This is a genomic window from Cryobacterium sp. MDB1-18-1 (assembly GCF_004402735.1).
In the GTDB taxonomy this organism is placed as follows: Bacteria; Actinomycetota; Actinomycetes; order Actinomycetales; family Microbacteriaceae; genus Cryobacterium; species Cryobacterium glucosi.
In genome coordinates this window covers 1-56,724 of record NZ_SOFR01000037.1, presented here as the reverse complement: position 1 = coordinate 56,724, position 56,724 = coordinate 1, and the positions used below count along the sequence as shown (strand labels likewise).

Sequence of the window (56,724 nt, the reverse complement as noted above, 5' to 3'; positions counted from 1 at the left end):
GGCCGCGGAGGCCGAGGGCTTCGCACAGGTCGCGCTGCCAGAGCCGTACGGCCTCGGGGTCGGCGAGCGGCGTGAAGACGTAGTAGAGCAGGATCTTCGGAATGGCCACCGCGCCATGTTACCCGCCCTGGTTCGGTGTAACTCCTGCAGATTCCCGCGGTTGACGGCGGGCGCCCCGGAATCACGCGGCAGGAATTCCACCGCCGGGGAATGTGCAGGAGTCATGCCCAGGGGTTGGAGGACAGCCGGGTTTCCTCGAGGTCGAGCATGCGCTGGGCCCTCTCGATGAGGTGCGAGCCGTATGCCCCGGTCTCACGGGCGTCGAGCAGGGCGGCGCGCTCACGTGCGAGCACGTGCAGCCGCAGCGCACGGTGCTGGTGGTGAGGGGCGCCGGTGGCCGGGGCCGCCGTCTCGTCGAGCGCCTGTGCGCGGCGGATGCTGTCCGCACGCACCCGGGACAGTGCCTCCGCGGTGAACGGTTCACCACCGTCCTGCGCGAGCGCAGGGTTGCCGAGGCTCTCGAGACCGGCCGCGCTGATCTGGCCGACGAGGGCTGCGAAGCCACGCTGGTCATCCGCCTCGGCGCTTCCGGTGAGCCCGAGCCTGCGGATCAGCAGCGGCAGGGTGCCGCCCTGCACGATCAGGGTCACGAGGGCAACGGTGAACGCGATGAAGATCAGCTGCGGCCGGTAGGGGATGCCGGTCGGCAGCGACTGCGCGGCGGCGAGTGCGACGACGCCTCGCATCCCCGACCAGCCGAGCACAGCGCCGTCCCGCCAGCCGAGGCTCTCGACCGTCTGGAAGTCGAGGTCCGCCCGCTTCCTGGTCAGCCTCCTGTGGGCCCTGGCCTGGGCGACGTCCTCGTGGCTGGCCGTGCGCAACCGCCGCAGTGCGGAGTCGACCTCCCGGCCGCCGGCGCGGGCCCTCCGCTCTTGTCGTTTGAGCTGGGCGATAAGGGGGACGACGAAGGCGCCCCGGACGACGACGAGGACGACGGTCGCGAGAAGCCCGATGCCGACGGCCTCGATGACGCTGACATGGTCCTCGTGCACCTCGCCGACCAGGTATTTCAGTTCGAAGCCCATCAGGAGGAAGACGCCGTTCTCGAGCACGAACTGGATCGTCCGCCAGTTCACCCGTTCGCTGATCCGCACCTCCGCCGTGAAGACCAGCGGCCCCCGATGCCCGGTCACGAGCCCGGCGACGACGACGGCGAGCACCCCGGACGCGTGGACGTGGTCGGTCGGGATGAACGCGAGGAACGGCACCGCGAATGAGATCGTCGTGTTGAGTACGACGTTCCCCAGGCGCGACCTCAGCCACACGGTCAGGTGCCCCACGACGAGACCGATCCCGATCGCGACTCCGACCGCGAACGCGAAGTCCCCGGCCACGCCGATCAGGGACACCCCGCCTGCCGTCGCCGCGATCGCACAGCGGAGCAGCACGAGGGCCGAGGCGTCGTTGAGCAGTCCCTCACCCTCCAGCAGGGTCACCACCCGGGGTGGCAGCCCCAGCCGGCGCCCCATCGAGGTCGCGGCGACCGCATCCGTCGGACTCACGACCGCACCGAGCGCGAGGGCGGCGGGAACGCTGAGTCCGGGCAGTAGCCAGTGGAACAGTGCTCCGCTCGCGACGGCGCTCACGATCACGAGCAGCACAGAGAGCCCGGTGATCGCCGTCGCGTTGCGGCGGAAGTCGTGCAGCGGCACGTTGACCGCCGCCGAATAGAGGAGTGGAGGGAGGACGACCGCGAGGATGAGCTCGGGCGGGAAATCGAAGGCCGGTACGCCGGGGACGAGGCTCGCCGCGATCCCGATGAGCACGAGGAGGAGCGGGGCGGCGACTCCGAGCCGCGGCGCGATGACGGCAACCGACACGATGGTCAGGATGCCGAAGACGCCGAGAAGGGGATAGTCCATTGCTGGACCGTAGCGAGCCGGGCTGGACCCGACCGCTGTGCGACCTTGGCGGCGCCTGAGGATCTTCGAAGCGAGGGCGCCTGGCGCCTAAACTGGGGGCAGCCCGCACAAGAACCCCCGCCGCCAGGAGGACCCATGACCACCGCCGATCCGCTCGCCGTCTACGGCGAGGTGCCGCTCTTCACGCTCTCGAGCACGGATGTGACCGACGGGGCACCGCTTTCGGCCGCGCAGTTCGGCGAGGAAGCCGGTGGCCTCGACCGGTCGCCGCAGCTGTCCTGGAGCGGGTTCCCCGCCGACACGAAGAGTTTTGCGGTCACTCTCTACGACCCGGATGCCCCGACCGGCTCTGGCTTCTGGCACTGGGCGGTCTTCAACCTCCCGGCCGCCGTCACGTCCCTTCCCGCCGGAGCCGGCGCCCCCGGCGGTGCCCAGTTGCCCGCCGGCGCGGTCACCCTGCCCAACGAGCTGCGGCTCACCTCCTTCATCGGTGCCGGCCCGCCGCCCGGAACCGGCACCCACCGCTATCAGTTCATCGTGCACGCAGTGGATGTCCCCACTCTCGACCTCGACCCCGGGTCGACTCCCGCCGTGCTCGGCTTCACCCTCCGGTTCCACACCCTCGGCCGCGCGGTCATCGAGGCGACCGGAGCATTCGGCGGGGCGGCGCTGCACCCCTAGAAGGCCTGTCCCCGACAGGAACATGAGGGCTTCTCAGGTCGCTCACACGCGCGGGACCTAGGTTCGTGCTGTGAACCAGATCCGCAGCACCCTCGCATGACCGCAGGAACCACCCTGAAACCCCGAGAAACCAGCCTCCGCCGTGTGCCCGTATGGGTCTGGCGGGCCTTGATGATCCGGCTCTCACCCGGCGAACTGCACAAGTTCAACCTCCAGCCGATCGATACTGTGGACTACCACATCGACGTCGACTACGTCGGGGATGAGAGCCGTGACCACCGGCTCGACGTGATGGTGCCGCACGACCCTGCCGGGCCGCTTCCGGTCTACGTGTACTTCCACGGGGGCGGCTGGACCTCCGGCGACAAGGCGCCGCTCACCAAGTACTGTGCGAGCCAGGCCGCAGACGGCATGGTCGTCGTCAACGCCAACTACCGGATGGCCACCCGGTTCCAGCTCAGGCACATGCTCGAGGACGGCAATGCGGTGCTCGACTGGGTGGCCCGCAACATTGCCGACTTCGGCGGGGACCCCACCCGGATCGTGCTCGGTGGGGATTCGGCCGGCGGTCACATCGCGGCGCTCCTGGCGGCATCCGCTTTCGAGCCGGAGCTCGCGGCCCACTACGGCATCGAACCCCACGTGGATCCGGGCAACCTCCGCGGCCTCGTGCAGCACTGCAGCATCGCCGACCTCTCGGTGATGTTCGAGCGCGGCTTCGTGCTGAGCCTCAACTTCCTGCGCATGCTGCTGCCCGAGCGGGGGCGCGGAGTCGTGCTGCGGGCCGCGGCGCGGTTCATGAACCCGATCGAGTGGCTCGACAGCGGGTTCCCTCCGGTCTTCGTCACGACGAGCGAACGGGACTACTTCTACCGGGCGAACCTGAACTTCATCGCGGCGCTCAAGCGCAGGTCGATCCAGGTGGACAGCCTGATCTACGACCGGCGACAGGCGAACACCCATCACACCTGGCAGCAGGACGCTCGGCATCCGGAATCGCAGGAGGTGTACCGCCGTCTCGGCGCGTTCGTCCGTCGCGTCGCGGCCCTGCCCGTCCCGGTCCCCGTCGCCGTCTAGGGACGGCGGGTCAGCTCTGGGCGCCGGTCGCGGCGAGGACGCCGCCGAGGCCGATCATCATGACCCCGCCGCCCGCTGAAAGCTTCTCCAGCCGTTTCGGCGACTTCGCGAACCAGTCCCGCGCCGAGCCGGCGGCGATGGCCCAGACGCTGTCTCCGGCGAGGGCGAGCACCACGAAGACCGTGCCGAGGGTGAGGAGTTGCAGCGGCACCGCGCCCGCACGGTAGTCGACGAACTGGGGAAGCACGGCGACGAAGAACACGATGGACTTGGGGTTTGTGGCGCCGACGACCGACCCTTCGGCGAGTAGCCGCCACCACGGCCGGGCGACGAGCGTGATGCCGCGGGTCCGGGTGACCGCGCCGCGGTACCGGATCGCGTGGATGCCGAGGTAGACGATGTATGCGGCCCCGACGACCTTGACGATCGTGAACACCACGATCGACTGGGTCACGATCGCGCCGAGGCCGAGCGCGACGGCCGCGATGAGGGGCAGCATCCCGAGGGCGTTCCCGAGCACGCTCAGGAATCCGCCGAGGCGCCCGAGCGCCAGGGAGCGTCCGATCACGAACAGCACGGTCGGCCCCGGAAGCGCGATGAGGGCGACGGAAGCGAGCGCGAAGGTGAGCAGGTGATCGATCGGGACCATACCGGAATGCTACCCAATCGCCCGAGGCGTTAACATCGCAGGATGCATATGCTGATCCGCACCCTCTTCCACGGCTGGCTGTCGAAGCGGGGCCCCCGCGTCGGGTCCTACGACGTCGTCAGAACCCGGTTCGTGACCCTCCCGACCGACCAGGACATCCTGCGGCACATGAACAACGGGGTGTACCTGTCGATCATGGACATCGCCAGGCTCGACCTGCTGCACCGTACCGGCATCTGGCCGATCTTCACCGCACGCGGCTGGTACCCCGTCGTCGTGAGCGAGACCATCAGCTTCCGTAAATCGCTCACCGTCGGCCAGCGGTTCACCGTCGAGTCGCGCATCCTCGGTTTCGACGAGAAGGCCGTCTACGTGGAGCAGCGCTTCGTGCGACCGGATGCCGACGGTAACCCCGAGATCCTCGCGCTCGGCTTCATCCGGGGCCGCTTCCTCAAGCGCGGCGGGGGCGTCGTCGGAATCGAGGAGCTGCTCGCCGCCGTCGGACCGGCGCCCGCCGGCCTCACCGTCCCGGCGTGGCTGCTCGAGTGGAGCGCCGACGTCGCCCTGCCCGCGACCCGCGCGGCCGCGCCGAGTCTCTGGGAGTAGCCGGCGGCAGCGGCCGTTTCGGCAGCGGGCACAGCCGCTTTGGCGCGCCGACGTCCGGGAGGGCTCGCACCCTCGGGGACGGTCGGCAGGACTATGCGCGCGGCGGTGCGGGGACGGGAACGACCGGGGGCTTGTCCGGGACGATGAGCTCGGAGTAGTAGAGCTCGTGCGCGCCCGCGTAGTGCTCGTGGCCGGGCACGGGGTGACCCGTGCGCATCGCGACGAGGCGATCCAGGTAGTAGTCCCAGAACGGCCCGACGCGTGCCGCATCCGCAGCGGAGTGCAGGCGCTGCCCGAGGGTGAGCGTGGTCATGCCCGCGCCTTCGACGAGGTGCAGGATCAGGTGCCTCGCCGCGTCCCCTTCGCCGAGGTTGACGGTGAACCGCTTCGGCGGGATGCACTTGAGGATCGTCACGTACGTCCACTCGGCATCCGTTTCGGAGAGCTTGAAGCGCACGGCGCCTGTCTCCGGCGCGCCGGTGTATGTGCCGATCCACCCGGCGAGGCCGCCTGGCCGGCTGACGCTCGCCCAGACGTCGTCGATGGGGGCGGTGAAGAGCCGATCGAGCATGAGGTACAGCCCGTCCTCGCGATGGGCAAGGCGACCGGTGGGTTTGGCTGACATGGGGACCTCCGCGATGAGTGAAACACGAGCCGTGCCTTCAGGCTAAACCCGTTGGGCGTCCCCGTGCCACAGCATCGCCCGACGGCTCCGTCAGCGGGCCCCCGGCCGCGGGTTCGGCCGTCGTTTCAGTCGTCGAGCTCTGCCTCGAGGACCGCCATTGCGGCGTTGTGCCCGCCGATGCCGCTGACCCCGCCGCCGCGCCGGGCGCCCGCGCCGCAGACCAGGATGCGCGGGTGCCGGGTCGCGACGCCCCAGCGCTCCGCCGCGGTGTCCCTCGGGGCGTCGTCGTCGAGGAACGGCCACTCGAGGGGACCGTGGAAGATGTTCCCGCCCGGCATTGCGAGGGCGTGTTCGAGGTCGAGGGTCGTCTTCGTCTCGATGCAGGGCCTGCCGGCGGCATCGGTCAGCAGCAGGTCCTCGATCGGCTCGGCGAGCACCGAGTTGAGCGAGGCGAGCACAGCCTCTTGCAGCCTCGCCCGGGTGGCGTCGTTGTTCTCGTCGCTCAGCCAGCGGTTCGGCGCGTGCAGGCCGAAGACGGTGAGGGTGTGTGCGCCGGATGCCGCGAGTTCCGGCGAGAGGATGCTCGGGTCGCTCAGGGAGTGGCAGTAGATCTCGCAGGGCAGCCGGTCCGGGATGATCCCGCGGACGGCCTCGTCGTACGCGCCTTCGAGCTGGGTGTACGTCTCGTTGATGTGGAAGGTTCCGCCGAACGCAGCCTCGGGGGAGACCGTCGTGTCGCGGAGCCGCGGCAGCCGGCGCAGCAGCAGGTTGACCTTGACCTGGGCGCCCTCCGGCTTCGGCCCGGCCCCTGGCGCGTCCGCACGCGCGGCCCCTGTCGTGCCCCGGCCGCCGGCATCCGCTTCGAGGAGCTGCTCGAGTACCCAGGGGGCGACCCCCGAGAGCACGACCGTCCCGGCGACCTCGCGGATGCTGCCTCCGCGCCGGTAGCGCACGGTTCCGTCCGGGCTGACGCTCGTCACCTCGGCGTCGGTCACGATCCGGGCGCCCGCCTGCCGCGCCGCCTTCTCGAGTTCGCCCGTCACGGCGCCCATCCCGCCGATCGGAACGTCCCAGTCCCCGGTCCCGTTGCCGATCACGTGGTAGAGGAAGCAGCGATTCGCGGCAAGGTCGCCCGCCTCCGCCGACGTGAAGGTGCCGATCAGGCCGTCGGTCGCGACGACGCCGCGCACGAGGTCATTCGTGAATGCCTCGGTGATGGTCCGGCCGAGCGGATGTTCGACGAAGCGCTCCCACAGGGAGTCGTCGCCGAGCAGGAGCCTGGCCTCTGAGCGGGTCGGCAGGGGTTCGCAGACCGTGGGGAAGAGCGCCAGGGCGAGCCGCCCGGTGTCGGCGTAGAAGGCGGCCCAGGCATCGGAATCGGCTCCGGCGCCGATCCGGTCGAAGCTCGCCCTGGTGGCTTCGGCGTCGCCGTTGTCGACGAGGAGGCCGCCGGCCGGGTCGGCCGGGTTCGGCGTGTATGAGGAGAAACGCCTGCGGGCGAGGCCGATCTCGAGGCCGAGTTCCTCGATGATCCGTTGCGGCAGCAGGCTGACGAGGTAGGAATAGCGCGAGAGGCGGGCGTCGACGCCCGCGAACGCCTCGGCGGAGACCGCGGCACCGCCGACGTGTTCCGCGCGCTCGAGCACGATCACGCTGCGGCCGGCGAGGGCGAGGTACGCGGCGGCGGTCAATCCGTTGTGGCCGCCGCCGACGATGACAACGTCATGAGTGGGTTCCGTCACGCCTCGAGACTAGCAACGGGTGCCGCCGCGTGCGGGCCGGCGCGGGACATCCGGCCCGGACGGCGATCAGGGAACGATGTGCCCGGCAGCGCGGAACAGCTCGTACCACTCGGCCCTGGTGAGGGTCACGTCGGACCCCTGGGCCGCCCCGGTGACGCGTCCGGGGGTGGTGGTGCCGAGAACGACCTGCATCCTGGCGGGGTGCCGGAGGATCCAGGCGGTCGCGATAGCGAGCGGCGGGACGCCGTAGTGGGCGGAGAGCCTGTCGATGACGGCGTTGAGTTCGGGGTACTCGGGAGAGCCGAGGAACACCCCCGAGAAGAAGCCGGCCTGGAACGGCGACCATGTCTGGATGGTGATGTCGTTCAGGCGGCAGTAATCGACGATTCCGCCCCCGTCGCGGGTCACGGCTTGCTCCTGCCCGCTCATGTTCGCGGCGACCCCCTGCGCGATGATCGGCGCATGCGTGAGCGAGAGCTGCAGCTGGTTGACGACGATCGGCTGGCGCACGTGCTTCCGGAGCAGGTCGATCTGGCGCGGTGTGTGGTTCGAGACGCCGAATGCCCGGACCTTGCCCGTGGATTCGAGTTCGTCGAACGCGCGGGCGACCTCCTCGGGTTCGACGAGGGCGTCGGGGCGGTGCAGCAGCAGGATGTCGATGTGGTCGGTCCGCAGGGCTGCGAGGGACCCCTCGACGGATTCGATGATGTGCTCGTAGGAGAAATCGAAGTACGGCCCGTCCCCGACGATTCCCGTCTTGGTCTGGATCGTGATCTCGTCACGCTGGGAGGGGTTGAGCTGCAGCGCCTCCCCGAAGCGGCGTTCGCAGCCGTGCAGTTCGGAGCCGTAGATGTCGGCGTGGTCGAGGAAGTCGATCCCGGCGTCGCGGGCGGTGCGCACGAGTTCGCGGACCTCGTCGTCGCTCTTCTCCTGGATGCGCATCAGGCCGAGGATGACGTTCGGAGCGACGATATCGGTGCCGGGCAGGGTGAAAGTCTTCATGTGGATTCACGCTAGGCGAGGCGGGTACAGAAGTAAAACAACTGACGGTGATGCGATTGAGAAGGGCGAACGATCAATGTGTCGGCCGGGGCGGCGCGGTCGCCAGCGCCGCTCACCGCGGTCGCTGCTCCCCGCTGGCGTTGCCGATCAGGTCGGGTTGCTCGTCGGCTGGCGTTCGAGGGTGCCGATCTCTTTCCCGCCCTGGTCCGTGAGGGTCATCGTGGAGCCGTCGATGGTCGCGGACGTCGCGGATCCCAGCCAGGTGATCACGGATGCTCCCATTCCGCACGCTGTCGCGGGCGTGCTCACCCCATTGAAGGCCCGCCCGTGACCATCGTCAAGGCGTGAGCATCGTCGCGGCGCGACCGTCGTCACGGCGTGACCGCGCGGGCGAGCGCGTCGCGCACGGCGACGACGCCCGGCCGCTTCGTGCTCGAGCGGCGTGCCGCCGAGAAGAGGGTGCGGCGCGGGTGGCCGGGCAGGTCGACGAGGCGCACCGTGGGTTCGGCGCCGGCCCAGACCAGGTCGGGCAGGATGCCGACGGCGTTCCCCGATTCGATCAGGCGGATGTGCGCGATCAGGTCCGCGGTCTCGAACCGGACATCGGGTTCGAACCCGGCTTCGCGGCAGAGCTGGCTCGCCCACGACCGGGAGACGGTTCCTTCCGGTTCCATGACCCACGGCATCCGCGCCAGGCCTGCGAGATCAGCGCTCGCGCTCGCGGACGGCAGCGCGAGTCGCAGCGCATCCGTCGCCAGGTTGACCCTGTCGAGGTCCGCCCTGTGGGCACGCCCGTGCCCCGGGTACTGCTCGGCGAGGACGAGGTCGAAGTCCCTGGCACTCACTTCGAACAGGCCGCGCTCCGGCTCGCGCTCGGTCACCTCGACACGCAGCTGGGGGAATTCGGCGGCCAGGAGGGTCAACGCCCGGGGGATCACGGCGTGGGACGCGGACTGGAAGACCGCCACCCGCACGGTGCCCGAGACGGTCGTGAGCGAAGCCATCATCTCGGCCTCGGCGATCTCGAGCCGTTCGAGCAGGTGGGTGGTGTGGTCGACGAGGATCTCGGCCTGCGCCGTGAGCTGCACGCGGCGACCCACCTTGTGCAGGAGCTCGACGCCCGCCTCCTTCTCGAGCAGGGCGAGTTGCTGGGAGACCGCGGACGGGCTGTACGAGAGCGCCTCGGCGACCCCGGCGAGGGTCCCGCGGATCTTCAGTTCACGCAGCAGGCGCAACCTCCGGACGTCCAGCATCCCGTGCACCTTCCGCTCGGCTCCATTGCACACAAATCCTAACCACTACTCTGCACAAACGGTCGCTTTTACTTATCGGAAGTTCCCGCGACACTGGACTCAGATTCCGTCCCCCCGGAACGGCTCCCGGCCGTTGCGCGAGCGAAAGACTACCCTCGTGACCATGAGCAACTCACCGTCCGTCGTGCACCAGGCCCAGAGCGCGGAGGTTGTCACGCTCGTCAGGAAGTGGCTCGCGGAGAGCACCGCCATTCCGGCGGACGTCTCCGCGGAACGCCTCGCCGGCGTGCTCAAGGACCCGAACGGCCTCGACTTCACGGTCGGCTTCGTCGACGGCGTCATGCGCCCCCAGGACCTCATGGTCGCCGGCTACAACCTGCAGGCCGTCGCGAAGAAGGCCCCCGGCTTCCTGCCAGGGTACCTGCGCGGCGCCATCGGCCTCGGCGGCGTGCTCGGCCCCGTGCTGCCGTGGGTCGTCATCCCGGCCGCCCGCAAGGTGCTGCGACAGATGGTCGGCCACCTCGTCGTCGACGCGACGCCGGACAAGCTCGGTCCCGCGATCGCGAGCCTGCGCGAATCCGGCAACCGGCTCAACATCAACCTGCTCGGCGAGGCCGTGCTCGGAGAGAAGGAAGCCCTCCGCAGGCTCGAGGGCACGAGGGAACTGCTCGCCCGCCCCGACGTCGACTACGTCTCGATCAAGGTGTCTTCGATCGCGAGCCAGCTCTCGATGTGGTCGTTCGACGAGGCCGTGACCCGGGTCGTCGAGAGGCTGACCCCGCTCTACGAGCTCGCCGCGGCATCCGCTGTGCCGAAGTTCATCAACCTCGACATGGAGGAGTACCGCGACCTCGACCTCACGATCGCGGTCTTCGAACGCATCCTGGACCAGCCCCGCCTGCTCGGCCTCGAGGCCGGCATCGTGCTGCAGGCGTACCTGCCCGACGCGCTCGGCGCCCTCCAGGGCCTGACCCACTGGGCGCAGAACCGGCGCGCGGCCGGGGGAGCCCCGATCAAGGTGCGCGTCGTCAAGGGCGCCAACCTCGCCATGGAACACGTCGACGCGATCGTGCACGACTGGCCGCTCGCGACCTACGGCACCAAGCAGGACGCGGACACGAACTACAAGCGGGTGCTCAACTGGGCGCTGACCCCGCAGAACACGGATGCCGTCCGCATCGGCGTCGCCGGGCACAACCTCTTCGACGTGGCGTGGGCCCACCTCCTCGCCAAGCGGCGCGGCGTCGACGACCGGGTCGAGTTCGAGATGCTGCTGGGCATGGCGACGAGCCAGGCCGAGGCCGTGAGCCGGGACGTCGGCAGGCTGCTGCTCTACACGCCCGTCGTCAACCCGGCCGAGTTCGACGTGGCGATCAGCTACCTGATCCGCCGCCTCGAGGAGAACGCGAGCCAGGACAACTTCATGTCCGCCGTGTTCGAACTCACGACCTCGCCCCCGCTCTTCGAACGCGAGAAGGAGCGCTTCCTCGCCTCACTCCGGGCACTCGAATCATCGGTCGGCCCCGAGGCCTTCGTGCCAGCGCCGAACCGAAGCCAGGACCGTTCTGCGGTCACCCAGCTCGAGGCGACAGAGTCTGCGGCCGAAGCGGCGCAGCACACCGACGATGACCTCGGCCTCACCAATGCCGTGCTCGGCTTCACCCGCGGCTCGCTCAGCGACACGGCCGCGGTCCTGACCCACGCGGGCGCGGGCGACGTGGCCGCCGGCATCCGCCGTTTCCACAACGAGCCGGACACCGACCCCTCGCTTCCGGCGAACCGCGCGTGGGGGCGCCGGATCCTCGCCCAGGTCGAGGGGTCACGCCTCGGCATCGACACGATCCTCGCCGCCCGCGTCGATACAGAGGAACAGCTCGACGCCATCATCGACACCGTCGCCGCGAGCGGCAACGAATGGGGCCAGCGCCCCGGCGGGGAGCGGGCCGCGATCCTGCACCGCGCCGGCCTCGCGCTCGCCGCGAACCGCGACCGCCTGATCGAGGTGATGGCCGCAGAGACCGGCAAGACCATCGCAGAGGGCGACCCCGAGGTGAGCGAGGCCATCGACTTCGCGCACTACTACGCCGAGAGCGCCCGGGCGCTCGACGCCGTGCAGGGCGCCATCTTCGTGCCCCCACGCCTCACCGTCGTGACCCCGCCGTGGAACTTCCCCGTCGCGATCTCCGCCGGCGGGGTGCTCGCCGCACTCGCGGCAGGCTCCGGCGTCATCGTGAAGCCCGCGAAGCTCGCCCAGCGCTCCGGAGCGGTCATGGTCGAGGCGCTCTGGGAGGCCGGAGTGCCCCGCGACCTCCTCGCGCTCGTCGACCTCGCCGACCGGGAGCTCGGCACCCGGCTGATCGGGCACCCCGCGGTCGACCGGGTCATCCTCACCGGAGCATACGAAACCGCGCAGCTGTTCCGGAGCTTCCGCGAGGACCTGCCGCTGCTCGCAGAGACGAGCGGCAAGAACGCGATCATTGTGACCCCGTCCGCCGACCTCAACCTCGCCGCCGCCGACGTCGTCAAGAGCGCGTTCGGGCACGCCGGACAGAAGTGTTCCGCAGCGAGCCTCGTCATCCTCGTCGGTTCCGTCGCCAGGTCCGAGCGTTTCCTCGGCCAGCTCGTCGATGCCGCGACGAGCCTGCGGGTCGGACGACCCTCCGACCCGGTCACCCAGATGGGCCCGCTCATCGAACCTGCCAACGGCAAGCTCCTGCACGCCCTCACCGAACTCGGCGTCGGCGAGAGCTGGCTCGTCGAACCGAAACAGCAGGGCGAGGACGGCGCGCTGTGGTCGCCGGGCATCCGCACGGGAGTCGCTCCCGGTTCCTACTTCCACCTCACCGAGTTCTTCGGGCCCGTGCTGGGAGTGATGCATGCGCGCACACTCGAGGAAGCCATCCGCTTTCAGAACGCGGTCGACTACGGGCTCACCTCCGGACTGCACTCGCTCGATCCCGAGGAACTCGCGACCTGGCTCGAGACGATCGAGGCGGGCAACCTGTACGTCAACCGGGGGATCACGGGCGCGATCGTGCAGCGCCAGCCGTTCGGCGGCTGGAAGCGCTCGTCGGTGGGAGCAGGCACGAAGGCCGGCGGCCCGAACTATCTCTACGGCCTCGGCAGCTGGGTGACCAACCCGGGCAGGAACAGTTCGACCCTGCACCTGCGCGGCCTCGAACCGAGCGTCACGCAGCTCATCGAGGGGTCGCAGCCCGTGCTCGACTATGCCGACTTCGACGTACTGCGCCGCTCGGCCCTCAGCGACGCGCTCGCCTGGCGCGAGGAGTTCGCGGCGGTCAGGGACGTCTCCGCGCTCGGCGTCGAACGCAACCTGTTCCGCTACCGGACGTTGCCCGTCACGGTGCGCCTCGCCGAGGACGGCACCCTGTCGAACCTGCTACGGGTGCTCATCGCCGCGACCCTCTCGAAGTCGCGTTTCACGGTGTCGAGCGCGCTGCCCATGCCTCCGATCGTGCGGGGCGCCCTCGCCGAGCGTGAGATCCCGGTCACGGTCGAGAGCGACGCCGAATGGCTCGCCCGCGCCGCAGCCGGCGGCATCACGACGAGCCGGGTTCGGCTGATCGGCGGCGACCCGCTGACCGGGGCGACGGATGCGGCGGCCCAGCTCGCGCACGCCCTCCGCGGCAGCCCCGACGTGGCCGTCTACGCCCACCCGGTCACCCAGGCAGGCAGGGTCGAGTTGTTGCCGTTCCTCCGTGAGCAGGCGATCTCGATCACGGCGCACCGCTTCGGCAACCCGAGCACCCTCTCCGCCGGCATCATCTGACCGCCCCGCCCCGCCCCGCCCCGCGCGCTCACCCGAACCGCGAGAGCGGAGATTTGGCCCTTAAACCACGATGTTAAGGGCCAAAACTCCGCTCTCGCGGACGGGGTGGGCGGTCAGGGGGGAGCGGCACACAGCCTGCATACGAGGAACGATCAGTTGAGTGGGGGATAATACCGGGGACCGTGGCGTGCCAGCGGCGCCACAATTCGACAGGGGAACAGCACTTGGACGGAAACGCAACGACGTCGCACACAAACGTCGCGCTCTTGGCGGTCGCGAGCACCCTCGCACCGATCGTCACTACCTCGATCGAGATCGACCGTCGACTGCAGCCGGCCCTGAAACGCCTGCGTCTCCCGAGCGGCCTGCTCCAGCGCGTCGCCGGCGTCTACGAACGCCGCAACTGGGGCAGCGACCTCGCCTTCGACGACGCGGCCGTGTCAGCGGGCAAGCGTGCCCTGCGCGACGCGGGCGTCGAGCCGGGCCAGGTCGGTCTCCTGATCAACACCTCGGTCACCCGCAAGCACCTCGAGCCCTCCGTCGCCGTGCGCATCCACCACGGCCTCGGCCTGCCGTCGTCCGCCACCAACTTCGACATCGCGAACGCGTGCCTCGGGTTCGTGAACGGGATGACCCTCGCCGCGCAGCTGATCGACTCCGGCCAGGTCGACTACGCCGTGGTGATCGACGGCGAAGACGCCGACGAAATCCAGTCCAACACGATCGACCGGCTCGGGCGGCCCGACATCGGCCGCAAGGACTTCATGAGCGAATTCGCGAGCCTGACCCTCGGGTCAGGGGCGGCCGCGGCCGTCCTCGGACGTGCAGACCGGCATCCGGAAGGCCATCGCATGCTCGGCGGCGTCACCCGCGCCGCTACCCAGTTCAACGGGCTCTGCGTCGGCAGCGTCGACGGCATGTTCACCGACGCCAAGGCGTTGCTCAAGGGCGGCATGGAACTGGTCGTGTCGGCCTGGACGGAGGCGAAGCGCGACTGGAACTGGTCGAGCATGGACCGCTACATCCTGCACCAGGTCTCTGACGTGCACACCAACGCGATCGTGAAGGCCACCGGGCTCGACCGGGCGAGGGTGCCCCTCACCTACCCGCTGTTCGGCAACGTCGGGCCGGCGTCGATCCCGATCACCCTGGCCGAAGAGGCCAAGACCCTGCGTCGCGGCGACCGGGTGCTGCTCATGGGGGTCGGCTCCGGCCTCAACACCGCCATGATGGAACTGGCCTGGTGACCGGCCGCACCATGACCCACCCCCGGCAACAGCACCAGTACCGCCTGCCGCGCGCCGCTGCGACGCCCGCGCCGGCGTCCCTGCCGCCCGAGGGGCTGCCGGGACTCGACCCCGCGTTCTCGAGGCTGGTCGAGGCAGGGGAGCCGGGCGCCGGCATCCGCACCTGGCACCTGCTCGACAACGGGCCCGTGCTCGCGTCCCGCGGCATCACCCCGGTCGGCACGGTGCTGTGCGTGCACGGGAACCCGACCTGGTCGTACCTGTGGCGGTCGCTCGTGACGCAGGCGACGGATGCCGCCACGCGCGGCGAAGAGGCCTGGCGCGTGATCGCCGTCGACCAGCTCGAGATGGGCTTCTCCGAGCGCACCGGGACGGTGCGCCCGCTCGCCCGCCGGGTCGCAGACCTGGGCGACCTCACGGACGCGCTCGGCGCGGAACCGCTGGGACTCACCGGCCCGGTCGTCACCTTCGGCCACGACTGGGGCGGAGTCGTCTCGCTCGGCTGGGCGATCGACCACCCGGACCTGCTCGCGGGCGTGCTGCTGCTCAATACCGCCGTGCACCAGCCGGAGGACGCCGCGATCCCGGCGCCCCTGCGGCTGGCACTCCAGGGCGGCGTGCTCGGCACCGCGACCGTCACGACGCCCGCGTTCCTCGACACGACGCTCGCGCTCGCGCATCCGCCGCTGTCCGCCGCCGTCAAACGCGCCTACCGGGCGCCGTACCGGGGAGCGGCCCGCCGGGGCGGGATCGGCGCGTTCGTCGCCGACATCCCGGTCGGTCCCGGATCCGTCAGCACGCCGGAACTCGACCGCATCGCCTCTGGCCTTCGCGGCCTCGAGGTGCCGGCCCTGCTGCTCTGGGGTCCCACCGATCCGATCTTCAGCGACCGGTATCTCGACGATCTCCTCGACCGACTGCCCGACGCCGACGTTCACCGCTTCGAGGGGGCCGGGCACCTGGTGGCCGAGGATGTCGACTACGCCGCGGCCGCACTGACCTGGCTCGCCGACCGCGCCCCGCTCGCCGCCGTGCCCGCCGCCCTCACCGCCGCCGGGCCCGTTCCGGTCGAGAGCGCCCGATCAGCCGGTCACTCTCGACCGGAACAGGACGTTTCGGACGGGGAACCCGCGCCCGAATCCGGCCGCGGCGACTACCGGCCGCTCTGGCACTACCTCGATGAATTCCGGGAGAGCGACGAGATCGCCCTCGTCGACATGGCGCCCGGTCACGGTGCCGCCCAGCTCAGCGTCAGCTGGCGCGAGCTGTCCGCGCGCGTGCGCCGGCTGGCCGCAGGGCTCTACCAGATCGGCGTCCGCAAGGGCGACCGGGTCTCGCTTCTCGTTCCTCCGGGCGCCGACCTCACGGCCGTGTTGTATGCCTGCGTGCGCATCGGCGCCGTCGTCGTGGTCGCGGATGCCGGTCTCGGCCTCCGCGGCCTGACCCGGGCCGTCCGGGGCGCGCGCCCAGACCACGTCATTGGAGCGACCCCCGGGTTGGTCGCCGCCCGGGCGCTCGGCTGGCCCGGCCAGAAGATCGCCGCGGTCACCCTCGCCAGGCCGCTTGCCAGGCTCCTCGACGTCTCCTTCACCGTCGCCGAGCTGGAGTCGCTCGGCGCGGATGAGGGCCTGCCACCAGAGCCCACCGCGGCAGACACGGCAGCCGTGCTCTTCACGTCCGGGTCGACAGGGCCGGCCAAGGGCGTCGTCTACACGAACGGCCAGCTCGCCGCGGTCAGCCGGGCGCTTCGCGAGCAGTACGGCGTGGGCCCAGGGACGGGCCTCGTCGCCGGCTTCGCGCCGTTCGCCCTCCTCGGCCCCGCCCTCGGCGCACGCTCGGTGACCCCCGACATGGACGTCACGTCGCCGAAGACGCTCACCGCGACCGCGGTGGCCGCCGCTGTCGCCGCGATCGACGCATCCGTCGTGTTCCTGTCTCCGGCAGCCCTCACGAACGTCGTCGCGACCGCGGCACGCCTCACCCCCGCCGACCGGGCGTCTCTCGCCGCGGTGCGCAGCTTCCTGTCCGCAGGCGCGCCGGTCGCAGAGCCGCTCCTCGCGGCCGCAGCGCGGTTGATGCCGGACGCGACAGCGCATACCCCGTACGGCATGACCGAGGGCCTCCTGATGACGGATATCACCCTCGAGGGCATCCGGGTCGCGACCGCGGCCTCCGCTGGCGGCGTCTGCGTGGGATGCCCGACCGGGACCACCCGGATCCGGATCAGCGCTCTCGACGACCGGGGCGCGGCCACAGGCGCACTGTCCGAGGAGACCGGTGTCACCGGTGAGATCGTCGTCTCCGCGCCCCACGTCGAAGACCACTACGACCGGCTCTGGCTCACCGACCGGGCCGCCAGGCGCGGAGCGATCGCGGGCGAACGCTGGCACCGCACCGGCGACGTCGGCCACCTCGACGCCGACGGCCGGCTCTGGGTCGAGGGCCGGCTGCCGCACGTCATCGTCACCGCGGAGGGCGTCGTCACGCCGGTCGGCCCCGAGCAGGCCATCGAACGCGTTCGTCTGACCCCGCGCGATGCGGTCACCGCGGGCATGTCCGGCAGGCCGAACCCCGGACACCCCGGTGTCGCCCGTGCGGCCCTCGTCGGGGTCGGACCGGTGGGCACCCAACAGCTGGTCGCCGTCGTCGAGACGAGCCCGCCCGCCCGGCGGGTCGGACTCGCGACGGAGGCACTCGCTGCCGCGATCCGAACGGCATCGCCGGCACCTCTCGCTGCGGTGCTCGTGGTTCCCCAGCTGCCGACGGACATCCGGCACAATTCCAAGATCGACCGCAGCCGGCTCGCCCGGTGGGCGGGCGGCATCCTCTCCGGCGGGCGGATGACGCGACCGTGACCCCGTTGCGGGTGCTCATCACCGGGGCGAGCGGTTTCCTCGGTCGCGCGGTCGCGGCAGAACTGGTCGCGGCCGGACACGAGGTGAGCTGCTTCCAGCGGCGGCCGTCCGGCGTCGCAGGGGCCAGGGACCTGCTCGGTTCCGTGACCTCGGCCCGGGACGTGGATCATGCCGTCATCGGCATGGACGCCGTCGTTCACCTCGCGGCCAAGGTCTCCCTCGCGGGCGACCCGCGCGATTTCGAGGCCGTCAACGTCGGGGGCACCCGCTCCCTGCTCGCCGCGGCCGCGGATGCCGGGGTCTCGCGCTTCGTCTTCGTGTCGTCTCCCTCTGTGGCCCACGCCGGGACATCCATCGTCGGCAGCGATGCCGGCCCGGCGGATCCCGGTCGTGCCCGCGGCGACTACGCCCGGACCAAGGCCCGCGCGGAATTGCTCGCGCTCGACGCCGACTCTCCACTCATGCGGGTCGTGGCCGTGCGGCCGCACCTGGTCTGGGGCCCCGGGGACACCCAGCTCGTCGCCCGGATCGTCGAGCGGGCCAGGGCGGGGCGCCTTCCCCTGCTCGGGCACGGCGCAGCTCTCATCGACACGACCTACGTGGACAATGCGGCCACGGCGATCAGTGCAGCCCTCGACCGGGCGCGCGAGGTGCACGGCAACGCCTACGTGATCACCAATGGCGAGCCCCGGCCCGTCGCCGAGCTGCTCGCCGGCATGTGCCGGGCGGCCGGGGTCCGCCCACCGGCCTGGTCGGTTCCCGCCGCGCTCGCACGCGGCGGCGGCTCCGTGATCGAGGCCGCCTGGCGAGTGCGCCCGGGAGCCGACGAGCCCCCGATGACCCGCTTCCTCGCCGAACAGCTCTCGACCGCGCACTGGTTCGACCAACGCCGCACGCGCGCCGACCTGCACTGGACCCCCCAGGTGACCCTCGACGAGGGCTTCCGCCGCCTCGCCGCCGCATACACCTAGCTCCCCGCTTTCGCGGCTGGGCTGGGCGGGGCGCGTGCGGAGTGATCAGGGGCGGATGCCGAGCGCGGCCGAGACGAGCGCGAGCGCGTCGTCCGCGCCGAGGCCGAGCACGCGCATCCGTTCGGCGAAGTCGGCAGCGGCGCGTTGCGCCTGGCGCAGGGTCGGGTCGCCCGTTGCGGCGATGAAGGAACCCTGGCGGCCGCGGGTCTCGATCACCTCGCCCCGCTCGAGCTCGCGGTAGGCCCTGGCCACCGTGTTCGGGGCGAGTCCGAGTTCGTCGGCGAGCCGGCGCACGGTCGGCAGCTTGTCTCCGGGCGCCACGGCACCGGTCCGAACGGCCTCGAGCACCTGAAGCCGCAGTTGCTCGAACGGCGGCGTGGGGGAATGCTCGTCGATGGTCAGCTTCATGGTGCCGCACCCGGTTTCCTTGTGTTGGTTATGTACCAAGCTAGCCCGCAGGGACCCGTGCGCGGAACCGCTCGCTGCGGCATACTCGGTTCCATGAGATTCACGACCGTCCTCGAGCTTTCCGGCAAATCGGCAACGGGCATCCGCGTTCCCGAGGAGGTCGTCGCGGGCCTCGGCCCCGGCAAGCGCCACGCCATCACGGTCACGATCGGCGGTCATACCTACCGCAGCTCCGTCGCCCCCTACCGCGGCGCATTCATGATCGCGCTCAGCGCCGAGAACCGTGAACAGGCAGGCGTCGCCGCAGGGGACGAGATCGAGGTCGACGTCGAGCTCGACACCGAACCCCGGGTGGTCGAGGTGCCCGCAGACTTCGCCGCAGCGCTCGACGAGCAACCGGATGCCCGGGCCGCCTTCACGGCGCTGTCGTACAGCAACCAGCGCGCCCACGTCCTCGCGATCGAGAGCGCGAAGACGCCGGAGACCCGCCTGCGCCGGATCGAGGCGGCCCGGTCCGCACTCACGCCGGCCGCACCGACTCCCTAGCCTCGGGCCCGCCGTCGATTCCCGGTTCGGGAAGTGCTTTCCACTCAGAGGGCATGACCGACCCCGTGTGGAGCGAGGTCGAACCGGATGGCTCGCTAGGCTCAGAAGGTGACCTGGCCCGCCGACCTCCCCGCCGAACTGGGCGGACTCCTGCCCAGCCTCATCGGGGTGCTGCTGCTGATCGCGGTCGTCACCGCCCTGCTTCGCGGCTTCCACGTGCCCCGCCCGTACGCACCCGCCCTCGCGATCCTCCGGGGCACCCTCCAGCTCGCGGCGATCAGCCTCATCCTGAGCGGCATCATCTCCGATCCGCTCTGGGTCGGAGTCGGGCTCAGCGTGATGCTCATCGCCGCCGTGAGCACGGTCAACCGGCGTCTCGGGGCGACCCGGCAGCACTTCGGCTGGATCGCCGCAGCGATGGGCCTCGGCATCCTTGCGACACTCATCGTGGTGTTCTCGGTCGGCGCCATCGAATTCTCGCCGCGGTATGTGCTCTCCTACGGCGGAATCATCATCGGCAACGCGATGTCGATTGCGACCCTGACCGGCCGGCGCTTCGGCGAGGCCGTCACCGAGCACTGGGACGAGGTCGAGGGCTGGATGGCGCTCGGGGCGACCCCGCGGCAGTCGACGCTCGACCTGGCGCGCCGCGCCGTCTATTTCGCGATCATCCCCACGACCGACCAGACCAAGACCACGGGCCTCGTCACCCTGCCCGGAGCGTTCGTCGGCGCGATCTTCGGCGGAGCCTCGCCCCTCGAGGCCGGGCGCTTCCAGATCGTCGTGCTCGCCGGCATCCTCTGCGCCGGTGCGATCACGGCCGTCACCCTGATCCAGTTCCTCGCGCCGATCCGCATGAAGCCCGCCACGATCCCCACCTAGTCACCACCGACGAAGACCGCTCTCGCGGGCAGCGGCGCGGCTACTCGGCGGCGCGGTGGATGAGCCGGGAGAGCACGATCGCGCTGCGGGTGTGGTCGACGTTGGGTGCGAGGCGCACCTTCTCGAGTGCGGCCTCGAGCCCGGGAATGTCCCGCGCCCTGATGTGCACGATCGCGTCGGCGCTTCCCGTGACGGTGCCTGCGTCGACGACCTCCGGTACGCCGGAGAGGATGCGCAGGAGTTCGTCGGGGGCGACGGTCCCTCGGCAGAAGAGCTCGACATATGCCTCGGTGCTCATGCCATCGATCGCGGGGTCGACCTGGATCGTGAACCCGCGGATGATCCCGTCGGCGACGAGCCGGTCGACCCGGCGCTTGACCGCGGAGGCGGACAGCCCGACGACCGAGCCGATGTCCCCGTAGCCCGCGCGCGCATTCTGTCTCAGAAGGTCGAGTATGCCGCGGTCGAGGTTGTCCATTCCGAGAGTCTAGGGGGAATTCCGCGCACTGGCGTGGAATTCCTGCGCATATGCCGACGATCACGCCGATTATGCGCGCATATTGGCGTGCAACGTTGATTCACGCTGTGTGAGAATGAGGACGGCGTCTTTGCGCGGTGCCGTTCACCCGTTCGTTGTTCACTGTTCGACGTTCACGTTCGACCGCGCGGAGCTCTCATGAGTGACCTGGTCCGCCATCCACCCCGCGTTCCGATTCCGTCAGTAGCAGACGGAGCGCAGCCGAAGGAGACCTCATGACCATCGATCTCGACCCCACAACGACGCCGGAGACCGCGGCCACGGCCCCGGTGCGCACGGCCGTCAAGCGCACGGTGCTGATGTGCAAGCCCGACTACTTCACCGTCGTCTACCGGATCAACCCGTGGATGGACCCGGCCATCCCGACCGACACGAGCCTCGCCGTCGCCCAGTGGCAGACCCTCTACGACACCTACATCGGCCTCGGCTTCGACGTGCACCTGGTCGACCCGATCGACGGCCTGCCCGACATGGTCTACGCCGCCAACGGCGGTTTCGTCATCGACAACATCGCCTACGGCGCCGCGTTCACCTACCCGGAGCGCCAGCCGGAGGGCCCCGCCTACATGGACTGGTTCCGCGACAACGGCTTCGACGTCCGCGTGCCCGTCGAGATCAACGAGGGCGAGGGCGACTTCCTGCTCGTCGGAGACGTCATCCTCGCCGGCACCGGCTTCCGCAGCGCCTCGAACAGCCACGAAGAGGTGTCGGCGATCTACGGCCGCCCGGTGATCACGCTCAACCTCGTCAACCCGAGCTTCTACCACCTCGACACCGCGGTCGCCGTGCTCGACGACACCAACATCGCCTACCTGCCGAGCGCCTTCGACGAGCAGAGCCTCGCCGTGCTGCGCGAACGCTACCCCGACGCCATCATCGTCACCGAGGAGGACGCGGCGATCCTCGGCCTCAACTCCTACTCCGACGGCTACAACGTCGTCATCGCCGCCCGCGCGAAGGACTTCGAGCGCCAGCTCCGCGAACGTGGCTACAACCCGATCGGCGTCGACCTCTCCGAGCTCCTGCTCGGCGGCGGCGGCGTCAAGTGCTGCACCCTGGAGCTGCGCCGATGAGCACCGACACGAACATCCGTCCGGACGCGAACCGGGCCGACCAGACGAAGGATGCCGCACTCGGCACGCCGGGACAGGCATCCGCAACGCCCGCCGCCTTCATCGCCCTCGAAGAGGAGCATGCGGCCCACAACTACCACCCGCTTCCCGTCGTCGTCGCGACCGGCGACGGCGCCTGGGTGACGGATGTCGACGGCAAGCGCTACCTGGACTGCCTCGCGGCGTACTCCGCGGTCAACTTCGGCCACTCGAACCCCATGCTTCTCGATGCCGCCAGAGCCCAGCTGGGCCGGATCACGCTCACGAGCCGCGCGTTCCACAACGACCAGCTCGGCCCGTTCGTCACGGCTCTCGCCGAGCTCGCCCACAAGGACATGGTGCTCCCGATGAACACGGGCGCCGAGGCCGTCGAGTCCGGGATCAAGGTCGCCCGCGCCTGGGGTTACCGCGTGAAGGGCGTCGCGCCGGACCAGGCGAACATCATCGTCGCCGGGGGCAACTTCCACGGCCGCACCACCACCATCATCAGCTTCTCCGACGACGAGTCGGCCCGCGCCGGCTTCGGCCCGTTCACGCCCGGGTTCCGCACCGTCCCGTTCGGCGACGCCGCGGCCCTCGAGGCCGCGATCGATGAGAACACTGTCGCCGTGCTGCTCGAACCCATCCAGGGCGAGGCCGGCATCGTCGTGCCGCCCGCCGGGTACCTTCCCTCTGTGCGCGAGATCACCACGCGCCGCAACGTGCTCTTCATCGCCGATGAGATCCAGTCCGGTCTCGGCCGCACCGGAGCGACCTTCGCGTGCGACCTCGTCGGCGTCGTGCCCGACCTGTACCTCCTGGGCAAGGCCCTCGGCGGCGGGATCGTGCCCGTCTCTGCGGTCGTCGGCAACCGGGACGTCCTCGGCGTCCTGCAGCCCGGCGAGCACGGCTCGACCTTCGGTGGCAACCCGCTCGCCGCGGCCGTCGGCCTCGCCGTCGTGCGGATGCTGGCCGAGGGCGAGTACCAGGAGCGCGCCCGCGTGCTCGGTGCGCACTTGCACGAAGCCCTCAATGGCCTCGTCGGGCGAGGAGTCGTCGCGGTCCGTGGCGCCGGGCTCTGGGCCGGAATCGACATCGACCCGTCGCTCGCGAGCGGCCGCGCCGTGTGCGAGGCACTCATGGTCCGCGGCGTCCTGGCCAAGGACACCCACGGCTCCACGATCCGGCTCGCCCCGCCGCTCTGCGTGTCCGAGGCCGACCTCGACTGGGCCGTCGCCCAGCTCGCGGCCGTCCTCGACGGGTTCGCCGTCGCCTAGCGTCCGCGTCAGGTCGGCGCGAACTTCAACGAGTCGGCTCGGCTGAAACGGGCAGTATCGGCCTCGCTAGCTTCGCGTCGCGGTCACGCCCTCCGGCCGGGCGATACGGCTCAGCCGGGCCAGCTGGGTGACGTGCCCGGGCTCGAGCTCCTCGAGGGACTTCACGCCGAGCAGTCGCATCGTGCGGGTGATCTGCTCCGACAGGATCGCGATCGCCCGGTCGACGCCGGCCTCGCCGCCGGCCATCAGCCCGTAGAGGTAGGCCCGGCCGACGAGGGTGAACCGTGCGCCGAGGGCCACGGCCGCGACGATGTCCGCGCCGCTCATGATGCCGGTGTCGAGGTGCACCTCGAGGTCGTTGCCCACCTCGCGGGCCACCTCGGGCAGCAAATGGAACGGGATCGGCGCGCGGTCGAGCTGGCGACCGCCGTGGTTGGAGAGGATGATCGCGTCGATGCCCATTTCGGCGAGCCTGGCGGCATCCGCCACGTTCTGAACGCCCTTGACGACGACCTTGCCCGGCCACCGCGCCTTGATCCAGGCGAGGTCTTCGAAGGTGACGGTCGGGTCGAACATGGTGTCGAGCAGTTCGCCGACGGTGCCGCTCCAGCGGTCGAGGGAGGCGAAGGCGAGCGGGTCGGTCGTGAGGAAGTTGATCCACCACTCCGGGCGCGGCAACGCGTTGACCACGGTGCCCACGGTGAGCTGCGGCGGGATGGAAAAGCCGTTGCGCTTGTCGCGGAGGCGCGCTCCGGCAACGGGCACGTCGACCGTCACGAGCAGCGTGTCGAAACCGGCCTTGGCGGCCCGGTCGACGAGCGCCATCGAACGGTCCCTGTCCTTCCACATGTAGAGCTGGAACCAGTTGCGTCCTGTGGGGTTGGCGGCCTTGACGTCCTCGATAGCGGTCGTGCCCATCGTGGAGAGCGAGAACGGGATGCCGGCCTTCGCTGCCGCGTGCGCGCCGGCGATCTCGCCCTCGGTCTGCATCATCCGGGTGAACCCGGTCGGTGCGATCCCGAACGGGAAAGCGACCGGAGCCCCGAGCACGTCCCAGCCCGTCGAGACCGTCGAGACGTCGCGGAGGATGGCGGGGTGGAACTCGATGTCCTCGAAGGCCTGGCGGGCGCGCGCGAGCGAGATCTCCGCCTCCGCTGCCCCCTCGGTGTAGTCGAAGGCAGCCTTGGGAGTGCGCCGCTTGGCGATCGCGCGCAGGTCATAGATGGTGAGGGCGCTCTCGAGGCGGCGCTTCTTCGCGTTGAGCTCCGGCACCTTGAACTGCATGAGTGGGGCGAGGTCTTTGATCTTGGGGATGCGTCGTTGGACCATGGTCAGGATTTCCGTTCTGGGGTTGGGCAGGGCGGGTCGGGGGCTGCGGCGGTCGGGAGATCGGGAGATCGGGTGCTCGGTGGGTCAGGTCAGGTCAGGTCGGCTCGGGAGGGGAGCGGCGCCCGGACGGGGTCGGGATCGCGCGGTCCCGCCGTGAGCCGGGTCTCGGCGTAGTACCCGGCGATGTGGGCCTGGACGGCCCGGCGGGCCGCGGCGGGGTCGGCCGCGCGAATGCACGCGACGATCTCGCGGTGTTCGAGCCTGAGGCGGGCGGATGTCTCCGCCCACGACCCGAGCGCGGCAACGCCCGCGCGTGCGTACGCTTCGATCGCACTGCGTAGTCCGGCCATGGTCGCGGTGATGACCTGGTTCCCGGTTGCCTCGGCGAGGGCGAGGTGGAACTGGGCGTCGAGCGCGAGGAACTCGGACTCGGTCCGACCCGGCGCATCCATGGCGTCGAGGAGCTGTTCAGCCGGTTCGAGCGACGCAGGGTCGTGCGCCTCGGCGAGTTCGGTGACGACGGCGGCCTCGAGCACGAGCCTGGTCTTCACGACGTCCTCGACCGGGAAGCCCTGGGCCGCGACCTGCAGCCGCATCAGCGCGGACATCCCGCCGCCGGGAAGCGCCACGATGATCGCCCCCGATGTCGGCCCGGAGCCCGTCGCGGTACGGATGAGTCCGAGCACCTCGAGCACCCGGATGGCCTCGCGCACGCTCGACCGGCCGACGCCGAGGGAGGCGGCGAGGGAGCGTTCGGGTGCGAGGCGATCCCCGGGTCGCAGCCGACCCGAGAGCAACTCGCCCTCGATCGATTCGAGCACGAGTTGCCAGGCCCTGCGCTCGTCGGGGAGTGCGCCCTGCGCGGGCACGGCGTCAACGGTCACGGGCTCCTCCTCGGCAATGGGGTGGTGTCGGTCGTTGCGGCGGCGGCCGTGAGACGAAGCCGCTGTGGTCTGACCACACACTACACGGCGACGCCTGCCCGGGTCCAGCCCTCTCCCCAACCCGCCCCTCCAACCGCGAGAGTACGAAAATGGCCCCTTCACGTCGTGCGGAGGGGCCATTTTCGTACTCTCGCGGAGTCGAAGGCGCGAACCATTGCGATAGGGTTCCTCCAACCCGAGCACGTCCAGGCCAGGAGGCCCCATGACCGCGAACCCAGCTCCCCAGCTGATCGACCTCGAACTTCCGGCCGCGAACGGCGGAAGCGCCGGACTCCGCGCGGTGCTCGGAGTGCCTGCCGGCTCCGGTCCCTGGCCCGGGGTTGTGCTCGTGCACGAGGCCTTCGGCATCAGTGACGTGATGCGCCGGCAGGTCGAACGACTGGCGGCGGCCGGCTACCTCGCACTGATGCCCGACCTCTTCACGGAGGGCGGCGCCCGGAAGTGCCTCGTCGCGACCTTCCGCGCCCTGACCGCGGGCGAGGGGCGCGCGTTCGTCGACATCGAGAACGCGCGGCACGCGCTCATCGCCCGGGCGGACTGCACGGGTGAGGTGGGTGTGCTCGGCTTCTGCATGGGCGGCGGCTTCGCGCTCGCGGCCGCCACGCGGGGGTTCGCCGCGGCATCCGTCAACTACGGCCGGCTGCCGAAAGACCTCGACGCAGCCCTGGCGGGTGCGTGCCCGATCGTCGGCAGCTATGGCGGCAGGGACCGCTCTCTCGTCGGCGCCGCTGCCCGGCTCGAGGGCGCGCTCGAGGATGCCGGCGTGCCGCACGACGTCAAGGAATACCCCACGGCCGGGCACTCCTTCCTCAACGATGCCGAAACAGGCCCGGCCGCGGTGCGCTTCCTCACGCAGCGTATCCTCGGCGCCGGCCCCGACCCGGAGGCCGCCGCTGACGCCTGGATCCGCATCGAGGCGTTCTTCGCCGAGCACCTCGCCTCGGCCGCGGACCCCGCGCCCGCCGACTGACCGGTCTCAGCGAGCCGATGCGAGGGCGGGTTCGGTGGGAGTGACACCGGATGCCGCGAGCAGCTTCATGAATTCGCGCATCCAGCTGGGGTGGTCCGGCCAGGCCCTGCCGGAGACGAGGTTGCCGTCGACGACGCCCGCGCCGTTCTCGAACACGCCCCCGCCGAGTTCGACGTCGATCTGCAGGGCCGGGTACGCAGAGCTCGTGCGGCCGTGGAGCACCCCGGCGGCGGCGAGCAGCATCGGGCCGTGGCACAGTGCGGCGACGGGAGCGTTCCGTTCGAAGAAGTGCCGGACGATCCGCTTCGCGTCCTCGTCGCTGCGGATGTACTCCGGTGCGCGGCCGCCGGGGACGACGATGGCCGCGTAGTCGGCCGGGTCGACGTCCTTGAACGCAACGTCGGCATCCCAGGTGTGGCCGAGCTTCTCGGTGTAGGTGTCGAAGCCGTCCACGAAGTCATGGACGACGAACTGGAGCTTCCTCTTCTCCGGGGCGCCGATATGCACCTCGAAGCCCTCCTCGAGCAGCCGCTGGTAAGGGTAGAACACCTCGAGGGTCTCGGCGGCGTCGCCGGTGAGAATGAGGATCTTGGTCATGACGTTCCTCTCTGAACGGTGTGAATCTGAAAGTTGCTGAACTCAGCGGACGGGTCGTCCGTTGACGCCTTCAGTGTTCCCCCGACCGGCGCGCCGGGCAAGTGCCACCGGCGCAGGCCGGTGCGGAACAGCTGGGAAAGGGTCCAGGCCGGCTCAGACGAACATCAGCACGACGCCGAGGACCGCCGATGCGAGCCCGGTGCCGAGCAGGATCAGCCCGGTCAGGCGCAGGGCCTTGCCCTCCGATTCCGGGGCATGCGTCACCCCGCGGGATGCGTCACGGGAGTGGTACCAGACCTGCACGTCGTCGCCCGGCGCGAGCCGGTGGCTCTCGTGCGTGTTCGCGGCCCGCTCGTGCACGTCCCCCGAGCGGTCGAACCAGCGGATGACCGTGTGCGATCCCGAGGACGCGATCACGCCATCCGTGGCGACCCAGCCGCCCTTGACACCGCGGATCGCAAGCCCGAGGACATAGAGGACGGCGCCTCCGACGAACCCGACGAGGGTCAGGACCTCGCTGATGAGCCCGATGAGGTCGTGCGCGTCCATTCGCCCCACTCTCGCCCGCACGTCTCGTGCTCGTTCGCCCTGTGACCACGATCGTATCGTGCCCCGGCGCGGCGCCGTGAGGGTCCCCGATACCCCTGATCCGGGGGCCAGCGGATACAGTCGAGAGATGACCACGGTCGAAAAACCCGTCCCCGCCCACAAAGACCGCAGCTTCTTCGGGCAGCCGCGAGCTCTCGCCAATATCTTCGGCGTGGAAATGTGGGAGCGGTTCTCCTTCTATGGGATGCAGGGCATCCTGCTCCTGTACCTGTACTACTCCGCCGCCGAGGGCGGCCTGGGGATCGAGCAGGCGACGGCCGCCGGCATCGTCGGCGCGTACGGCGGAGGGGTCTATCTCTCGACGATCCTGGGCGCCTGGATCGCCGACCGGGTGCTCGGCAGCGAGAGGGTGCTGTTCTACAGCGCCATCGTGATCATGCTCGGGCATCTCGCCCTCGCCCTCGTGCCCGGCGTCGCAGGCGTGACCGTCGGACTCTTGCTGATCGCGCTCGGCAGCGGTGGCCTGAAGGCCAATGCGACGAGCGTCGTCGGTTCGCTGTACACACGGGACGACCCTCGCCTCGACGCAGGCTTCTCGCTCTTCTACCTCGGGATCAACCTGGGCGCGTTCTTCGGCCCGATCCTGACCGGGCTCCTGCAGACGACGGCCGGCTTCCACTTCGGCTTCGGCCTCGCCGCCGTCGGTATGGCGATCGGGCTCACCCAGTATTCCTTCGGACGCAGGAGCCTGCCCGAGATCGTGCACCAGGTTCCGAACCCGCTCCCGCGCTCGCGCTGGACCCCCTACCTCGTCGGCGCGGTTGCCGCCGCGGCGCTCGTCGTGGTGCTCGTGTTTGTCGGCGTGATCACAGCGGACGGCCTCGTCACCCTCGTGATCGCCCTGACGGTCATCGCGACGATCAGCTACTTCGTCGTCATCCTGCGCAACCGACAGATCAGCATCGTCGAGCGCAAGCGGGTCTACGCCTTCATCCCGCTCTTCCTCGCGAGCGCCGTGTTCTGGTCGCTCTCCCAGCAGCAGTTCACGGTCGTCACGATCTACACGGACGAGCGCCTCGACCGACACTTGTTCGGATGGGAAATCCCGGTGTCCTGGATCCAGTCCTTCAACCCGGTCTTCATCATCCTGCTCTCCGGCGTCTTCGCCGCGCTCTGGACCCGCTGGGGTAGCCGCCAGCCGTCGACTCCGGTCAAGTTCGCGCTCGGCACCGCGGTGATGGGCGTGGCCTTCCTCGGCTTCCTGCCGTTCGTGGGCGGCGGTGCCAACTCGACGCCGATGCTCGCGATGATCGGCATTCTCTTCGTGCTCACGGTCGCCGAGCTCCTGATCGGCCCTGTCGGCCTCGCGCTCACCACGAAGCTCGCGCCCGCGCCGTTCCGAACCCAGATGGTCGCCCTGTTCTTCCTGTCGATCGCCCTGGGCACTGCCGTGTCCGGTTCGCTTGCCCAGTGGTACACCGAGGTCCCCGAGACGCTCTACTTCAGCGTGATCGGCGGCGTCGCGATCCTGTTCGGCATCGGGCTCGCGGTCTTCGCCCGTCCGGTGCTCCGCCTCATGGGCGGCGTGCGCTAGCGGGGTCCCTGCCGCCCTGCGTATCGGCGAGCGGATGCCGCCGGCCGGTCCTCCGGCATCCGTCGCCCCGCCGGTGCGGTCGCCGCCGCGCCGCTTTCGTCAGCCCGCTCCCGAAACGGCGGGCGCGGCCTGCCGAAACCGGCGCGGGCGCGACCTAGCGGGTCGCCTCGATGATCGCGATCTCGCGGGTGGCGGTCTCCACGTCGATGGGGTCGTGGTCGCGTCCGTCGCCGTCGTGGTGCACCTGCATGTGGGGCACGACCCCTCTGCGGTACCGAACGCGCAGGCTGCGGTACCTGATCAGCCAGAACAGCATGGCCCCCGCGGCAAGGATGCCCGAAAGAGCCGCGACGCCCAGCGCCCAGCGCGGGCCGAAGCGGTCGGCGACCCACCCGACGAACGGGGCGCCGAGCGGGGTGCCGCCGGCGAAAATGGCCATGTAGAGCGCCATCACCCGGCCACGCATCGCGGGCTTCGTGGTGGTCTGCACATAGGCGTTCGCGGTCGTCATGAGCGTGAGCGAGAACAGCCCGACGAAGACGAGCGAGACCGCGAAACTGAGATACGTGGGCATCACCGCGGCGATTCCGCACGCCACGCCGAAGAGCGCGGCGCCGGCGACGACGAGGCGCAGTCGCGGGCGGCTGCGACGGGCCGACAGCAGCGCGCCCGCGACCGAGCCGACGGCCATGATGGAACTCAGCAGCCCGAATTCGCCGGCGCCCATGTGGAATTCGACCGTCGCCATGGTTGCGGTGAAGATCGCGAAGTTGAGCCCGAAGGTTCCGATCAGGAAGACCGCGATCAGCACGACGATGATGTCTGGCCGATGCGCGACGTAGCGGAACCCGGCCATCAGCTGGCCCCGCTTCCGCGGCGCCCGCGGCTGGGGGCGCAGCTCGCTCGTGTGCAGCAGGGTCATCGCGACGACCGTCGCGGCGAAGGTGACGGCGTTGATCAGGAACACCCAGCCCGCGCCGACCGCGACCGTCAGCAGGCCGGCGACGGCCGGGCCGATCAGGCGGGCGCCGTTGAACGAGGCCGAATTCAGTGCGACCGCGTTGGACAGGTTGCTGTCGGGGACGAGCTCGGAGACGAAGGTCTGCCGTGCGGGAGAGTCGATCGCGGCGACGATCCCGAGTCCGAGCGCAAAGAGGTAGACATGCCAGAGCTGGGCGACGCCGGTCACGACGATCAGCCCGAGCCCGAGGGCCAGGACGCCCATCAGGCTCTGGGTCATGATCAAGAGCCTGCGCCGGTTGAACCGGTCCGCGATCAGGCCGGACCACGGCATCAGCAGGAGTTGCGGCCCGAACTGCAGGGCCATCACGATCCCGACCGCCGTTGCGTTGTGGTCGGTGAGCATCGTCAGGACGATCCAGTCCTGGGCGGTGCGCTGCATCCACGTTCCGATGTTCGACACGAGGGCGCCTGCGAACCAGATTCGGTAGTTCGGGACGCTCAGGGAGCGGAACATGGTACTCAACTGTCGGTGAGCTCCTTCATGACGGTGATGGCCTCGGTGAGCACGCTGCGCTGTTCGGGGTTGAGCTTGGCGATGCGGAGGGCGAGCCAGGCATCCCGTCGGTTGCGGGTCTCGTGCATGAGGGTGCGACCGGAGTCGGTCACGGTGAGGATGATCTTGCGGCCGTCGTCCGTGGAGCCCGCCCGGTGGACGAGGCCGGCCGATACGAGCACCCCGACGGTGCGGCTCATCGAGGGCGGAGTGACCCGCTCATGCTCGCTGAGTTCGCGCAGGGTGAATGGACCGTTGAAGAAGAGGGAGCCGAGGGCGGAGAACTGGCTCGCGCTCAGCTCGTTGTCGGCCTTCTCCTGGCGCAGGCGGCGGGCGAGGCGACCGTTTGCGACGCGGAAGTCATGGCTGAGCTCTGCAACGCTCGGCCGGTGTCCGGCGTGGGTGTCCGGCGGGGTCACGGCCGGTTCGAGCATGGATTCCATAACTCATAACTGTAACCGTTTAGCGAGGCTAAGTATTCCCGTGAATTCTCCGGTTCTGACAGAATTCTCCCGTTCTGACAGACTGGCCGCGTGCCTACCTATACGGATGACTATGGCGTCACCTTCGAGTACTACGTCTGGCCGGTGCCGCGCCCGCGGGCGGTCGTTCAGGTGGTGCACGGCGTCGGTGAACACGCCAACCGCTATACCGAGCTCGTCGGCCGGCTGAACGAGGCCGGCTACACCGTGTACGCGGACGACCACCGCGGCCACGGGCAGACCGGGCTGCGACAGTATGCCGGCGACACGACCAGGCTCGGACGGCTCGGCCCCGGCGGGTTGCGGGCCGCGGTCGCCGGCGTGTATCAGCTGAGCGGCATCATCCGCTCGGCGCACCCGGACCTGCCGCTCGTTCTGCTGGGGCACAGCTGGGGCTCGTTCATGGCGCAGATGATCCTCAACGAGCACGCGGATGCCTATGCCGCGGTGGTCCTGACCGGTACCGCCTATCGCTGGCCGGGCTACCTCAACGGCGGGGACCTCAATGCGCGGCACAAGCACCTCGGAACGACGGGCGTCGAATGGCTCAGCCGTGATCCCGCGGTCGCGGACGCCTTTGTCGCCGATCCGCTGACGACCATGACGCCGCTCGCGAAGCTCTTCGGCCTCCGGGAGGCCGCGCGGCTCTTCGGACGTCCGGCGCGCGGACTGCCGGCCGACCTCCCGCTCCTGATCCTCGTCGGCGGGGACGACACCGTTGGCGGGGAGCGCAGCGCAACCATGCTCAAGAACGCATACGCGCGGCGCTCAGGGTTGCGGGACATTCGCCTGGTGGTATATCCCGGTGCCCGGCATGAAGTCTTCAACGAAACGAACCGCGCCGAGGTCTTCGACGAGCTGATCGGCTGGCTCGACAGGCAGTTACCCCCGGGGGTCGGCGGGATCGACGGTTAGGCTGGCCTCATGCATGGTGAATACAAGGTCCCTGGTGGCAAGCTCGTGGTCGTCGACCTGGACGTCGTCGACGACACGATCGTCAATTTCCGGCTGGCTGGGGACTTCTTCCTCGAGCCAGACGATGCCCTCGGGGCGATCAATGCGGCCGTGACCGGCCTGCCGGCCGGCACAGATGCTGCAGGGCTCGCCGCCGCGGTGCGCGCGGCCCTGCCACCCCAGGCCACCCTGCTCGGGTTCTCCCCCGAGGCCGTGGCGGTCGCGATCCGCAGGTCCCTCGCGCAGGCGAGTGGCTGGCGGGACTACGACTGGCAGCTCGTGCACTCCAAGGCCGTGCCCCCGGTGATGCAGATGGCGCTCGACGAGGTGCTCGCGATCGAGGTCGGCGAGGGCAGGCGTAAGCCCACGCTGCGGATCTGGGAGTGGACGGAGCCCGCCGTCGTCATCGGAAGCTTCCAGTCGCTCCGGAACGAGGTCGACGCCGAGCAGGCGGAGGCCCACGGCTTCACCGTCGTCCGCCGGATCAGCGGCGGCGGCGCCATGTTCATGGAGGCAGGCTCGGTCATCACATACTCGATCTACGCTCCCACCGCGCTCGTGCAGGGAATGACCTTCGCCGACTCCTACGCCTTCCTCGACGAATGGGTGCTCACCGCGCTGCGCTCGCTGGGCATCGACGCGCACTACCAGCCGCTCAACGACATCACGAGCCCGACCGGCAAGATCGGCGGCGCCGCGCAGAAGCGTCTCGGCAGCGGTGCCGTGCTGCACCACGTGACTATGAGCTACGACATGGACGGCGAGAAGATGGTGCAGGTACTGCGCATCGGTCGCGAAAAGCTCAGCGACAAGGGCATCACGAGCGCCGTCAAACGGGTCGACCCGCTCCGCAGCCAGACCGGCCTCAGCCGTGCCGAGATCATCGACAGGATGAAGCAGACCTTCACAACCCTGTACGGCGCGGTAGACGGGGACATCACCGAGGCGGAATACGCCGCCGCCGAGGCGCTCGTGGCGAGCAAGTTCGGCACCGACGAGTGGATCGCCCGCGTCCCCTGACCGACGGTCGAGGCCTGCTCGAGGGGGGGACGGCGGCTACCGGCCGCGGGTCAGCAGGTCCTGGTATTCGGCGTGCTTGTCGATCCACGCGACGACATAGGGGCAGACGGCGACGACCGTCAGGTCAGTGCGCTCGCGCATGTCGTCGAGGGCCTGCTCGACGAGGATGCTCGCGAGTCCTTCGCCCCGGTGCCGGGGGTCGACTTCGACGTGGGTGAAGAGCACCCGGGAGCCGTCGATCTCATAGTCGGCGAAACCCGCGGTCGTGTCCCCGAAGAGCAGGCTGTACCGGGAGAGGGCCGGCTCATGCCGGAAGGTGGGCCGCGCGGTATCCTGCGTCGTCGCATCCGCCGGAGTCGTTGATTCGGTCGTCGGGGAGTCTGTAGTCATCCCCATAGAGTAAGCCGACTGACACAATGAGGGAATGCCAACCGCGTGGTCCCCGTCCTCCCCCAACCGTGTCGTCCATGCAGACAACCTCGAAATCCTGCCTGCCCTTCCCGACGGGGCGTTCACGCTGATCTATCTCGACCCGCCCTTTAATACCGGTCGCAAGCAGAATCGGCGCACGACCACTTCGGTGCGAGTGGCTGCGGTGACCGGGTCTGTCCCTGACCCGGCATCGGCGGACGCCCCCCTGACTGGGGTCGCTGTGTCTTCGCCGCGAGCGGGCGGTTTGGCGGCCGCCGGCACCATCACGGGGTTCAAGGGGCAGCTCTACGAGCGGATCAAGGGCGACCTGCTCGGCTACGACGACCAGTTCGAGGACTACTGGGCCTTCCTCGAACCCAGGCTGATCGAGGCCTGGCGACTCCTCGCCGAAGACGGCACCCTCTACCTGCACCTCGACTACCGCGAGGCGCACTACGCCAAGGTCCTCCTCGACGCGCTCTTCGGCCGCGACTGCTTCCTCAACGAACTGATCTGGGCCTACGACTATGGCGCGAAGTCCAAGAACCGCTGGCCGACCAAGCACGACACGATCCTCGTCTACGTGAAGAACCCGCAGCACTACTACTTCGACTCGACGACGGTCGACCGCGAGCCGTACATGGCCCCCGGCCTCGTCACGCCGGAGAAGGTCGCGCGCGGCAAGCTGCCCACGGATGTCTGGTGGCACACGATCGTGTCGCCGACGGGCAAGGAGAAGACCGGTTACCCCACGCAGAAGCCGGTCGGCATCCTGCGGCGGATGATCCAGGCCTCGAGTCGCGAGGGCGACTGGGTGCTCGACTTCTTCGCCGGCAGCGGCACGACGGGTGCCGTCGCCGAGTCCCTCGGCCGCCGCTTCCTGCTCGTCGACCAGAACCCGGAGTCGATCCAGGTGATGCGCACCCGGTTCGAGGCCCTTCCGGAGGTCGAATTCCTCGACGCGTCCTGATTCCGGGCCGTCTGGGAGACTGGACGGATGAGACTCCGCATCTTCACAGAACCCCAGCAGGGCGCCAGCTACGACGACATCCTCGCGGTCGCGCAGGCCACAGAGGCGCTCGGGTTCGATGCGTTCTTCCGCTCAGACCACTACATGGTCATGGGCGACGGCGGCGGGCTGCCCGGACCGACGGATGCCTGGACGACCCTCGCCGGACTCGCCCGCGAGACCAGCCGCATCCGCCTGGGCACCCTCGTCTCCTCGGTGACCTACCGGGCGCCGGGGATCCTCGCGATCCAGGTCGCCCAGGTCGACCAGATGTCGGGAGGCCGGGTCGAGCTCGGGCTCGGCACCGGCTGGTTCGAGAAGGAGCACCTCGCCTATGGCATCCCGTTCCCGGCCAAACGCTTCGGCATGCTCGAGGAGCAGCTCGAAATCGTCACCGGGCTCTGGGAGACGCCTGTCGGCGATCGATATGACTTCACCGGTGAGCATTACACCCTCGTCGATTCCCCCGCCCTCCCGAAACCCGCCCAGCAGCGGGTTCCCGTGATCGTCGGCGGCGGCGGGGCGAAGCGCACCCCGGCCCTCGCGGCCCGCTTCGCGACCGAGTTCAACCTGCCGTTCCCCGAGTTCGCCGATATCCCCGGCAAGTTCGCCGGCGTGCGGGCGGCGTGTGCGACGATCGGGCGGGACCCGGGGGAGTTGCACTATTCCGTGGCGCTCATCGCGGTCGCCGGGCGCGATGAGTCCGAGTTCGCACGCCGGGCCGCCGCGGTCGGCCGGGAGCCCGCCGAGCTGCGCGAGCACGGCCTCGCCGGTACCGCCGCGGAGATCGTCGACCGTCTCGGCGCCCTCGCAGAAGCCGGCGTCGACACCGTCTACCTTCAGATCATGGACCTCGCCGACCTGGACCACCTCGACTTCATCGCCCGCGAGGTCGCACCCCGGCTTCCCTGAGCGTTCGAGCGCGGCTGTGGCCGGGCGCGAAGTTCCGCGAGAGTACACTTTCGGCCCCTAAACCGCGGGTTTAAGGGCCACAAGTGCACTCTCGCGAGCAGGGGGCGGTGCGGGGCGGATGCTGCGGAGCGGGTCAGGCGGACTCGCGCAGCACCAGGCTGGTCGGCATGATGTTGTGGTGCGGCACGGTCTCGTCGTCCGCGAGCAGGCGCAGGAGCAGGTCCGCCATTGCGAAGCCCATCTCCTTCGAGGGCTGGCTCACGGTGGTCATCCCGATCGGCCCCGAGGTGGCTGCCGGGCTGTCGTCGTATGCGACAACCGCGATGTCCCTCGGCACGGCCCTGCCCAGCTCGGCGAGGACGCCGAGCGCGCCGGTCGCCATCAGGTCACTCGCCACGAAGAGGGCGTCGATGTCCGGGCAGCGCTCGAGCAGGCGGCGGGTGGCCGCCGCGGCACCGGAGGCCGTGAAGTCGGCGTGCTCGACGGCATCCGTCGCGAGGCCCGCGTTCTCGAGCACCCGGCGGAACCCGGTGAGGCGGTCGATGCCTGCCGGCATGTCGACGGGCCCGGTGATCGTGCCGATCCGGCGCCTGCCGATGTCGACAAGGTGCTGGACGCCGCTCATGGAGCCCGCGATGTTGTCGACGTCGACGAAGTAGTTGTTCGCGCCGGAGTCGTTGGTCGGGCGCCCACCGAAGACGACCGGCATCGTGGATTCGAGGTCGGCGACGAAGTTGTCCCCGGTGTGGTGCGAGATGACGAGTGCCCCGTCGACGTTTCCCGCGCGCAGGTAACGCATGGTCTTGTGACGCGGGTCAGTCGAGGCGACCAGAAGGTTGAGCGTGTAGTCGCTCTCGTCGAGGCGCTGGGTGATGCCCTGCACGACGGCGGCGAAGTAGGGATCGCCGAAGAACTTCGTCATGTCTTCCGGCACGACGAGGGCGACAGACTGGGTCTGCCGGCTGGCAAGCGAGCGGGCAGCGCGGTTGGGCACGTAATTGAGCCGTTCGATCGCGGCCGTGACCGACACGACGACCTCCGGCCGCACCTTGGGCGACCCGTTGACGACGCGGCTCACGGTGGCGCGGGACACGCCGGCCTCGGCCGCCACCATTTCGAGCGTCGGCTGCGGCGGACGCGCGTTGCGGACTCCCGATGTCATGGGGTCAGTCTATTTGGATGCGCGCAGCGCGCTGGCACACCGGAGCCGGAGCGCCGTCCCGAGGCGGGCGCGGGGCACTCCGCAGGGTCGCGGCCGAATGGGTTTCGTGTCGCCTTGACAAGGGATCGGTGGGTGACCTAGTGTTGCGTTGATCAGTGAGAGCGCTCTCATACCAAAATGAGAGCGCTCTCACAACCCCGTTGGACGGGCGCCTCTCCCTGAGAGCCACCCGCCAGGCGCCGGTCGCTTGCAACACACATTTCTCGCATTACACACACGCACAAACACGCACACAAAGGAGTGACAGTGAAGTTCTCACGACGCACCAAGGTCGGGGCAGCAGTAGCCTGCGCCGCATCCTTCGCCCTCATTGCGACGGGCTGTTCATCGGCAGGAACCGGCACCTCAGCCAGTGCCGCACCGGTCGAACTGACCGTCACGACGTTCGGCACCATGGGCATGGATGCTCTCTACGCCCAGTACGAGGCCTCGCACCCCGGCATCACCATCAAGGCCAACAACATCGACACCGGTGGCAATGCCCAGACGGATGCCTTCACCAAGATCGCGGCAGGCAGCGGCCTCTCCGACGTTCTCGCCGTCGAGGAAGGCTGGCTGGGCGCGATTCAGAACGTCTCGAGCCAGTTCACCGACCTCAAGGCTTACGGTGCAGACTCGGTCAAGGACCGCTGGGTTTCGTGGAAGGTCGACCAGGCCACCGACAAGGACGGTCGCATCATCGGATACGGCACGGACATCGGCCCGGAGGGCATCTGCTACAACAGCAAGGCCTTCGCAGCAGCCGGTCTCCCGACCGACCGCGCCGCAGTCGCCACCCTGCTCGGGGGCAGCGGCTCCACCTGGGACAAGTACTTCGCGGTGGGCGAGCAGTACCAGAAGGCAACCGGCAAGGCGTGGTTCGACCAGTCCGGCTTCATCTGGAACTCGATGGTCAACCAGCTCCCCGAGGGCTATTACACCAAGGACGGCAAGCTCAACGTCGAGAACAACGCAGACCTGAAGTCCGCATGGACGAAGCTCGCCGCCGCAAACGCGGCCGGCCTCTCCGCCAAGCAGACCCAGTGGGACTGGAACAAGGGCACGTCGTTCACCGACGGCACCTTCGCAACCTTCATGTGCCCGGGCTGGATGCTCGGAGTCGTCCAGGGCCAGGTCAAGACCGCCGGCGGCGACGCCGTCGGCGCGACGGCCGGCTGGGACTTCGCCGACGTCTTCCCCGGAGGAGCCGCCAACTGGGGCGGGTCGTTCCTGACCGTTCCGACGCAGTCGAAGCACCCGAAGGAAGCCGCTGAACTGGCCACCTGGCTGACCGACGCCAAGCAGGAAGTCGCCGAATTCCAGGCGGCAGGCGCGTTCCCGAGCGTCACGGCCGCCCAGACCGATCCTGCACTCGCTGCGGGGACCGGCATCTCGGCCTTCTTCAACGACGCACCGATCGCATCCATCCTGAGCAAGCGCGCCGATGGCGTGAAGGCCCAGTACAAGGGACCGGATGACTCCACGATCCAGGAGAAGGTCTTCGGACCGTCCACGATCTCCCTCGATCAGGGCGTGTCAGGCGACAAGGCCTGGTCCGACGCCATGACGCTGTTCAACCAGCTCATCGTCAACAAGTAGCAGCAAGCATCCGCTCGGTGGGAGTGCCCCGGTACCTGCGCCCGCAGGCGCCGGGGCACTCCCGCTCGAAGGCAGAAAGCCACCATGACACTCACACGTGAACCAGAAGCCAGCAGCCCGCCGCGGCCCGACCGTACCGGTCGCAAGAGCGCCCTCACCTACAAGCACCGACTCAGCCGCCTGGACGTGAAGCTCTCGCCCTACCTGTACATCTCGCCGTTCTTCGTGCTCTTCGGCGTCGTCGGCCTGTTCCCGCTGGTGTACACCTTCGTGGTGTCGCTCAACCACTGGAACCTGCTGAGCGGCCCGGGGGAGTGGGTCGGATTCGACAACTACGCCGCCGAACTGAACGACCCGCTGTTCTGGAACTCGCTGTTCAACACGATGAGCATCTTCCTGCTCTCGAGCATCCCGCAGCTCATCGCCGCGACCTTCATCGCCGCGGTTCTCGACCAGAACCTGCGGGCCAAGACCTTCTGGCGCATGAGCGTCCTGATCCCGTACGTGGTGACTCCGGTCGCCGTCGCGCTGATCTTCTCGAACATGTTCAGCGAGCAGAACGGCATGATCAACCACCTCCTGAGCTTCGTCGGCGTCGATCCGGTGATGTGGAAGACGGATGTCTTCCCCAGTCACATCGCGATCGCCAGCATGGTGAACTGGCGCTGGACCGGGTACAACGCCCTCATCCTCCTCGCCGCCATGCAATCGGTGCCGCGCGACATCCACGAATCGGCAGCCCTCGACGGGGCCGGATTCTTCCGCAGGTTCTTCTCGATCACGCTGCCGAGCATCCGCCCCACCATGATCTTCGTGATCATCACCGCCACCATCGGTGGCCTGCAGATCTTCACGGAGCCTCGCCTGTACGATGCGACGACCCCGACGCCGGGCGGCGCCCACCGGCAATTCCAGACCACCGTGCTCTATCTCTGGGAGATGGCGTTCCAGCGGCAGAACTTCGGCAAGGCCTCGGCCGTCGCCTTCATCCTGTTCCTCATCATCGTGGCGTTCGGCGTCCTGAACTTCCTGATTTCTCAGCGCATCGCCACCACGGATTCCCGCACGGACGTCAAGTCTGCGAAACGGGTGCTGCGACGCAAGGCCGCGGCCGACCGGGAGGCTGCACTGGCGGCATCCGGAGCGGGCGAGCCCGTTGATTCCCCTCCATCCAGCACGCTCCCCACCGGCGCGAAGGAGCCCAGATCATGACCGGCACACTCACCCCAACTCCCACCGAGCCGGTTCGGCCGGCCCGGCCCGTCAAGCCCCGCGCCGAGAAGAACCCCGCCGGGCGGATGAAGGGCCACAAGGGCCTGGGGATCGACAGACGACCCGGTTTCCTCACGTACGGCATCCTGCTCGCCCTGTTCCTCGGTGGTGCGTACCCGCTCTGGTGGTCGGTCGTCGTCGGCTCGAGCTCGTCATCCGTATTGAGCCAGGAATGGCCGCCGCTCCTCCCGGGCGGACAGTTCTGGATCAACGTCGCCGCCGTCTTCGACACGATCCCGTTCTGGCAGGCGCTGCTCAACAGCGTCGTGGTGTCGACGATCATCACGGTCTCCGTGGTCTCGTTCTCCACGCTCGCCGGCTACGCCTTTGCGAAGCTGCGCTTCCGAGGCAGCAACGGGCTGATGGTCTTCGTCGTCGGGACCATGGCGATTCCCACCCAGCTTGGGATCATCCCGTTGTTCATCCTGATGCGTCAGTTCGGCTGGACCGGTTCCGTCGGTGCCATCATCATCCCGACCCTCGTCACCGCGTTCGGCGTGTTCTTCATGCGGCAGTACCTCGTCGACGTCATCCCCGACGAGCTCATCGAGGCAGCCCGTGTCGACGGCGCGAACATGATCACGACCTTCTGGAACGTCGCGGTGCCCGCGGCACGACCGGCGATGGCGATCCTCTCGCTGTTCACCTTCATGATGGCCTGGACGGACTTCCTCTGGCCGATGATCGTGTCCCCGCAGAACCCGACACTCCAGGTCGCGCTCAGCCAGCTCCAGTCCGCCAAGTACGTGGACTATTCCGTCGTCCTCGCCGGCGCCGTGCTCGCGACGCTTCCCCTGCTGATCCTGTTCGTCCTCGCCGGCAAGCAGCTCATCTCCGGCATCATGGCGGGCGCCGTCAAGGGCTGATTCCCGTCCGATCAGAAACGCGAAAGCGGGTGAATCGTCGTTCTCGAATGGTGAGAACGACGATTCACCCGCTTTCGCGGTCTACAGCGCCGGTCAGGCGAGGGCGGAGACCGCGGCCTGGACCGGCGTGCGGCCGGAGACCAGGTACAGCGTCTCGAGGGCGCCGGAGCCCGAGACGATGAGCGCGGCGAGCACCGCCGCGACGTCCGCGCGCGGGATCGTGCCGCGCACCTCCGGGATACCCGGACCGGTGTGCTCGAGGGTCACGAGCCCGGCGGCCGGCTCGTCAGTGAGACCGGCCGGGCGCACGATCGTCCAGGCGAGGTCCCGGCGCACGAGATCCTCCTCCGCGGCGAGCTTGGCACGGAGGTAGGCCACGAAGTCCGCGGGCACTCCGGCCGGCTCGGCGTCGTCGCGCACGAGGTCGGCCCCGGTCGACGAGACCTGCAGGAACCGGCGCACGCCTGCTGTCTCCGCCGCATCGGCGAGTAGAACGGATGCCCCCAGGTCGACGCTCGTCTTGCGCGCGTCGCCGCTGCCCCCGCCTGCGCCTGCGGCGAAGACGGCCACGTCGGCCCCGGACAGAACCTCCGTGAGCTCGGCGGGAGTCGTTGCCTCGAGATCGAGCACGACCGGGGTCGCGCCGTCGGTGCGGAGGTCGTCCGCCTGGTTCGGGTTCCGGATCAGTCCGATCACCTCGTGGCCGTCAGCCGTGAGGTCCCGGGTCAGAAGCCGGGCGATCTTTCCGTGTCCACCTGCAATTACAATACGCATATCAAGGACAACGCCGCCGGGCGCTCCCGAATTCCCGCGCCCGGCATCCGCCCGCCAACCGCCCGTGTCGGGCGCCCGTGTCAGGCGCGGCCCGGGCGTTCGAATTCGTCGGTGTCGAGCCCCGGCTCGACGAGGGCTCCCATCGTGTCGGCGGCGTGCTGCGCGATCATGGCCTCGGAGGCCCGCTCGGTTGCCTGTGTCGCGGCGTGCTCGTCGGCCGCTTCCTGCATGGCGCTCGTCTTGCGGAGCGGATCGACCTTGAGGAAGAGGCTCAGTGCGAAGGCGATCAGCACGACGACGAGGCTCACCCAGAACACCGTGACCGTGGCGTCGTTGAAGCCGACGAGGAAAGGCTGCGAGAGCCGAGGGTCCGCCGCGTTCAGGAACGAGGTGTCCCCGTCGAGGGCCGTCCCGAGCCCGGCCGGTTTCTGCAACAGGGCCAGGATGCCGGCGTTGGCTGGGTCGGCGAGCACGGCCGGATCGGAGGCGGCCGCCTTGACGCCGGCGACGATCGTCGGATTGCCGAATGCCGCGCCGAGGGTGTCCGGGATGCGGGTGAAGAGCACCGAGAACAGCACGGCGGTGCCGAGCGTGCCACCGATCTGACGGAAGAACGTCGAAGCGGATGTCGCGACGCCGATGTCCCGCGGTCCCACCGAGTTCTGGCTCGCGATGGTCAGCGTCTGCATGAGCTGGCCGAGACCGAGACCCACGAGGAGCATGCCCGTCATCATGAACCAGACCGGCTTGTCCGCGGTCGCGAAGGTGAAGAGCAAGAACCCGCCGGCCATGAACGCGGTGCCGACCGTGGGGAAGACGCGGTACTTGCCGGTGCGGGCGATGATCTGGCCGCTCACGATCGAGGAGATCATCAGGCCGAGGATCATCGGGAGCATCATGAAGCCGCTCTCGGTCGGGGTGGCGCCGTTCACGAGCTGCAGGTAGAGCGGGACGGTCATCATCGCGCCGAACATTCCGAAACCGACGAAGACGCCGAGCACGGTCGCCATCGAGAACGTCGCCGACCGGAAGAGCTTGAGCGGGATGAGCGCGTCATCGCCCATCAGTCGCTCGGCCACGATGAACAGCACGATGCCGAGCATGCCGGTCACGTAGCAGGCGACCGAGGTGAACGACCACCAGCCCCAGGTGCGGCCCTGTTCGGCGACGAGCAGCAGCGGCACTGCGGCGACGATGACCGTAACGGCACCCCACCAGTCGATCCGTACGGGACGCTTGAAGTGCGGGATGTGCAGGAAGCGGATCACGATGATGAGCGCGACGATGCCGATCGGGATGTTGATCAGGAACACCCACCGCCAGCCGGTGATGCCGAGGATCGTCGTCGCGCCGGAGAGGACACCGCCGATGAGCGGGCCGATGACGCTCGAAATGCCGAAGACGGCGAGGAAGTAGCCCTGGTACTTGGCGCGCTCCCGCGGCGCGAGCATGTCGCCCATGATCGTGAGCGGAAGGGCCATCAGGCCGCCGGCGCCGAGGCCCTGGATCGCCCTGAATACCGCAAGCTCATACATCGAGTGCGACATCCCGGCCAGGAGGGACCCGATCAGGAACACGGTGATCGCGATCAGGAACAGCGGCCGGCGCCCGAAGATGTCACTGAGTTTGCCGTAGATCGGCGTGCTGATGCACGAGACGATCAGGTACGCGGTCGTCACCCAGGCCTGCAGCGACATTCCGTCGAGGTCGTCGGCGATGGTGCGCATCGACGTCCCGACGATGGTCTGGTCGAGAGCCGACAGGAACATCCCGGCCATCAGGCCGAAGATGACGAACAGGATCTGCCGGTGCGACATCAGGGGAGCGGAGGCGGGCGAGGAGGCGGAAGCGGGAGGAGTTTGCATCGTCTGCAAAGTTACACGACGGGCAGGGAATCATCAACAGATTCCCGGACCCCGTTCCCGGCCGTTGGGGGGTGTTTCGGCACGCTCGTGGGGCGAGTCCCGGGACTAGGCTCATGAGCGTGCGTACAGAAGGTCAAACGGGGGGTTCATACAGGATGGGTTGGCGACGGATCACGGCTATCTCCCTCGCTGCCGTTCTCGTGGCCGGCGGGGCCGTCGCGCTCGGTTTTTTCGCGACGCACGCCCCGGCATCCGTCGCAACGGCGCTGCCCGCCGCGACGCCAGACCCCGGGTCTCCCGCGACGCACCCGCCCGGCGACCGGCCGACACCCACGGATGCCGCGCGCCCGGCCCCGACCGCATCACCGACGCCGATAGCGTTGGTCCCGCGCTTCGACAAGGCGGCGCGTTCGCACGATGACCCGACCAGCATCTGGGTCGTCGTCGACAAGGACCGCCCCCTGCAGCCGGCCGATTACACCCCGCCGGACCTCGTGACCGTGCCCGTGCCGCACGTCTGGGAACCGCAGCTCCGCCGGGAGGCATCCGACGCCGTCGTGGCCCTTTTCGCCGCCTTCACGGCCGAGACCGGGCTGCAGCTGCAGTCGCAGAGTTCCTACCGCAGTTATCCCACCCAGGTCGCGGTGTACAACGACGACGTCTCGGCCCACGGGCAGGCCGTCGCGGACACGAGCACCGCCCGGCCGGGCACGAGCGAACACCAGACCGGCCTCGCGATCGACATCAGCGCCCTGCCGGCGAGTTGCTCCCTCGACGCCTGCTTCGGGGCGACTCCCCAGGGCACCTGGCTCGCGCACAACGCCTGGAAATACGGTTTCCTGCTCCGTTATCCGGAGGACAAGGTCGCCGTGACCGGCTACGCGTATGAACCGTGGCATTTCCGCTACATCGGCGTCGACCTCGCGACCGAAATGCACACGGATGGCGTGACCACTCTCGAGGAATTCTTCGGTCTCCCGGCGGCCCCGACCTATCACTAGGTCCGGCTCACGCATGGGTTTCGGAGGTTCCGCACAGGGTTCTGGCATGTGCGCGTGTTCGCATGTCGGGTCCCCGTCCGCCGTCCAGAAACGATTTCGTGCGCCCCCATACACGTCCTGAAGGTCCCGCCCGCTCCCGCCATCGCCGGGAAGATCCACTGCCCCTCCGCCCCATCAGCCCTCCACGGCCGACCGATTCGCCGTCCTCGGACTCCCTGTCGACAGGCTCCCTGGCGACCGCCGCCCGCTCCTCCGACTCCCTCGGCGTCGTCCGTTCCCGGCACCGCCTCGAGAAGGCGCCGTCCGGCCACCGCCCGCTGATCTGGCTGGCCGGCTCGGCCGCCGCCGCCAGCCTGTGCTTCGGCCTCTTCGTCCCGCTCTCGAGCCAGGCGTCCCCCGGGGTCGCCACCGCGGCATCCGCCCCACTCGCGGCCTCGCGCCCGGTGCCGGCGAGTGTCGTGGCCGCCGTGCCCGTCGTGGCCGGCAGCCCCGTCATCTACAGCGCGGTGAGCGCCGGCGACGGCGGCTCTGCCGGACCTGTCACCGGCGGAACGGTCGTGAGCGTCACCGGCTCCGGGCTCGCGGGAGTGTCGGGCGTGAGCTTCGGCGGCAACGCCGGCACCGTGCTCTCGGCGACCGACACGACGGTCACCATCTCGACGCCCGCGTCGACCGACTACGGCACCGGTTCCGTGGCGGTCTCGCTCGTCGACAGCACCGGGGCGATCGTTCCCGTCGCGAGCACCCCTGCGGATGCCGCGAACGCCGCCGCAGCGGCCGCGACAGCAGCCGCCGCGTCGAAGGCGTCTTCGGTCGCGTCGCTCTCGCAGGCGATCACGCCCCTCGTNGTCGCGTCGCTCTCGCAGGCGATCACGCCCCTCGTGGATGCCGCGGCCCCCCTCGCCGCCGCGACCCCGACCCCGGCCCCGAGCGGCGCAGCGAGCGCCCTCGCGAGCACCGGCGCCGCGGCCGACACCGCACCCGCTGTGGCCGTCGCCGCCGGCGTGAGCCCGCTCACCTTCCAGTACGTCCCCGACCCGCGCATCACGGCCCAGATCGGCTACGTGCGCGCCCACTGGAACTCATACAACTCCGCCGTCTACGGCGCCATCGGCGGCAACGACTGCGTCAACTTCACGAGCCAGTCGCTGATCGCGCGCGGGTGGACGATGGACGCCGAGTGGTCCTATAGCGCTGCAGGCGCCGGATACAGCTCCGCCTGGTCGAGCTCGACCGCGTTCGCCGCGTACCTGTCCGCCCACCCCGAGCGTGCCACGCCGCTCACCGCCGGCGAAAGCAGCCGGGTCAAGGTGGGCGACATCGTGCAATTCGACTGGGACCGCTCCGGCGACAAAGACCACACCGGAATCGTCACCCGCGTCGTCAAGGACGCCTCGGGAACGCACCTCTATTACGCAGGTCACACCGAAGATAGCCTCGACAAGTCCGTCGAGGAATCCCTCGCGAACACCGGGGGAACGGTGAGCTACTGGAGCGTCGCCTAGCCCGGCGATTCAGCGACACTTCATAGCTTGGCGGGCAGTTTTCCCATTGAAGTGTGATTATCTGGATATATCCCCCCCCAAATGAGACGAGGAATTCGTGCAGTTCACCCGACGCTTTCGCATCAGCGCAGCCGCGCTCGCGTTCGCTGCTCTCGTGATCGGCACCGCCGCCGTCGCATCCTGGGGCGACGACGATTCAGACTCGGCGCGAGCGGAGATCGCCACATCGGTGACCCCCACAGACACCGCGACCCCTCGGGCGACGCCGGCGGATGCCGGTGCTCCCGTCGCCGTCGACACCGCGCCTGTCGCGACCGCAACGCCGACACCCGCTCCGTCGCCCGTGACGACCGCCGCGCCCGCCCCCGTCGCGGCGGCTTCGACCGGCGGAGTGCAGGCCCAGGTCGACTACATGATCGCGCACTGGACGAACTACAACACGGCGGACTACGGCGTCGTCACCGACAACGACTGCGTCAACTTCACGAGCCAGTCCCTGATCCAGCGCGGCTGGGCCATGGACGGCAGCTGGTGGTCCAAGGGCACCGGCTCGTCCTTCACCCACTCGAACGCCTGGGTCAGCTCGACCGCGTTCCGCAACTACCTCGCGAGCTCTGGGCGTGCGACCGCGCTCACCGACCAGCAGCGCGACCAGGTCAAGGTCGGCGACGTCGTGCAGTTCGACTGGGACAACTCGGGCGACCGCGACCACACCGGCGTCGTGACCCGCATCGAGGGCAGCGGCGACGACATCGTCATCTACTACGCAGGCCACACCGACGACACCGACTACCGTTCCGTCGACTACGCGATCACCGTGAAGCACCCGGGCGCCACCGCGTACTACTGGAGCATTCCCTAACCACCGGCCGCGTCACACGACGGATGCCGCCGCCCGCGCCCGCCGACCGGCGAACGTGCGCGACGGCATCCGTCAACGAAAGTGTCTACGCGATGGCGGCGTCAACGATCGCCTTCGCCTCGAGCTGCACCTGGCGGAGGTGCTCCGGGCCCTTGAAGGACTCGGCGTAGATCTTGTAGACGTCCTCTGTGCCGCTCGGCCGGGCGGCGAACCAGGCGTTCTCGGTGACGACCTTGAGGCCGCCGATCGCGGCCCCGTTGCCTGGGGCGTGGCTGAGCTTCGCGAGGATCTTCTCGCCGGCGAGTTCGGTCGCGGTGATCGCGTCGCCGTCGAGCTTGCCGAGCTGGGCCTTCTGCGCGGGCGTCGCCGCGGCATCCACCCGGGCGTACGCCGGGTCGCCGAAGTGCTCGACGAGTTCGGCGTAGCGCTGGCTCGGGCTCTTGCCGGTGACGGCGAGGATCTCGGAGGCGAGCAGGGCCAGCAGGATACCGTCCTTGTCCGTCGTCCAGACCGTGCCGTCGAAGCGCACGAAGCTCGCACCGGCGCTCTCCTCGCCGCCGAACGCGACCGAACCGTCGATGAGCCCGGGCACGAACCACTTGAACCCGACCGGCACCTCCCAGAGGTCGCGGCCGAGGAAGCCGGCGACCCGGTCGATCATCGTCGAGGAGACGAGCGTCTTGCCGATCGCGGCGTCCGCGCGCCAGCCCTCGCGGTGGCTGTAGAGGTAGTCGATCGCGACGGCGAGGAAGTGGTTCGGGTTCATCAGGCCGCCGTCCGGCGTGACGATGCCGTGCCGGTCGGCGTCGGCGTCGTTGCCGGTGAGGATGTCGAAGTCGTCCTTGTGGGCGATGACCGAGGCCATCGCGGAGGGGCTCGACGGGTCCATCCGGATCTTGGAGTCCCAGTCCAGGGTCATGAAGCGCCAGGTCGGGTCGACCTTGGGGTTCGTGACGGTGAGATTGAGCTCGTAGCGGTCGCGGATCGCTCCCCAGTAGCCGACGCTCGCGCCGCCGAGGGGGTCTGCGCCGATGCGGATGCCGCTTGCCTTGATGGCGGCCATGTCGATGATGTTCTCGAGGTCGTTCACGTACGCACCGCGGAAGTCGTAGGTCTCGACCGCGCTCGGTTCGCTCATCTTCACGTCGACGAGTCCGCCGGCGATGAGCTCGTTGGCGCGCGCGGCGATCCAGGAGGTGGCGTCGCTGTCGGCCGGTCCACCGTGCGGGGGGTTGTACTTGAAGCCGCCGTCGGTCGGGGGGTTGTGGCTGGGGGTGACGACGATGCCGTCGGCCTCATCGGTGTTCCCTGCCCGGTTGTAGGCGAGGATCGCGTGCGAGAGCGACGGGGTGGGCACGTAGTCGTCGAACTCGTCGACGAGGACGCGCACGCCGTTGCCGACGAGCACTTCGAGCGCCGTCGTGTACGCCGGGGCGCTCAGCGCGTGCGGGTCCGTCCCGATGAAAAGGGGGCCCGTGATGCCCTGATTGGTGCGGTACTCGACGATGGCCTGCGTCGTCGCGATGATGTGGTTCTCGTTGAAGGCCGTGTTCAGCGAACTGCCACGGTGCCCGGAGGTGCCGAATGCCACCCGTTGGGCGGGCACGGTCACATCGGGTTTCAGGTCGTAGTACGCCTTGACCAGCGCGTCGACATCGATCAGGTCTGATTCCAGGGCCGGAGTGCCCGCACGTTCATTCATGTCCCCAGTCTGGCACTGCAAGTAGGCTGTGAGCCATGTCCGAGACGCGCAAAGCCAGCTACAGCTTCCTGGGGCCGGCGGGCACCTTCACCGAGGCGGCACTCGCCCAGGTGCCCGAGGCGCGCGGCCAGGCCTGGCGCTCCGTCAACAACGTGGGCGAGGCGCTCGCCGACGTCGTCTCCGGTCGCAGCGTCGCCGCGATGATCGCGATCGAGAATTCCGTCGACGGCGGCGTGTCCGCCACCCAGGACGCGCTCGCGAAGGTGCCGGACCTCCGGATCATCGGCGAGTATCTCGTGCCGGTGAACTTCGTGCTCGTGGCCAGGCCGGGCACGACGCTTGCCGACGTGAAGATCGTCGCCGCGCACCCGGTCGCATACGCCCAGTGCCGGAACTGGCTCGAGACGAACGTTCCGCACCACGGCCACATCCCCGCCTCGAGCAATGTGGCGGCGCCGACCTCACTGCTCGAGACCGAACAGGCGGATGCCGCGGTCGCCCCTCCGGGGATCGAGAACCATCTCGACCTCACGGTTCTCGCCACCGACATCGGTGACAACCCGAACGCCGTCACCCGGTTCGTGCTGGTCAGCCGCACGACCGTGATCCCGGAACGCACCGGTGCGGACAAGACGAGCCTCATCGTCGAGCTGCCGGAGGACCGCGCGGGGGCGCTCCTCGAATTGCTCGAGCAGTTCGCGACCCGCGGGGTCAACCTTTCGCTGATCCAGTCGCGTCCGATCGGCGACGCGCTCGGTCGCTACCGGTTCGTGATCGACGCCGACGGGCACATCCACGACGAACGCGTCGCCGACGCCCTGCTCGGCCTGCGCCGGTTCAGCCCGAAGGTGATCTTCCTCGGCTCGTACCCCCGGGCCGACCTGCAGCAGAACGAGTACACCAAGCGCTACGACGACGACGTCTACATCGGCGCGCGCGCCTGGCTCGACGCCCTCCTCCGCGGCGCCTGACCCGCACTCCGCCCCGCCCGCCCCGCCCGCCCCGCCCGCTCCGCGCCGCTCCCCGGTCTCCTTCGGTCCGCGAGAGTACACTTTTGGCCCTCAAACCGCGGGTTTAAGGGCCAAAAGTGTACTCTCGCGAGCAGGAAAGCAGGCGGAGTGGGGCGGGGCCGGGGGGCGTTACGCGGAAGCGGGCGCGGGCATCCGCACCGTGAGCGCGCCGGGGTCGGCACGCAGGGAGACGGCGCGCACCGGGCCGAACTCGTCGCCGTCGATCTCGAACTCCTGCGGGTGCTCGAGCACGATCCTGATCCGTGAACCCCGAAGCGTCGTCATCACCCGTTCGTTGCTCGACTCGCTCTGGGCGATGATCCTGCGCCCGACCGCGGAGCGGCGCAGCACGCCGTTCTCCCACGTCACCCTGCGCCAGATGGTCAGCCAGCCGAGGACGCCCTTGGGCTGCAGCACGGCGATGTCGAGAATCCCGTCGTCCACCTGGGCATCGGGCAGGAACTGGATGTTGCCCGGCAGGACCCCGCAGTTCGCGACCAGGATCGTGCTCACGTGCGCCGGCCGGTCGGTGCGACCCTCGAGGCTATAACGGATGCGGAATGGCTTCGACTTCGGGATCACCCGCATTCCGGCATCGACATACGCGAGCCAGCCGACCTGTTTCTTGAGATCGGCGCTCGTGTTGGCGATCATCTGGGCATCGAGCCCGAGGCCGGCCATCACCAGGAAGACGTGTTCGGCCTTCTCGCCCTCGGTGTCGGTGAGCACTGCGACGCCGAGGTCGATCGCCCGGTCCACGCCGCTGAACGCGATCTCCACCGCCGCATCGAGGCTCGCGAGCGGCAGCGCCAGGTTTCGGGCCAACAGGTTCCCCGTGCCGGCCGGCACGATCGCGAGGGCAACGCCCGTGTCGCGCAGGGCCTCGGCGACCGCGCGCACGGTGCCGTCCCCTCCCGCCGCGAGCACCACGGATGCCCCTTGTTCGATCGCCGTCCGGGTCGCCCGCTGACCGGCATCCGTCTCGGTCGTCGACAGCCACACCGTGCCCGACCACCCGGCGGCGGACTCCGCCGCTGCGACGCTCGCGCGGAGCTTGACCACGTCAACCTTGATCGGGTTGTACACGACGGCCGCTCGACGGCCGCTCGGAGTCTCACCGGGAGTATTCACGGGGTAAGGCTAGCAAGGCGCTCCGGCGGGCGCTTGTAGACTGGCACGGTGATTGATCCTGTACTGCTGCGAGAGAATCCCGATCTGATCAAGCGTTCGCAGAAGGCGCGGGGCGCTTCGGTCGAAGCTGTCGACGCCGCGCTCGCCGCGGACACGGCCAGGCGCACCTCGATCAAGGCCTACGAAGACCTGCGCGCCGCCCAGAACCAGTTCGGCAAGCAGGTCGCGAGCGCGCCCCCCGCCGAGAAGAAGGCCCTCGTCGCCGAGGCCCAGGCCCTCGCCGCCCGGGTCAAGGCCGCTGCGGCGACCGCGACGGATGCCGAGGCGGACTTCACCGGGATCGTCCGCACCCTCGCCAATCCCATCATCGACGGCGTCCCGGCCGGAGGCGAGGAGAACTTCACCACGCTCCGCACCCACGGCGAGATCCCCACCTTCGACTTCGAGGCCCGCGATCACCTCGAGCTGGGCGAAATGCTCGGCGCGATCGACATGGCCCGCGGCGCGAAGGTGTCCGGAGCGCGCTTCTACTTCATGCGCGGCATCGGAGCCCGGCTCGAGATCGCCCTGATGAACATGGCCCTCGACCGCGCGCTCCAGGCCGGGTTCATCCCCCTGATCACGCCCACGCTCGTCCGCCCGGAGATCATGGACGGCACCGGCTTCCTCGGCGAGCACGCCGACGAGATCTACTACCTTCCCGCCGACGACCTCTACCTCACCGGCACGAGCGAGGTCGCGCTCGCCGGGTACCACTCCGACGAGATCCTCGACCTGAATGATGGCCCGCTGCGCTACGCCGGCTGGTCCACCTGTTACCGCCGCGAGGCCGGCTCCGGCGGCAAGGACACTCGCGGCATCATCCGGGTGCACCAGTTCAACAAGCTCGAGATGTTCACCTACGTCCTCCCCGAGAACGCCGAGGCAGAGCACGACCGCCTCGTCGCCCTGCAGGAGGGCATGCTGAAGTCCCTCGGTCTCAGCTACCGCGTGATCGACGTCGCAGCGGGCGACCTCGGGTCGAGCGCGGCCCGCAAATTCGACATCGAGGCGTGGGTGCCCACCCAGAACGCCTACCGCGAGCTGACCAGCACGAGCAACTGCACCACGTACCAGGCCCGACGTCTGGACATCCGCTATCGCACCGAATCGGGCAAGACCGCGCCGGTCGCCACCCTCAACGGCACCCTCGCGACCACGCGTTGGATCGTCGCGATTCTCGAGACGCACCAGCGAGCGGATGGCTCGGTGCTCGTCCCCGAGGCGCTGCGGCCCTGGCTCGGCGGCCTCGAAGTCCTCGAGCCGATCCGATGACCGCGACCGTCTCGCCCTGGCTCGTCGCCCTCGACATCGACGGAACCACCGTGCACGAAGACGGTTCGATCAGCCCCGCCGTGCTCGAAGAAGTACAGCGGCTCACCCGCTCCGGGCACGAGATCATGCTCGCAACCGGTCGTTCGACGGCGGCCACCCTGCCGGTGCTCGAGCGCCTCGACATCACGCCCCGCTACGTGGTCTGCTCGAATGGCGCGATCACCCTGCGCCGGGATCTGACCGCGCCGACCGGGTATCGCCGCGAATGGGTCGAGACCTTCGACCCGAGCGAGGTGCTGCTCTCGATCCGCTCGCACCTCGGCGACGCACGCTACGCCGTCGAAGACGAGCACGGCTTCTACCGGTACACCGAGCCCTTCCCGGATGCCACCATCGGCCTCGACAGTGAACACGTCGAGTTCGACGAGCTGCTCCGCCACGAGGCCACCCGCGTCGTCGTCATCTCGCCTGACCACGAGATGGAAGACTTCCTGCAGGTCGTCGAGCAGATGGGCCTCAACCGGGTGAGCTACTCGATCGGCTGGACCGCGTGGCTCGACATCGCGCCCGACGGCGTCAACAAGGCCACCGCAATGGAGCGGGTCCGAGCCGAGCTGGACATCCCCCGTGCCCGGGTGATGGCCGTCGGTGACGGACGCAACGACATCGAGATGCTCGAGTGGGCCGGGCTCGAGGGCCGCGGCGTTGCCATGGGCCAGTCCCCCCATGAGGTGCTCGCGGCGGCCGGGGAGATCACGGGAGCCGTGCTCGACGACGGCCTCGCCACGGTTCTCGCGTCGCTCTGACGCCGCTCCGGCACCACTCCGAACCGCCTCGCTGCGGGCGTCCCAGCCTGCTGGCAGGGTGAGGAAGGCGCGATCGGCTAGAATCGGTCGGTATTCGTGTGTTGTCGACCGGGCGTTCTTCGCCGGACCGGGCCGCGAACGGGAGGGCTGTCCGAGCGGCCGATGGAGCCAGTCTTGAAAACTGGTGGACAGAAATGTCTCGTGGGTTCGAATCCCACGCCCTCCGCACGAACCCGTTACCCGGCCGGCACCACAGAAGGGATCTGAGTGAGCGACCAACCGAGACTCCGTTCCGCACGATCCCACAAGCTCAGCACCATCGCGCGGCACGGCCGGTTGAAGCACTCGAACCCGGTCGTCACCGTCGTCAAGTTCCTCGCAGCGGCCATGGCCGTCGTGCTCGTCAGCGGAGTCTCCGTCGCCGCGATCGCCACCCTCGACGTCGCATCGAGCGCGCAGCCCGGTGTGCACCTCGCCAATGAGACGAACGGCCCCGTCCCGCAGATCGGCGCCATCACAGGCGGCGTCAACCTCCTCATCGTCGGCAGTGACAGCCGCAAGGGCCAGGACCCGTCGTTCGGCCCGGAGGACTCCACCGGCGACCTCAACGACGTCACCATGCTCCTGCACATCTCGCAGGACCACACCAACGCCTCCGTGATCAGCTTCCCGCGCGACATGTTCGTGCCGATCCCGGCCTGCCCCGACCCGAGCGGCGGCACGTTCAATTCGATGAGCCGCCAGAAGATCAACACCACGCTCACGTACGGCGGGCTCGCCTGCACGGTGCTCACCGTGGAGAAGCTCACCGGTCTGACCATCCCCTTCGCGGCCGAGGTCCAGTTCAGCGGCGTGATGGCCATGTCCACCGCCGTCGGCGGCGTACCGGTCTGTGTCGCCGAGGAGATCCAGGACGAGTACACCGGCACCTTCCTCAAGCCCGGCATGCACACCCTCGAGGGTGTTGCGGCCCTGCAGTTCCTCCGTACCCGCCACGGTGTGGGCGACGGCAGCGACCTCACCCGGATCAACAACCAGCAGGTCTTCATGTCGGCCCTGGTGCGCACCATCAAGAGCGCGAGCACGCTGTCGGACCCGCTCAAGGTGTATTCGCTCGCGAAGGCCGTGACCGCCAACATGAAGCTCTCCGATAGCCTCAACAACGTCTCCGTGATCGCGTCGATCGCGGTCGCGCTCAAGGACATCGACCTGAACCAGGTCGTCTTCGTGCAGGTGCCCACCGGCGGCACGACCGGCGGAGTGCTCCCGCTCCAGCCCGACTTCAAGGAACTCTTCACCGCGGTCGCGGCCGACAAGGCCCTCAAGCTCGGCGGCACAACGGGGCGCGGCGCGACGCTCGACCCGAGCGCGACCGCGACTCCGACGCCCGCCGCGACGACGGATGCTTCCGCGACGCCCGATCCCACGGCATCCGCCGGCGCCACCCCGATCCCCACCCCGACGGACGCCACGACCCTGTCGGAGTCGGCGACCGGCCAGACCGCCGGGGAACTGACCTGCTCCGTCGGCCGCACCCTCAACAACCAGTAGGCGCGGGCCTTCGGGCACCCGTGCAAACGGATGCCGCCGGTACGGTTATGATTACACTCGTGTGTTTGCTCGGTGAATTCTGCGCAGGCGCCAAGGAGACGTCGCATAGTACGGCTTAGTGCACCACCCTGCTAAGGTGGAGTACCCTTCACAGGGTACCGTGGGTTCAAATCCCACCGTCTCCGCACTGTAAGGCCCCCGAGATCCGCGTAATTACGCGGAAGTCCGGGGGTCTTTTTCATGGTCCGGGTGGGTTTGCCCACATTTTGCCCACAATTGCTGGAGCGGCGGCGTGGTTGAGGCCCACTGCAACGGCGTCTAAATCGTCATCGAAGAGGTCGGCATAGACGTCCAGGGTCATCGCCGCGGACGCGTGACCGAGCATCCGCTGCACCGCCTTCACGTTCGCTCCCGACGCGATGGCGAGGGATGCGGCCGTGTGGCGCAGGTCGTGCAGGGTCATTGCGGGCAGGTCGGAGGCGACGAGCGCCGTCTTGAACCACGACCTCGAGCCGCTACTGACGCGTGTTCGCCGGAGGTGCTCCCCGGCGCTGTCGGAGAAGAGCAGATCGTTGGGGCCCTTGCCGGTGAGGTTCTCGAGCAGGGACTGGGTGAGGAATGCCGGGAATACCACTGTGCGGCGCTTGTCGGACTTAGGCGTCCCGACCTCGATGATCCCGCCGACTTCGACGGCGTTCACGCTGACGGATATCCGGTTCCGGACCAGGTCGACGTCTCGCACGCGCAAGCCGATGGCTTCGCCCCAGCGCAGCCCCGTGTACGCGAGCACGAGCAGTAGCGTGCGGTGGATGCCGGAATTGTCGGCGAGGCGCACCACCTCCTCGTGAGTGAGATACCGATGCTCCTTCTTGGGCTTCCTGGGGAGGTTCACGCCGCGGGCGGGATTCGTGGAAATGCGCTTGTCCCGGACCGCGACGTCCAGAATGGACGCCAGGACTCCGAAAGCCCGGATGACGGTCGTGGCGCCGCGCGTGCCCGTCATCGTCGACACCCAGGCCTGGACGTCGCTGTGGCGGACCCCGCTGACGGAGATCCTCGCCCAGCGCGGCGCCACGTAGAGCCGCCAGGCGATCTCGATGGGACGGAGGGAGGATGGCTTCAGGTGCGTCTGCGAAGCGAGCCAGTCAGCTCCCAGAGTGCCAATGGTCACCTTGGCGGCGGAGGCCTCGACGTACTCGCCCCTCGCCATGGCAATCTCGACGGTCGCGGTGAAGAGCTCGGCTTCCCTCTTCGTCTTGAACCCGCGCTTGTCCGTCTGCGTGTGGTCGGGTCGGCGGTACCGCACCCGGTACCGCTTCCCGGCCGCCGTCGTGTACGAGGTGATCGATGCCATGTGTAATCAGGCCAGCCTTCCAGTCGGACTAGTGCGACCGCCGAGACAGTGCCCGTCAGCGGCGATCTCGATCTCAAGGGTGCACCTGCTCGTGGGTTCGCTCAATGCTCACGTTATCCAGGACGACCGACACTGCATCCGTCATCGGAGAGTGACCAGCGCCACGGACCATCCAATTCCGTCTGTCCGTGAGAGGTCCCCTGTGGATAACCGCCGCCGGTCCGTCGCTTTGGGGGCCGATTATTCGTCCCTCCTGGGGACCAAAAATTCGTCCCTGAAGGGGACCAAAAAGTTGTCTCAAAGGGGACCAGAAAATGACCCCCCTAACAGTAAGGAACAGGAAGGAACAAAAACGGAGCAGTACGCGCGCGCGAGAAGAGCCTGTGGATAACTCTCTCGGCGGCTTCGCCCATACCGACAGCCGGCCCTGACTGTGGTCGTTTCGCGGGCATCGTCGCACACGATGCAGGTCCGATCAACCGGCCCGCTGCCAGGCCGCTTCGCCGCAAGTTCGCGTGCCCGATACCGTCAGTGCTGGCGGAGCTTCGAGGATCGCACCGTCAACCGCGCACGTATCCGCTTTGGTATCCAATGCGTCCTTGGCGAGGACCTGGCGACCGACAAATGCCTCACGTCATCGGCGACGGAAGCAACGCACGGACGCCGCCGGCATCGCCGCTGAGGCCCGGGTGCGGGTCCCCATGGTGAACGCTGTTCTCCGACGATGGGACTACGAGCAGTGTGCACGTGGGGGCATGCCGCGGTGACTTGACGGTGGCGCGACGTCGATTTCGTCGCGCAAGTTTGAAGCCGAAATCGCGTTCTTAGGGATGCGCAAATCGCGGCCGCCTATTCGTTTGGGTATTCGTTTGGGTATTCGTTGAGAGCGAATACCCAAACGAATAGGTAAGGGCCCTCTTTCCCTGTCCCACCGCGACCCCCTCGCTGCGCTCGCTTCCCAACCCCCCCACACCCAACGGCATTGTGTGGGGGGTTGGGAAGTAAAGGGGTAGCGGTGGGACAGGGAAAGAGGAAGAAGTGTATGAGAGAGATAAGTAAAAGAAAAAACAAAAACATAAACAAAACTAAGTACAAAAAACAAGAACAAGGATCAAGGAAAACAGGACGACGTAAATCAGAAAATCACTGGTTTTAGAGCGGACGGAGATTGCGACGATGGTGCAGTGGACAGACCGTGACGAGGCAATGGTCAATTGGCTACTGGTCGTGCGACTGGCAGAAATGGATGCAATCCGCTGGGCACTGGGGGCGCTCTCTGGATCTGGTTTCCCCGTGAGCACTCGGAAGGCGCAGACGTGCGCGCGTCGCCGCTGGGGGTGTCTCATAACTAGCGGTGTGCACCGCGGCGAGTTCAGGTGGTGAGAGCAACACCCTGAGTTCCGTGGGGTGTTGTCGATGGCTCGACCGTTGTCGCCTTTGAGCGTTCGTTTAACGTTTTGGG

Annotated in this window: 50 protein-coding genes and 2 tRNA genes (1 of these 52 only partly in view); 29 read left to right on the top strand and 23 right to left on the bottom strand. The window is 68.9% G+C overall.

What is annotated here, in order from left to right:
• Together E3O50_RS08840 and E3O50_RS08835 are read right to left on the bottom strand one after the other, a co-directional pair.
• Positions 1 to 109, bottom strand: the 5' end (the start) of a protein-coding gene (locus E3O50_RS08840) for a rhodanese-related sulfurtransferase (protein ID WP_134560687.1). Its footprint begins 785 nt before the window's first position; 109 of the gene's 894 nt are visible here — the first part of the coding sequence; the start codon lies at positions 107 to 109; its stop codon lies off the left edge, out of view.
• Between the two features lie 112 nt (positions 110 to 221).
• The gene (locus tag E3O50_RS08835) at positions 222 to 1,922 is read right to left on the bottom strand and encodes a sodium:proton antiporter (RefSeq protein WP_134560686.1); all 1,701 of its coding nucleotides are present in this window, start codon (positions 1,920 to 1,922) and stop codon (positions 222 to 224) included.
• Between the two features lie 135 nt (positions 1,923 to 2,057).
• Between E3O50_RS08835 and E3O50_RS08830 the strand changes: the two genes are divergently transcribed.
• Together E3O50_RS08830 and E3O50_RS08825 are read left to right on the top strand one after the other, a co-directional pair.
• Positions 2,058 to 2,603, top strand: a complete 546-nt coding sequence (locus E3O50_RS08830; RefSeq protein WP_134449188.1) for a YbhB/YbcL family Raf kinase inhibitor-like protein — start codon at positions 2,058 to 2,060, stop codon at positions 2,601 to 2,603.
• Positions 2,604 to 2,699: 96 nt separating this feature from the next.
• Positions 2,700 to 3,680: an alpha/beta hydrolase gene (locus E3O50_RS08825; RefSeq protein ID WP_241975507.1), complete on the top strand. Its 981-nt coding sequence runs from the start codon at positions 2,700 to 2,702 to the stop codon at positions 3,678 to 3,680.
• 10 nt (positions 3,681 to 3,690) lie between these two features.
• Here the strand turns inward: E3O50_RS08825 and E3O50_RS08820 are convergent, their stop codons facing one another.
• On the bottom strand, positions 3,691 to 4,329 hold the full coding sequence (locus E3O50_RS08820; protein WP_134560685.1) for a LysE family translocator: 639 nt from the start codon (positions 4,327 to 4,329) through the stop codon (positions 3,691 to 3,693).
• Positions 4,330 to 4,371: 42 nt separating this feature from the next.
• Between E3O50_RS08820 and E3O50_RS08815 the strand changes: the two genes are divergently transcribed.
• Entirely contained in the window at positions 4,372 to 4,935 is a 564-nt protein-coding gene (locus tag E3O50_RS08815; protein ID WP_134449186.1) for an acyl-CoA thioesterase, read from the top strand.
• Positions 4,936 to 5,026: 91 nt separating this feature from the next.
• On the opposite strand, the gene E3O50_RS08810 is transcribed toward E3O50_RS08815, so the two are convergent.
• The 5 genes from E3O50_RS08810 to E3O50_RS08795 all read right to left on the bottom strand — a co-directional run bounded on the left by E3O50_RS08810 (position 5,027) and on the right by E3O50_RS08795 (position 9,557).
• Positions 5,027 to 5,560 carry an SRPBCC domain-containing protein gene (locus E3O50_RS08810; protein WP_134560684.1) on the bottom strand — a complete coding sequence of 178 codons (534 nt, stop codon included), beginning with the start codon at positions 5,558 to 5,560 and terminating at the stop codon, positions 5,027 to 5,029.
• Between the two features lie 125 nt (positions 5,561 to 5,685).
• Positions 5,686 to 7,302: an NAD(P)/FAD-dependent oxidoreductase gene (locus E3O50_RS08805; protein ID WP_134449184.1), complete on the bottom strand. Its 1,617-nt coding sequence runs from the start codon at positions 7,300 to 7,302 to the stop codon at positions 5,686 to 5,688.
• A 66-nt stretch (positions 7,303 to 7,368) separates the two neighbouring features.
• Positions 7,369 to 8,304 (bottom strand): aldo/keto reductase, encoded by a 936-nt coding sequence (locus E3O50_RS08800; RefSeq protein ID WP_134560683.1) that lies wholly within the window; start codon positions 8,302 to 8,304, stop codon positions 7,369 to 7,371.
• Between the two features lie 147 nt (positions 8,305 to 8,451).
• Entirely contained in the window at positions 8,452 to 8,574 is a 123-nt protein-coding gene (locus E3O50_RS19805) for a hypothetical protein (protein WP_277870865.1), read from the bottom strand.
• A gap of 101 nt (positions 8,575 to 8,675) precedes the next feature.
• Positions 8,676 to 9,557 (bottom strand): LysR family transcriptional regulator, encoded by an 882-nt coding sequence (locus E3O50_RS08795; protein ID WP_134449181.1) that lies wholly within the window; start codon positions 9,555 to 9,557, stop codon positions 8,676 to 8,678.
• A 163-nt stretch (positions 9,558 to 9,720) separates the two neighbouring features.
• On the opposite strand from E3O50_RS08795, the gene E3O50_RS08790 reads away from it, so the two are divergent.
• From E3O50_RS08790 to E3O50_RS08775, 4 genes are all read left to right on the top strand, one after another.
• Positions 9,721 to 13,347 (top strand): bifunctional proline dehydrogenase/L-glutamate gamma-semialdehyde dehydrogenase, encoded by a 3,627-nt coding sequence (locus tag E3O50_RS08790; protein ID WP_134560682.1) that lies wholly within the window; start codon positions 9,721 to 9,723, stop codon positions 13,345 to 13,347.
• Positions 13,348 to 13,571: 224 nt separating this feature from the next.
• Positions 13,572 to 14,594: a 3-oxoacyl-ACP synthase III gene (locus E3O50_RS08785; RefSeq protein WP_134560681.1), complete on the top strand. Its 1,023-nt coding sequence runs from the start codon at positions 13,572 to 13,574 to the stop codon at positions 14,592 to 14,594.
• A gap of 11 nt (positions 14,595 to 14,605) precedes the next feature.
• Positions 14,606 to 17,449: an alpha/beta fold hydrolase gene (locus tag E3O50_RS08780; RefSeq protein ID WP_134560701.1), complete on the top strand. Its 2,844-nt coding sequence runs from the start codon at positions 14,606 to 14,608 to the stop codon at positions 17,447 to 17,449.
• 5 nt (positions 17,450 to 17,454) lie between these two features.
• A complete protein-coding gene (locus E3O50_RS08775) occupies positions 17,455 to 18,420 on the top strand; it encodes an NAD-dependent epimerase/dehydratase family protein (RefSeq protein ID WP_134560700.1) in 966 nt (321 codons plus the stop codon).
• 45 nt (positions 18,421 to 18,465) lie between these two features.
• Here E3O50_RS08775 and E3O50_RS08770 read toward each other — a convergent pair whose 3' ends face one another.
• Positions 18,466 to 18,828, bottom strand: coding sequence for a GntR family transcriptional regulator (locus tag E3O50_RS08770; protein ID WP_134449178.1), 363 nt, complete (start codon positions 18,826 to 18,828; stop codon positions 18,466 to 18,468).
• Between the two features lie 93 nt (positions 18,829 to 18,921).
• On the opposite strand from E3O50_RS08770, the gene E3O50_RS08765 reads away from it, so the two are divergent.
• Both E3O50_RS08765 and E3O50_RS08760 read left to right on the top strand, forming a co-directional pair.
• The gene (locus tag E3O50_RS08765) at positions 18,922 to 19,374 is read left to right on the top strand and encodes a YdeI/OmpD-associated family protein (RefSeq protein ID WP_134449177.1); all 453 of its coding nucleotides are present in this window, start codon (positions 18,922 to 18,924) and stop codon (positions 19,372 to 19,374) included.
• Between the two features lie 108 nt (positions 19,375 to 19,482).
• The gene (locus E3O50_RS08760; RefSeq protein ID WP_198413666.1) at positions 19,483 to 20,256 is read left to right on the top strand and encodes an ABC transporter permease; all 774 of its coding nucleotides are present in this window, start codon (positions 19,483 to 19,485) and stop codon (positions 20,254 to 20,256) included.
• Between the two features lie 40 nt (positions 20,257 to 20,296).
• Here E3O50_RS08760 and E3O50_RS08755 read toward each other — a convergent pair whose 3' ends face one another.
• Positions 20,297 to 20,734, bottom strand: a complete 438-nt coding sequence (locus tag E3O50_RS08755; RefSeq protein WP_134449176.1) for an Lrp/AsnC family transcriptional regulator — start codon at positions 20,732 to 20,734, stop codon at positions 20,297 to 20,299.
• A 275-nt stretch (positions 20,735 to 21,009) separates the two neighbouring features.
• Here E3O50_RS08755 and ddaH point away from each other — a divergent pair, with 275 nt between their 5' ends.
• Together ddaH and rocD are read left to right on the top strand one after the other, a co-directional pair.
• Positions 21,010 to 21,867: a dimethylargininase gene (ddaH, locus tag E3O50_RS08750; protein WP_134449175.1), complete on the top strand. Its 858-nt coding sequence runs from the start codon at positions 21,010 to 21,012 to the stop codon at positions 21,865 to 21,867.
• Positions 21,864 to 23,162, top strand: coding sequence for an ornithine--oxo-acid transaminase (gene rocD, locus E3O50_RS08745; protein ID WP_134560680.1), 1,299 nt, complete (start codon positions 21,864 to 21,866; stop codon positions 23,160 to 23,162). The genes ddaH and rocD overlap by 4 nt, the downstream gene beginning before the upstream one ends.
• 66 nt (positions 23,163 to 23,228) lie before the next feature.
• On the opposite strand, the gene E3O50_RS08740 is transcribed toward rocD, so the two are convergent.
• Positions 23,229 to 24,491, bottom strand: coding sequence for an alpha-hydroxy acid oxidase (locus E3O50_RS08740; RefSeq protein ID WP_134560679.1), 1,263 nt, complete (start codon positions 24,489 to 24,491; stop codon positions 23,229 to 23,231).
• 89 nt (positions 24,492 to 24,580) lie between these two features.
• The gene (locus E3O50_RS08735; protein ID WP_241975506.1) at positions 24,581 to 25,375 is read right to left on the bottom strand and encodes an FCD domain-containing protein; all 795 of its coding nucleotides are present in this window, start codon (positions 25,373 to 25,375) and stop codon (positions 24,581 to 24,583) included.
• 262 nt (positions 25,376 to 25,637) lie between these two features.
• Here E3O50_RS08735 and E3O50_RS08730 point away from each other — a divergent pair, with 262 nt between their 5' ends.
• The gene (locus E3O50_RS08730; protein WP_134560677.1) at positions 25,638 to 26,405 is read left to right on the top strand and encodes a dienelactone hydrolase family protein; all 768 of its coding nucleotides are present in this window, start codon (positions 25,638 to 25,640) and stop codon (positions 26,403 to 26,405) included.
• A gap of 6 nt (positions 26,406 to 26,411) precedes the next feature.
• Here the strand turns inward: E3O50_RS08730 and E3O50_RS08725 are convergent, their stop codons facing one another.
• Positions 26,412 to 27,002: a DJ-1/PfpI family protein gene (locus E3O50_RS08725; protein WP_134560676.1), complete on the bottom strand. Its 591-nt coding sequence runs from the start codon at positions 27,000 to 27,002 to the stop codon at positions 26,412 to 26,414.
• A gap of 153 nt (positions 27,003 to 27,155) precedes the next feature.
• On the bottom strand, positions 27,156 to 27,551 hold the full coding sequence (locus tag E3O50_RS08720) for a sortase (RefSeq protein ID WP_134449169.1): 396 nt from the start codon (positions 27,549 to 27,551) through the stop codon (positions 27,156 to 27,158).
• Between the two features lie 127 nt (positions 27,552 to 27,678).
• Here E3O50_RS08720 and E3O50_RS08715 point away from each other — a divergent pair, with 127 nt between their 5' ends.
• Positions 27,679 to 29,145 (top strand): peptide MFS transporter, encoded by a 1,467-nt coding sequence (locus E3O50_RS08715; RefSeq protein ID WP_134560675.1) that lies wholly within the window; start codon positions 27,679 to 27,681, stop codon positions 29,143 to 29,145.
• A 154-nt stretch (positions 29,146 to 29,299) separates the two neighbouring features.
• Here E3O50_RS08715 and E3O50_RS08710 read toward each other — a convergent pair whose 3' ends face one another.
• Entirely contained in the window at positions 29,300 to 30,631 is a 1,332-nt protein-coding gene (locus E3O50_RS08710; RefSeq protein ID WP_166787371.1) for an MFS transporter, read from the bottom strand.
• On the bottom strand, positions 30,628 to 31,104 hold the full coding sequence (locus E3O50_RS08705; protein ID WP_241975505.1) for a MarR family transcriptional regulator: 477 nt from the start codon (positions 31,102 to 31,104) through the stop codon (positions 30,628 to 30,630). The genes E3O50_RS08710 and E3O50_RS08705 overlap by 4 nt, the downstream gene beginning before the upstream one ends.
• A gap of 90 nt (positions 31,105 to 31,194) precedes the next feature.
• Between E3O50_RS08705 and E3O50_RS08700 the strand changes: the two genes are divergently transcribed.
• The gene (locus tag E3O50_RS08700) at positions 31,195 to 32,058 is read left to right on the top strand and encodes an alpha/beta fold hydrolase (protein WP_134560674.1); all 864 of its coding nucleotides are present in this window, start codon (positions 31,195 to 31,197) and stop codon (positions 32,056 to 32,058) included.
• Between the two features lie 9 nt (positions 32,059 to 32,067).
• Positions 32,068 to 33,117, top strand: a complete 1,050-nt coding sequence (locus E3O50_RS08695) for a biotin/lipoate A/B protein ligase family protein (RefSeq protein ID WP_134449166.1) — start codon at positions 32,068 to 32,070, stop codon at positions 33,115 to 33,117.
• A 36-nt stretch (positions 33,118 to 33,153) separates the two neighbouring features.
• Here the strand turns inward: E3O50_RS08695 and E3O50_RS08690 are convergent, their stop codons facing one another.
• Positions 33,154 to 33,507, bottom strand: coding sequence for a GNAT family N-acetyltransferase (locus E3O50_RS08690; protein ID WP_134449165.1), 354 nt, complete (start codon positions 33,505 to 33,507; stop codon positions 33,154 to 33,156).
• 34 nt (positions 33,508 to 33,541) lie between these two features.
• On the opposite strand from E3O50_RS08690, the gene E3O50_RS08685 reads away from it, so the two are divergent.
• Together E3O50_RS08685 and E3O50_RS08680 are read left to right on the top strand one after the other, a co-directional pair.
• On the top strand, positions 33,542 to 34,498 hold the full coding sequence (locus E3O50_RS08685) for a site-specific DNA-methyltransferase (RefSeq protein WP_134560673.1): 957 nt from the start codon (positions 33,542 to 33,544) through the stop codon (positions 34,496 to 34,498).
• Between the two features lie 27 nt (positions 34,499 to 34,525).
• The gene (locus E3O50_RS08680) at positions 34,526 to 35,449 is read left to right on the top strand and encodes an LLM class F420-dependent oxidoreductase (RefSeq protein ID WP_134449163.1); all 924 of its coding nucleotides are present in this window, start codon (positions 34,526 to 34,528) and stop codon (positions 35,447 to 35,449) included.
• A 133-nt stretch (positions 35,450 to 35,582) separates the two neighbouring features.
• On the opposite strand, the gene E3O50_RS08675 is transcribed toward E3O50_RS08680, so the two are convergent.
• Positions 35,583 to 36,611: a LacI family DNA-binding transcriptional regulator gene (locus E3O50_RS08675; protein ID WP_134560672.1), complete on the bottom strand. Its 1,029-nt coding sequence runs from the start codon at positions 36,609 to 36,611 to the stop codon at positions 35,583 to 35,585.
• 306 nt (positions 36,612 to 36,917) lie between these two features.
• Between E3O50_RS08675 and E3O50_RS08670 the strand changes: the two genes are divergently transcribed.
• The 3 genes from E3O50_RS08670 (at position 36,918) to E3O50_RS08660 (ending at position 40,387) form a co-directional block, all read left to right on the top strand.
• Entirely contained in the window at positions 36,918 to 38,249 is a 1,332-nt protein-coding gene (locus tag E3O50_RS08670; protein ID WP_134560671.1) for an ABC transporter substrate-binding protein, read from the top strand.
• Positions 38,250 to 38,333: 84 nt separating this feature from the next.
• Positions 38,334 to 39,461 carry a sugar ABC transporter permease gene (locus tag E3O50_RS08665; protein WP_134449160.1) on the top strand — a complete coding sequence of 376 codons (1,128 nt, stop codon included), beginning with the start codon at positions 38,334 to 38,336 and terminating at the stop codon, positions 39,459 to 39,461.
• A gap of 86 nt (positions 39,462 to 39,547) precedes the next feature.
• Positions 39,548 to 40,387 carry a carbohydrate ABC transporter permease gene (locus E3O50_RS08660; RefSeq protein ID WP_134449266.1) on the top strand — a complete coding sequence of 280 codons (840 nt, stop codon included), beginning with the start codon at positions 39,548 to 39,550 and terminating at the stop codon, positions 40,385 to 40,387.
• A 93-nt stretch (positions 40,388 to 40,480) separates the two neighbouring features.
• On the opposite strand, the gene E3O50_RS08655 is transcribed toward E3O50_RS08660, so the two are convergent.
• Positions 40,481 to 41,161: an NAD(P)-binding oxidoreductase gene (locus tag E3O50_RS08655; RefSeq protein ID WP_134560670.1), complete on the bottom strand. Its 681-nt coding sequence runs from the start codon at positions 41,159 to 41,161 to the stop codon at positions 40,481 to 40,483.
• 80 nt (positions 41,162 to 41,241) lie between these two features.
• Positions 41,242 to 43,026, bottom strand: a complete 1,785-nt coding sequence (locus E3O50_RS08650) for an MDR family MFS transporter (RefSeq protein WP_241975504.1) — start codon at positions 43,024 to 43,026, stop codon at positions 41,242 to 41,244.
• Between the two features lie 155 nt (positions 43,027 to 43,181).
• On the opposite strand from E3O50_RS08650, the gene E3O50_RS08645 reads away from it, so the two are divergent.
• The 3 genes from E3O50_RS08645 (at position 43,182) to E3O50_RS08635 (ending at position 46,394) form a co-directional block, all read left to right on the top strand.
• The gene (locus E3O50_RS08645) at positions 43,182 to 44,027 is read left to right on the top strand and encodes a M15 family metallopeptidase (RefSeq protein ID WP_134560669.1); all 846 of its coding nucleotides are present in this window, start codon (positions 43,182 to 43,184) and stop codon (positions 44,025 to 44,027) included.
• 98 nt (positions 44,028 to 44,125) lie between these two features.
• Positions 44,126 to 45,532, top strand: a complete 1,407-nt coding sequence (locus E3O50_RS08640; protein WP_134564555.1) for an amidase domain-containing protein — start codon at positions 44,126 to 44,128, stop codon at positions 45,530 to 45,532.
• 97 nt (positions 45,533 to 45,629) lie between these two features.
• Positions 45,630 to 46,394, top strand: a complete 765-nt coding sequence (locus E3O50_RS08635) for an amidase domain-containing protein (protein WP_134560737.1) — start codon at positions 45,630 to 45,632, stop codon at positions 46,392 to 46,394.
• Between the two features lie 85 nt (positions 46,395 to 46,479).
• Here E3O50_RS08635 and pgm read toward each other — a convergent pair whose 3' ends face one another.
• Positions 46,480 to 48,096 (bottom strand): phosphoglucomutase (alpha-D-glucose-1,6-bisphosphate-dependent), encoded by a 1,617-nt coding sequence (pgm, locus tag E3O50_RS08630; protein ID WP_134449155.1) that lies wholly within the window; start codon positions 48,094 to 48,096, stop codon positions 46,480 to 46,482.
• Positions 48,097 to 48,131: 35 nt separating this feature from the next.
• Here pgm and pheA point away from each other — a divergent pair, with 35 nt between their 5' ends.
• Positions 48,132 to 49,067 carry a prephenate dehydratase gene (gene pheA / locus E3O50_RS08625; RefSeq protein WP_134560736.1) on the top strand — a complete coding sequence of 312 codons (936 nt, stop codon included), beginning with the start codon at positions 48,132 to 48,134 and terminating at the stop codon, positions 49,065 to 49,067.
• A gap of 168 nt (positions 49,068 to 49,235) precedes the next feature.
• On the opposite strand, the gene E3O50_RS08620 is transcribed toward pheA, so the two are convergent.
• The gene (locus tag E3O50_RS08620) at positions 49,236 to 50,237 is read right to left on the bottom strand and encodes a diacylglycerol kinase family protein (RefSeq protein WP_134560735.1); all 1,002 of its coding nucleotides are present in this window, start codon (positions 50,235 to 50,237) and stop codon (positions 49,236 to 49,238) included.
• Between the two features lie 48 nt (positions 50,238 to 50,285).
• Here E3O50_RS08620 and serS point away from each other — a divergent pair, with 48 nt between their 5' ends.
• The 5 genes from serS to E3O50_RS08595 all read left to right on the top strand — a co-directional run bounded on the left by serS (position 50,286) and on the right by E3O50_RS08595 (position 54,093).
• Complete coding sequence (serS, locus tag E3O50_RS08615; RefSeq protein ID WP_134560734.1) at positions 50,286 to 51,551, top strand: serine--tRNA ligase; 1,266 nt, start codon at positions 50,286 to 50,288, stop codon at positions 51,549 to 51,551.
• A complete protein-coding gene (locus E3O50_RS08610) occupies positions 51,548 to 52,357 on the top strand; it encodes an HAD family hydrolase (RefSeq protein WP_134449151.1) in 810 nt (269 codons plus the stop codon). Before serS ends, E3O50_RS08610 begins: the two co-directional genes overlap by 4 nt.
• Positions 52,358 to 52,498: 141 nt before the next feature.
• A tRNA-Ser gene (locus E3O50_RS08605) sits at positions 52,499 to 52,583 on the top strand.
• Positions 52,584 to 52,624: 41 nt separating this feature from the next.
• Positions 52,625 to 53,908 (top strand): LCP family protein, encoded by a 1,284-nt coding sequence (locus E3O50_RS08600; protein ID WP_241975523.1) that lies wholly within the window; start codon positions 52,625 to 52,627, stop codon positions 53,906 to 53,908.
• Positions 53,909 to 54,002: 94 nt separating this feature from the next.
• Positions 54,003 to 54,093: transfer RNA gene (locus E3O50_RS08595), tRNA-Ser, on the top strand.
• 53 nt (positions 54,094 to 54,146) lie between these two features.
• On the opposite strand, the gene E3O50_RS08590 is transcribed toward E3O50_RS08595, so the two are convergent.
• The gene (locus E3O50_RS08590; protein ID WP_134560733.1) at positions 54,147 to 55,262 is read right to left on the bottom strand and encodes a site-specific integrase; all 1,116 of its coding nucleotides are present in this window, start codon (positions 55,260 to 55,262) and stop codon (positions 54,147 to 54,149) included.
• Positions 55,263 to 56,724: the final 1,462 nt, after the last annotated feature.

Excerpts from the sequence above, each read along its gene's own strand:
- E3O50_RS08705 (WP_241975505.1), bottom strand. The coding sequence starts at position 31,104 with ATGGAATCCATGCTCGAACCGGCCGTGACCCCGCCGGACACCCACGCC.
- E3O50_RS08740 (WP_134560679.1), bottom strand. The coding sequence starts at position 24,491 with ATGGTCCAACGACGCATCCCCAAGATCAAAGACCTCGCCCCACTCATG.
- E3O50_RS08755 (WP_134449176.1), bottom strand. The coding sequence starts at position 20,734 with ATGGACAACCTCGACCGCGGCATACTCGACCTTCTGAGACAGAATGCG.
- E3O50_RS08650 (WP_241975504.1), bottom strand. The coding sequence starts at position 43,026 with ATGCAAACTCCTCCCGCTTCCGCCTCCTCGCCCGCCTCCGCTCCCCTG.
- E3O50_RS08815 (WP_134449186.1), top strand. The coding sequence starts at position 4,372 with ATGCATATGCTGATCCGCACCCTCTTCCACGGCTGGCTGTCGAAGCGG.
- ddaH (WP_134449175.1), top strand. The coding sequence starts at position 21,010 with ATGACCATCGATCTCGACCCCACAACGACGCCGGAGACCGCGGCCACG.
- E3O50_RS08665 (WP_134449160.1), top strand. The coding sequence starts at position 38,334 with ATGACACTCACACGTGAACCAGAAGCCAGCAGCCCGCCGCGGCCCGAC.
- E3O50_RS08590 (WP_134560733.1), bottom strand. The coding sequence starts at position 55,262 with ATGGCATCGATCACCTCGTACACGACGGCGGCCGGGAAGCGGTACCGG.
- E3O50_RS08820 (WP_134560685.1), bottom strand. The coding sequence starts at position 4,329 with ATGGTCCCGATCGATCACCTGCTCACCTTCGCGCTCGCTTCCGTCGCC.
- E3O50_RS08610 (WP_134449151.1), top strand. The coding sequence starts at position 51,548 with ATGACCGCGACCGTCTCGCCCTGGCTCGTCGCCCTCGACATCGACGGA.
- E3O50_RS08675 (WP_134560672.1), bottom strand. The coding sequence starts at position 36,611 with ATGACATCGGGAGTCCGCAACGCGCGTCCGCCGCAGCCGACGCTCGAA.
- E3O50_RS08765 (WP_134449177.1), top strand. The coding sequence starts at position 18,922 with ATGAGATTCACGACCGTCCTCGAGCTTTCCGGCAAATCGGCAACGGGC.
- E3O50_RS08660 (WP_134449266.1), top strand. The coding sequence starts at position 39,548 with ATGAAGGGCCACAAGGGCCTGGGGATCGACAGACGACCCGGTTTCCTC.
- E3O50_RS08800 (WP_134560683.1), bottom strand. The coding sequence starts at position 8,304 with ATGAAGACTTTCACCCTGCCCGGCACCGATATCGTCGCTCCGAACGTC.
- E3O50_RS08655 (WP_134560670.1), bottom strand. The coding sequence starts at position 41,161 with ATGCGTATTGTAATTGCAGGTGGACACGGAAAGATCGCCCGGCTTCTG.
- rocD (WP_134560680.1), top strand. The coding sequence starts at position 21,864 with ATGAGCACCGACACGAACATCCGTCCGGACGCGAACCGGGCCGACCAG.
- E3O50_RS08825 (WP_241975507.1), top strand. The coding sequence starts at position 2,700 with ATGACCGCAGGAACCACCCTGAAACCCCGAGAAACCAGCCTCCGCCGT.
- E3O50_RS08770 (WP_134449178.1), bottom strand. The coding sequence starts at position 18,828 with ATGAAGCTGACCATCGACGAGCATTCCCCCACGCCGCCGTTCGAGCAA.
- E3O50_RS08690 (WP_134449165.1), bottom strand. The coding sequence starts at position 33,507 with ATGACTACAGACTCCCCGACGACCGAATCAACGACTCCGGCGGATGCG.
- pgm (WP_134449155.1), bottom strand. The coding sequence starts at position 48,096 with ATGAATGAACGTGCGGGCACTCCGGCCCTGGAATCAGACCTGATCGAT.
- E3O50_RS08780 (WP_134560701.1), top strand. The coding sequence starts at position 14,606 with ATGACCCACCCCCGGCAACAGCACCAGTACCGCCTGCCGCGCGCCGCT.
- E3O50_RS08790 (WP_134560682.1), top strand. The coding sequence starts at position 9,721 with ATGAGCAACTCACCGTCCGTCGTGCACCAGGCCCAGAGCGCGGAGGTT.
- E3O50_RS08725 (WP_134560676.1), bottom strand. The coding sequence starts at position 27,002 with ATGACCAAGATCCTCATTCTCACCGGCGACGCCGCCGAGACCCTCGAG.
- pheA (WP_134560736.1), top strand. The coding sequence starts at position 48,132 with ATGTCCGAGACGCGCAAAGCCAGCTACAGCTTCCTGGGGCCGGCGGGC.
- E3O50_RS08795 (WP_134449181.1), bottom strand. The coding sequence starts at position 9,557 with ATGCTGGACGTCCGGAGGTTGCGCCTGCTGCGTGAACTGAAGATCCGC.
- E3O50_RS08720 (WP_134449169.1), bottom strand. The coding sequence starts at position 27,551 with ATGGACGCGCACGACCTCATCGGGCTCATCAGCGAGGTCCTGACCCTC.
- E3O50_RS08645 (WP_134560669.1), top strand. The coding sequence starts at position 43,182 with ATGGGTTGGCGACGGATCACGGCTATCTCCCTCGCTGCCGTTCTCGTG.
- E3O50_RS08730 (WP_134560677.1), top strand. The coding sequence starts at position 25,638 with ATGACCGCGAACCCAGCTCCCCAGCTGATCGACCTCGAACTTCCGGCC.
- E3O50_RS08715 (WP_134560675.1), top strand. The coding sequence starts at position 27,679 with ATGACCACGGTCGAAAAACCCGTCCCCGCCCACAAAGACCGCAGCTTC.
- E3O50_RS08835 (WP_134560686.1), bottom strand. The coding sequence starts at position 1,922 with ATGGACTATCCCCTTCTCGGCGTCTTCGGCATCCTGACCATCGTGTCG.
- E3O50_RS08830 (WP_134449188.1), top strand. The coding sequence starts at position 2,058 with ATGACCACCGCCGATCCGCTCGCCGTCTACGGCGAGGTGCCGCTCTTC.
- E3O50_RS08810 (WP_134560684.1), bottom strand. The coding sequence starts at position 5,560 with ATGTCAGCCAAACCCACCGGTCGCCTTGCCCATCGCGAGGACGGGCTG.
- E3O50_RS08695 (WP_134449166.1), top strand. The coding sequence starts at position 32,068 with ATGCATGGTGAATACAAGGTCCCTGGTGGCAAGCTCGTGGTCGTCGAC.
- E3O50_RS08680 (WP_134449163.1), top strand. The coding sequence starts at position 34,526 with ATGAGACTCCGCATCTTCACAGAACCCCAGCAGGGCGCCAGCTACGAC.
- E3O50_RS08685 (WP_134560673.1), top strand. The coding sequence starts at position 33,542 with ATGCCAACCGCGTGGTCCCCGTCCTCCCCCAACCGTGTCGTCCATGCA.